The organism is Putridiphycobacter roseus (genome assembly GCF_003234935.1).
Lineage (GTDB): Bacteria > Bacteroidota > Bacteroidia > Flavobacteriales_D > Crocinitomicaceae > Putridiphycobacter > Putridiphycobacter roseus.
This window is the reverse complement of sequence record NZ_QKSB01000001.1, coordinates 287,456-345,126: the sequence shown is the minus strand read 5'-3', so window position 1 is coordinate 345,126 and position 57,671 is coordinate 287,456. Positions and strand designations below refer to the sequence as shown.

Below are 57,671 nucleotides of genomic sequence, written 5' to 3'. Positions count from 1 at the left end.
TAAATATATCTATCATTTTTAAAGCCAGAATATCGGTTGCATCAAATAGTTTTACTTTCCCTTCAAAATAATCATTGATTTCCTCCTTGATTAAAACATAGTGAGTACATCCTAATATTAAGGCATCAATATTTTTAAATTTAGGGTGACTGAGGTAATTTTCAATTATTGTACTACTGATTTTATCCTTACTAAAACCTTCTTCAATCATTGGTGCGAGTAGAGGTGTAGGTAGAACTTCCATTAGGACACTAGGACTTCTGCGTTTCATCTTTTCTTGATAAACACCCGATTCAATGGTCGTTTTAGTAGCAATAAGGCCTACTTTTTTTAATGTATTGTCCGCAACCAAATTTTCTATGATGGGATCGATAACATTAATGATGGGGACACTTCCCTTGTATTTATCTCTTAAATATTCATAGGAAGTAGCTGAGGCAGTATTACATGCTATGACGATTGATTTTGCATGCATTTCATGGAGCAAAAAGTCGCTTATCTTTTCAACAAAAGAATGTATTCTGTCTGGTGATTTATCGCCATATGGCAGATGTGCGGTGTCTCCAAAGTAGACGATAGTTTCGTTTGGTAAAAATTTAGACACAGCATGTGCGACGGTTAATCCACCGATTCCAGAATCAAATATGCCTATTGGTCTGTTCACAAGTTAAAGATATAAAAAAAGGTGTTAAGCAGAAGCCAACACCTTAGTATTTTTTTGGTTTGAAAATGGTATTTAACCTTCTCCTAATCTAATTTTTTCTAATCGGATTATTTCCGTTTTAACTTCAGCAGAAATATCCATACCACCTTCTAAGTATAATAAAGAACCAGTTTCAAAAACATAGTTTAATTTATATTTTTGTGAGACTGTTTTCACTGCCTTTTTAAAACTTTTTTCAATCGGTGTGTATAAACGTTCGTTATAAGTTTCCAAGTCTTGTTGTGTTCTTTCTTGTTTTCTTTGCAAATCCATTTGTTGCTCCGTTAACTTTCTTTCTTTAATTTCTTTTGAAATTGCAGATAAAGAGTCCTTTGCTGCCATGTATATTTCGTAATCTCTTTCTAAAAGAGTTTGTAATTCTTGCAATGTTTTTTGGCTATCGTCAATGAATGTTTTCATTTCTTTGTCTGCCGCTAATTTAGAAGGCAAACTATCTACCACATTTGCATAATCAACATGTGCAAATTTTAAATTACTTTGTGCAAACGCAGTCGTAAGTCCAATTAAGAAAGTAAAAGCTAAAAATATTTTTTTCATTTTTTTTGTTTATTTTGATTCAGCGTTGACAAAAGTAGTTATTTAATTTGAACTATAATTAGTCAACTCTATTATTTGGTTAATTTATATGATAGTATAGACAAATGTCGTGCCTAATTATTTTGAATCGACCTCAATGTCCATATTTCTTAATACTAAATCACTGATATTGTATTTAGGATCAGCAAATAACAAAGTAGATTGATTGGCTTTATCAAAAACAAAAGCATATTTTTTATCGTCCGATACTTCTTGGATTGCTTTAAAAATTTTGTCTTGTATAGGTTTAATCAACTCTCCTCTTTTTTGAAATAGTTGTCCGTTTACGCCAAAATATTTTTTTTGAAGTTCTTTGGCCTCATTCTCTAATTTTAAAATATCCTTTTCTTTGTCTTTTTTAATTTCTTCGGGTAAAAGAATTTCTTCTGCCTGAAGGGCTCTTTTACGGCTATCAATTAAAGCGTATTTAGCTTCAATTTCTTCTTGCCATTTTATAGCAAATTCATCTAATTTTGTTTGAGATTCTTTATACTCAGGAATGTTATCCAAAATGTATTGTGTGTCAACATAAGCATAACGTTGTCCATACCCAAAACTAACTGAACCTAAAAAGGCTACTATTAAAATTATAATTTTTGTGTTCATTTTTTTGTTTTAAAAATTTATAAATCACCTAGAGAAACACCTATTACTGGGAAAATACCGAAGGAATATCCATTTCCTAAAATGTTAGTATTAAGCTCACTTGCACCAAGTCTGTCGGCACTAATAGGATCAAATCCCCAACCTAAATCAACACCCAGCATTCCAAACATTGGTAAATAAACTCTTGCACCTACACCAGCAGATCGTTTCACATTAAAAGGATTAAACGTCTTAAAATTGGTATAAGTATTTCCGGCCTCTACAAAAGATAACAAATATATTGTTGCACTTGGGTTTAAGGAGATTGGATAACGTAATTCTAAACTATATTTTGCAATTAATGGATCACCAGTAGAGGTACTTAATCCATTTGTCACGTCATATCCTCTTAAGGTTATTTGTTCTCTACCGTCATAGTTCACACTGTTGCTTAATCCGTTACCTCCTAAATAAAATCTTTGAAAAGGGGTGTTCCCTTTAGATGAAGAGTAACCACCCATAAATCCAAATCCAAATTTAGGAACTAAAACTAATTTTTTGTTTTTAGAAACAGGTAAGTACCATTCTCCTGTAAATTTGATTTTAAAATATTCTGCATATTTATATAATTCTTGCTGTGTGTAAGTACTATAATCTGTTACCCCATCAAATTTAGAATATGGAATAGTTGACTTAGTAAATAATTTAAAATTAGATCCACCTCTAGGATAAATTGGAGAATCAATAGAGTTTCTTGCAATGGTAAAGTTCAAGGAAATATCATTGGAGTATCCAGAAGCGAATACAAATCTTGAAGAAGCATTTTTTAAATCGTAATAGGTATAGTTTAGCTCACTATAAACGGAAAAGAAATCATCAGGCCACTTTAATCTTGATCCAACACCAACACCTACTGATGTAACTCCAATTTTCAAGTCGTTTGCTGCATCTGTATCCACTTCTTGTAGGATATTTGAATGCGTCATAAATGTCGTTAATGAAATTGGTTTTTTACCGCCTAACCATGGTTCTGTAAAGGATAGATTGTATGATTGGTAACCTACTCCATATGTTTGCCCCCTAAGCGATAGTCTTTGTCCATCACCAGAAGGTAAAGGAGACCATGCTTCTTTTTTAAAGAAGTTTTTTGTAGAGAAATTTGTAAATGTTAGTCCCAAAGTACCAATCAAGTAGCCACCACCATATCCACCAGATAATTCAATTTGATCAGATGATTTTTCGACAACAGTGTATTCAATATCTACTGTTCCGTCTGCTGGATTAGGAATTGGATTGATTTGGAATTGTTCATTATCAAAATAACCTAGTTGAGATAATTCTCTTTGGGTTCTAATAATATCTGCTCTACTGAATAAATCACCTGGTTTTGTTCTTAACTCACGACGGATAACATGGTCATTTGTTTTGGTATTACCCATGATTCTTATTTCCCCATATCTAGCTTCCTTGCCTTCACTTATTCTAATTTCATAATTGATTTGGTTGTTTTCGGAAATATTTATTTCTACAGGCGTCACCGTGAAAAACAAATATCCTTTATCCATGTAAATAGATGTAATGTCACTATTATCAGCACTCATGAATAACCTTTGTTCTAGTCTGGCCTTATCGTATACATCTCCCTTTCTAATACCGAGTAAAGTATCTAGTACACCACTTCTGTATTTAGTATTTCCTACCCAAGATACATCCCCAAAATAATATTTTGCGCCTTGGTTAATTTTAATCGTGATGCCTATGTGTTTTTCATCAATATCATATATACTATCGGTTACAATTTCCATATCTCTTAAACCAATGGCATTAAATTTCTCAATAATTAGTCTTTTGTCTCTATCGTAAGCCGTTTGGTTGAATTTTGAACGAGAAAAAATTCTTAAAATACCTTTTTGTTTGGTGTCTTTCATAGATTTTCTTATTCCTTTATCAGAAACCCCAAATGCTACTATTTTTCTTTTAAAGAAAGATTCGTAATGACTTAAATCTACCGTTTCATTACCAACAATGTTGATGTGGTCAATTTTAATTCTTTCTCCTTTATCTACTTTTATGTTGAATGAGCGTGCATTAAATACAGAAGTATCCATTTTTTCTTCAATGTTTACATTTGCTCTTAGATAGCCTTTTTCTTGAAAAAAACCTCTTACTAATTTCTCGGTATTTTTTACCAGAGGTTCGGTAATTACATCTCCCGATCTAAGGTCAATAATTTCTCTAATCTTATCCGCTTCACCTTTTTTTACACCTTCAAATTTGAATTTTGATAATTTCGGACGTCCAGTAAGTTTTATGTATACAAATATTTCTTCGTTAACTTCATCTATTTGGGTATAGCCAACTTCTACATTGGAGAATAAATCTTGGCTCCAAATATTTTTAATGGCACGAGAAAATTCTTCTCCAGGAACGGATACTTCTTTACCAACAGTAAGTCCTGATATAACTCGAATAGCGTCGTGGTCATAATTTTCAACACCTTGTATGTCGATAGCACCTATGGTGTATTTTTTTGGACTCAAATAATTAAGTTCGTCACCATTAATTTGGCTTAAAGCAGCAAAGCTTGTCAAAAAAATGACAAGTGTATACAATTGTTTTAAATTCATTTGTTGTTTATTTGTTCGCTGACCATTCCAAATCTTCTCTCTCTGTTTTGGTAGTCAAATATTGCCCCGTAGAGATCTTCTTCTGTAAAATCTGGCCAGAACTTTTCTGAAAAGTATAATTCACTATAAGCAATTTGCCACAATAAAAAGTTACTTAAGCGAATTTCACCGCTGGTTCTAATCAGTAATTCTGGGTGAGGTATTCCTTTAGTACTTAAATTTGCATCAATTAAATCGTTGTCTATTGCTTCTATTTCAATTTCATTGTCTTTATAACTTTGTGCTATACTTTTGATGGCATTTTTTATTTCTTCTTTAGCGCTATAATTCAATGCTAAAATTAAAGTTGTTCCAGTGTTTTTTGCCGTCTTATCGGTGGCTGCTCTTAATCTTAATGCGCAATCTCCAGGCATGGCATCAATATCGCCAATTGTTTTTACGATAACATTATTCTTGTCTAAGTCTTCAATTTCCTTAGTAATGGTATCGACAAGCAAGCTCATCAATCCATCTACTTCTTCTTTTGGTCTGTTCCAATTTTCCGTTGAAAAGGCATAAAGGGTTAAATAAGACACGCCAGCCTCAGTAGCGCCCGTTAAAGCCCGTCTTACTGATTCTACACCCATAGCATGTCCAAAAAGACGTGTTTGTCCTTTAGATTTAGCCCAACGACCATTACCATCCATGATGATTGCAATGTGTTGCGGGATATTGTCTTTATTTAATTTATTTATTATACTCATTGTGTCCGCGACAAAAGTGAAAAGTTTTTTTCACTTTCCATTAAAATTTAACTGTAAATATCTTAATTAATTGTTTATTTAACAAAGCTTAACAGCGATTAAGTAAAAAGGGGCTTGCATGTTTAAATACAACCCCCTTTTATAAAGTCTAATAGCGTAAAAAGATTATTCCGCTAAAACCAATATTTTATTGTCATTCACTTCCACAACACCACCATTGATGTCAAATGTAAAGCTATTGTTGGCTTTATTTTCGATATTTAACCTTCCTTTAAACGATTTATTTTCAGTCGCATTTTGATCAACTTTAACCGCTCCCTTAGACAAGGCAGAAATTAAAGGTGCGTGACTATCCAATATTCCAAAAGAACCGTCAAGTCCAGGTAAAATAACTTGAGTTACATTGCCTTTAAAAAGGACTTCATCCGGGGTCAATACTTCTAATATCATCTCAATAAAATTAAGCGTCAGCAATCATTTTTTCTCCAGCTTCAAGCACATCATTAATGCCACCTTTAAGGTTAAATGCAGCTTCTGGATATTGATCCATTTCTCCATCCATAATCATGTTGAAACCTTTAATTGTTTCGTTGATATCAACCAATACACCTGATAAACCTGTAAACTGTTCCGCAACGTGGAAAGGTTGAGATAAGAATCTTTGAACTCTTCTCGCTCTGTGTACAATTAATTTATCTTCTTCAGATAACTCGTCCATACCTAAAATGGCGATAATATCTTGTAATTCTTTATATCGTTGTAAAGTCAATTTAACTCTTTGTGCACAATCGTAATGTTCGTCACCTACAATCTCTGGAGTTAAAATTCTTGAAGTAGAATCCAAAGGATCTACTGCAGGATAAATTCCTAACTCAGCAATTTTTCTTGACAATACAGTAGTAGCATCAAGGTGAGCAAACGTAGTCGCTGGTGCTGGATCCGTTAAATCATCTGCAGGTACGTATACCGCTTGTACAGATGTAATAGAACCGTTTTTAGTAGAAGTAATACGCTCTTGCATAGCTCCCATTTCAGTTGCCAATGTTGGTTGATAACCTACAGCAGAAGGCATACGACCTAATAAAGCTGATACTTCAGAACCTGCTTGTGTAAATCTAAAAATGTTATCCACAAAGAATAAGATGTCAGAACCTTTTCCTTCACCATCACCATCTCTATAGTATTCTGCTAAAGTTAATCCTGACAATGCAACTCTAGCTCTTGCTCCAGGAGGCTCATTCATTTGACCAAAAACGAAAGTTGCTTTAGATTCTTTTAAAGCTTCTTTGTCGATTTTTGATAAATCCCAACCACCTTTTTCCATGTCTTCCATAAAAGCTTCTCCGTAATGGATAATGCCTGATTCCAACATTTCTCTTAAAAGGTCATTCCCTTCTCTTGTTCTTTCTCCAACACCTGCAAATACAGATAAACCTGCATAAGCTTTTGCAATGTTGTTAATTAATTCTTGAATTAAAACTGTTTTACCTACACCGGCACCACCAAACAATCCAATTTTACCACCTTTTGCATATGGCTCAATCAAATCGATTACTTTAATACCTGTAAACAATACTTCAGTAGCTGTAGATAAGTCCTCAAATTTAGGGGCATCTCTGTGAATTGATCTACCATTGGTAGAGTCTAAATCACCCAGTCCGTCAATTGCATTACCAGTAACGTTGAATAAACGTCCTTTGATAGCTTCGCCAATTGGCATTTTAATTGGAGCACCAGTTGCGATTACTTCCATTCCTCTAGTGAATCCATCAGAAGAATCCATTGCTATTGTTCTAACTACATTGTCACCAACGTGTTTTTGAACTTCTAAAACAACCTTTGTTCCATCTGCCTTAATTATTACTAAAGCATCCAAAATATGAGGAAGTTTTGTACCCTTAGAAAAGCTAACATCCACTACTGGACCAATAACTTGTGAGATTTTACCATTTACATCAGACATTATTATCGTTTTAATGTGTTTTTAAATTTGGGTGCAAAAATAGTTCTTTTTATTCTTTTAGCATAAAAAAATCCTCATTTTTTCTCTAACTTTGTCAACAAATTAAAATATATTGTGAATATATACACCGATTTGTCGGAATTTCCAAGCCTAAAAAATCCGGTAGTAACAATCGGAACTTTTGATGGTGTTCATCTGGGACATCAAGAGATAATTACTTATTTAAAAGCTAAAGCACAGGCGGTTGATGGAACATCCGTTGTCTTTACTTTTCATCCTCATCCCCGTGTTATATTGCGTCCGAATGACCATGGATTGAAGTTGATTCAAACGATTGAAGAACGTGTTGAAAAGTTAGCGCTTTTAGGAGTGGATCATTTGGTGATTTTCCCGTTTTCTATTCCATTTTCTAAATTGTCGGCTGAAGAATTCGTAAGAACAATCTTAATTGATCGGATTAAAATGCATTCCTTGGTAATTGGATATGACCATCATTTTGGTAAAAACAGAGAAGGTTCTTTGGCTGCATTAAAAAAACTTTCCCCAATTTATAATTTTAATATTTATGAAGTGGGACCATTTCAAGTAGAAGGGTTGAATATTAGCTCTACCAAAATAAGAAATGCCATTGACACAGGTGCAATTGAAAAAGTCAATAAATTCCTGGGAGAAGCTTTTCAACTCAGGGGAAAGGTGGTGCATGGGGATAAGATTGGTCAGGGGATTGGTTTTCCTACGGCTAATATCGAGCTGGGATCATCTTTAAAACTGGTGCCAAGTAACGGGGTTTATGCTGTAAAAATAAAACTTGGGACTGAATACTATACCGGTATGCTTAATATTGGAAACAGGCCAACTATTAAAGCGCATGGAGAAAAAAGAATAGAGGTGCATATTTTTGATTTTAATCAAAATATATATGGTGATGATATTGTAGTTTATTTTGTATCCTTCGTTAGGGATGAAATTAATTTTGAAAGTAGAGATGCTTTAGTGGTTCAATTAAAAAAAGATGAAAAAAATTGTCGGAATATTTTTGCTCGTATTACTTTGTAATAAAATCGGATATAGTCAAAAAAACGTTGTATTTACAAGTTTGGAGGCTGCGCTTTCTGTGTCTATAGATAGTGTGTTTCATCTAGACTTAAGCAAACAGAAGTTAAAGGAAGTGCCATCTGTAGTTTTTGAATTTAAGCAATTACTTACCATTGATATTTCAAAGAATGAGATAAAAAAAATTCCTTTAGAAATAAAAAATTTAAAACACTTACAGGTGTTGAATGCTGAAAAAAATCAGTTAAATCAGTTTCCTGTCGGGCTTTGTAATTGTGTTCAATTAACCAATTTAAATTTGGGTAGAAATGATATTGAGTCTATACCAATTTGTTTTGGGCAGTTAATTGATTTGTCTGCTGTTGATTTATGGGACAATCCGCTTAGTGGCTTACCAGAGAGCATTCAGAATTTAAAAAAATTAAATGCATTAGACATGCGTGGCATTAATTTAAATACTGCAGTTAAGGATAAGTTGAATGCTTGGCTTCCTAATACCGAGATTAAATTTGATAATGGTTGTGATTGTGGTGGTATCTAGGAATCTTTTTTCATTTCCTTATGGATGGCTGCTAAAGCCAATTCTTTATTTTTAAAAAGTTGAATTTTAAATAATGGTTTAAATTGTTTAATATAATTTTTTGCGATAATTCTAACCGGTAAAGAATTAACGATTATGGCTTCAAATTTTATTTGTTTGGCGGTTTCACATTCTCTAGCCCAATAAGTTTGCGCTTCTTTTGATACAGAACCATAAACGGCAGCCATGTTTACTAGGCTGTAAAAAGGTTTTGTCCCATTGATTTTTTGTCGTGCCGCATTTAGGGTTTTAGCTGCAGCTAAATCTACTTCTTGGTCATTTTTAAAACGCACGTATGTGATTCCTGTTTCTATTTCGGAAACATGTGAAAAACTTAATTCAATTTTTAAATTATCTGTCATTATAGGTCAATGATTTAAATGTAAGCAATTTAATTGAATGTTTTAGTTAGTGAAATGTTATTTTTTTTACAGATGGAAAAAGATTGACCTACTTATGCTTTGAAAAAAAGAGCTATTGTCTGCAGGTTTTTTGGTGTTAGTTTTTGGTGTAATTTTCTAAGGTAGGCTTGCTCTTGTTGATTTTGACTGGGGATGTAGAATGTGTTTTTTTGTAGCGTACTGAGTTCCATTAGGCTAGTGTAGCCACATTTACAAATTATTGTTTCTGAATTTACGATTAGCTGTTGAAGTTCACTAGTTGTTGGATTTATAAAAAGGATGGTATTTTTGGTAGGTGTTTTTTTGGGTTGGAGTATATTGGTTACTATGCCTATGTCGTAATTTGATGTGCTTGTAAATTGGATTATTTTATCGAGTAACTGTTCTTTGTGTGGGGAAGGTCCACTTACAATAAATAGATATTTGTAGACAAAATCATGTTGCGGTTTAAGGGTCGGTTTAAATCTCGATAAGGGACCGATAAAATAGGTGGGTATGGTTAGTTTGTGGTTGCTGAGTTTACCTGAAAGTCTCTGGTCTTGGTAGTCCGGTATCCAGCATACATCAAACTTTTCAATTTTATTTTTTAGAATTTTATTGACCATATTTTTGCCAAATGAAATGTCTAAATTTGTTTGGTGGGTTAGGAAAATACTTTTAACGGAGTTGTGGTAAAACCCATATCGGTTATCGGATATTATAAAATCAATAACGTGCTCTTTTAGATAATTTGCTAACCATTTTTTTTCAATTTTAATGGCATTTTTCAGTTTTAATAACTGCTTGCTAACTTGTAAATATAAGGAATAATTAGGGTTAAAATTAAACTGATAGCCTTCTAGTTCAACTGTTTCTATAGCGAGGCCTTCTTTTTTTATGAAATCTATTTGTGATTGGTTTCCCGCAAAAATTATTTTATTCTTTTGAAGAATTAACTTTTTTATAAGCGCAAAAGTCCTAGTGGTATGACCAGATCCCCAGTCTAAAGGGGCGATTAATACTGTTGCATTTTTTATGTCATTTGGTTGGAACATGGATAATATGCCAACAAAATTTATTTAAGCGCTAATTTTTCAATAGTTGTCACTTCATAAATGCCATTTGCAATGTCTTCTATTTCCGCTTTCATGTCTTTGTTGTTTACAAAGTTACTGTCAAACTCAACAATTGAATAATCTACTGCTCTAGCGGTATCAAAGTCCATGTAAATATTAGTTACTCCTTCCATTTTGGATAAATGACTTTTTATCGTTCTTACACATCCTATTTCACACATCATACCGCTCACCTCAAAAGAAGTTTTTGAATTAGCGCTTACTGTTTTTGGTAAGGTATTTTCAGTTTGTATTTTAGGGGTAGTAGTTTTTGTGTTTGCTTCATTACAAGATAAAAAAAGAGTCGATAATAAAGTAGCAGTTAGTAAGATTTTCATGTAAAAATATTTAATGCAAAAATAAGAAAATTACGAATTGAAAAGTTATTAAAAATAAAATGTTTTTAAAGAGGCATTGTTTTCCGGATACTTAATCTTTAAAAGTGGTAAATTTCAGGAACATAATGTAATACCAAAAAACGAATATGGCAACTTCTAAAAAAACAAAAATATTTGTAATTGACACTTCTGTAATATTGCATGATCACCATGCAATTCATAACTTTGATGAGCATGACATTGCTATTCCAATCACCGTATTAGAAGAGTTGGATAATTTTAAAAAAGGAAATGATACCAAGAATTATGAAGCAAGAGAGTTTATACGTTTCTTGGATAAATTATCGAATGAAAGTACACTGGATGATTGGATCCCTCTAGATGGAAAGGGGAAAGGAAAAATAAAGATAGTGCTAAATGCCGAGGTGAAAGACAAAGATGCAACGCTTATCTTTGGTGATAATAAAGCGGATCATCAAATATTGAATGTTGCACTAGGTTTGAAAGAGAGCACAAACGGTCGTCAGGTTATTTTGGTTACGAAAGATATTAATCTGCGATTGAAAGCTAAAGCATTATCCGTAATTGCACAAGATTATCAGTCTGGAAAAGTGAATGATGTACATACGGTTTTAAAAGGAGCAAATATCATCAAAGAAGTAGAGTCTGAATTGATTCAAGAGATATATAAGAATGGGTATACAACGGATATTTCTGTACTAGGGGAGCACCCGGTTAAAAACGAATATTTAATTTTGCAAAATGGTAAATCAACAAGTTTGGCATTTTATAATGGTCTTGAGAATCGTCTTGATAAAGTAGATAAAAGTTATGTGTATGGTATAAAACCGAAAAATGCAGAGCAATCATTTGCGGTAAATGCCTTGTTAAACGATAATATTAAATTAATTACCCTTCAAGGGGTGGCGGGTACAGGTAAGACTCTATTGGCCCTAGCAAGTGCTATTGAACAAAGGAATCAATATAATCAAATTATACTAGCTCGACCAATTGTACCGTTGAGTAATAGGGATATTGGTTTTTTACCAGGAGATGCGAATGAAAAGATAAATCCATACATGCAACCATTGTTTGATAATTTAACCTTTATCAAAAATCAATATCGTCCAGGGGAAAAAAAGTATAAACAAATAGAAGATTTACAAACGGATAATCGCATGGTAATAATGCCGCTTGCTTTTATTCGTGGACGTAGTTTATCGAATGTGTTTTTTATTGTAGATGAAGCGCAGAATTTAACACCTCATGAAGTAAAAACAATCATTACAAGGGCAGGTGAGGGGACTAAAATAGTTTTTACGGGAGACATTCATCAAATTGATACCCCTTATTTGGATGAGAATTCTAATGGCTTGTCCTATTTGATTGATAGGTTAAAAGGAAATGCGTTATATGCGCACATCAAACTAGAAAAAGGAGAACGGTCTCAATTAGCGAATTTAGCCAATGAACTTCTGTAACTTGTCTTGATTTTTTCTATAAAATGACTTGGATTGCCTTGATTTCAAAGGAATTTATATCTTTGGTACGAAAAATGTATTTATGTAATTGAATACATAAATAAATGCCATATGAAAAATTTATACACACTCATAGCCCTCATCTTATTTACAAGTTTAACGGCTTTCGGTCAAGGAAAAGTTGACTATGACTCAAGATCGAGATTTTATTTAGGTTTTAATTTAGGTGGTACTTATCACAGTAATACGGAAGTGGATGTTAATTCATTATACCGAGGAGGTGCAGGGTTTACTTTTGGTTATTCATTTGGCATGAAGCCTGGTCGACTTTTAAGTTTAGACCTTCAATTACGTTATTTATTAGCTGCTTATAGAGGGCAGTCAGATGCCAAATATACACTGAACACTAATACAATAGATGTGTTGAATGATGGCAGTCAACCTACTCAAGCATTAACCGATTATGAAGCAGCTTATGGATATTATGTACCAAACTTTCATACTTGGGTAAATGATTGGAGTTTAGAATTAAAATTAAACACGAATCGATTACGAGAAAGAACAGGATGGAACTTTTTTGCTTTGGGTGGAATCGGCTATAATAGATACCATACAGAAGTGGATTTTTACGATAATGCAAATCTTGGGTCTGTTAAAGATGAGCAAGACTTATTCGATAAAGACTTAAGTATTTCCGATTATGAAACGAGTATTGTAAATCAAAGAGATTGGATGCCCAGTTTTGGTTTGGGTATAGAAAGACAAATCACTCCCAATGCTGCCTTTACTATTATGGGAAGAATGACTTGGACAAGGAATAATGATTTTGATGGTTTAGCAAATACCTTTTCGGGTACGCCTGCCAGTACCAATGATCGTTATCATTATGCTTCTGCTGGGGTTAAGTTTTATTTGAGAGGTCATCAAAATCAGTATGTCGAAGAAGAGGATGAGCAAATTGAACTAAACAATACACCTGTTACTGGAGTTGCGCCAACTGTAATTTTTAAGCAACCAAATACAAAAATGTACTTGGTGAATAATCCAACTTATAATATTGCTGCTGAAGTACATTACGTGGCAGGTAAAGAGAATATTACTTTTACCCAAAATGGTAAAATTGTTTCTAATTATAACTATAGTGCCAATACGGATAAATTTAATTATTCGGCTTATTTACAGCCAGGAGATAATGTTTTTGTAATTCAAGCAGTGAATGGATTTGGAAAAGCAAATGCCCAAACAATTATTGTTTATAAATTGGAAACGAAACAATTACCTATAGTTACAATAACTAACCCTCATGTTACTAACCAAGTGGTTAATCAACCTAATTTTAATTTTACGGCTACCGTAGAAAATGTAGTTGGAAAAGAAAATGTATCGCTTAATTTCAATGGGGTAAATGTGCAGAATTTTTACTTCAATGGTATAAATTTAAGTACTGCATTATCTCTTGTGCCAGGTAAAAATATCATTTCTGTGACCGGTAATAATGCAGCTGGTTCAGATACAAAATCTACCATTATTATTTATGAAAAATCTCGAGCTGAATTACCACCAGTAGTCACTATATCTAATCCTGCAAGTGCGAATAGTACCGTAAATGTAAATCAGGTAAATATTATTGGACAAGCCCTACACGTTAGTAGTAAAAATGACATAACCGTTTGGATAAATGGAACAAATACCAATAGTTTTTCTTTTAATCCAAATAATAAACAAGTTGTGTTTACGGCACCTTTAGTATTTGGTACAAATAGTATTACTATAAAAGGTGTAAATAAGGATGGACAAGATCAAGCAAGTGTTAGTGTGTATTATACCCAACCTGTGGTGAAAACTCCGCCAGTGGTTACTATTACAAATCCAGCTAATGATAATCAAGTTTTTAAAACACAAAATATTACATTGTATGCTGTGGTTTCTAATGTAACAAGTAGAAATAATGTTTCTGTAATGGTGAATAATAATGCAGCCAATAATTATGCGTTTAATGCGAATACCGGTGCACTTTCTCTTCCTTTAAGTTTATTAAGTGGAAGAAATGTGGTAACTATTTCTGCTAATAATGCAGACGGATCGGATAGCAAAACACGTGTAATGCTGTATAAAAAAGCGGTGATTATTAATCCGCCAACAGTGGTTTATACTAATCCGAACCAATCTCCAATTAACAGTAACAGTAATACTTTTAATTTAGTTGCCCAGACTACGAATGTTACAAGCAAGTCTCAAATTACATTTCGTCAAAACGGTGTAGTGGTAAATACGAATAACTATAGCTTTTTGAATGCTACATTTAATTACCAAGCCGCATTAGTAACAGGCGCTAATACTTTTGAAATAAGTGTTTCAAATGCTAGCGGTATGGATAGTAAATTGACTGTAATTAATTACACGGAAACAAATTTACCGTGTATTGCACCGACTGTAGGGTATGTTGCGCCAGCACCAAATTCAACGGTTAACAATGCTGCCCAGCTTATTGAAGCGCAAATCAATAATTATACTGCAGGAACTTCAGTGCGGTTAACTTTGAATGGCGTGGTTTTGGGTGCAATGTCCTATAATAATATTACACAGATTGCAAGAAAAAATGTAACATTGAATTTAGGAAGTAACACCTTAGAGATTGATGTTGCTAACTCTTGTGGGACAAATAAATCGACCTTTATTTTAAACTATAAAGTAACTAGTCCTCCTTGTTCATTACCGGTAGTGGTTATTAAAAGTAGTGCTAGTCCAATTGCCACTAATAACTATGCTTTTTCGGCACAAGTATCTGGTACAATTACAGCCAACCAATTGACTTTATTGGTGAACGGACAGTCTCAAGCCTTTAACTTTAGTAATGGTAAGGTGACTGCAAATTTAAATTTGAATGCGGGTGCCAATACCATGGTGTTGAAAGCTGTAAATTCTTGTGGAAATGATGCGAAGTCTATTACAGTACAAGTTAATCCTTGTACTAAACCGGTAGTGATTATTAAAAGTAGTACTAGTTCAATTGCCACTAATAACTATGCGTTTTCGGCACAAGTATCTGGTACAATAACAGCCAACCAATTGACTTTATTGGTGAACGGGAAATCTCAAGCCTTTAACTTTAGCAATGGTAAGGTAACTGCAAATTTAAATTTGAATGCGGGTGCCAATACCATGGTGTTGAAAGCTGTAAATTCTTGTGGCAATGATGCGAAGTCTATTACGGTACAGGTTAATCCTTGTGTCCAACCAACGCTTCAGTTGATTTCACCATTGAAAAATATTGGCGTAACCACCTTGAGTACTTTTGTTATAAAAGCGAAGACTTCAAATGATATTAAGTTACAAAATATAACTGTCAAGCTAAATGGTAATGCCATACCTTTTGTGTTTAATGTTAACACCATTACTGTAAATGTTAATGGCTTAAAAATGGGCTTGAACAATATTAATATTGAAGTGGTAAACGATTGTGGAAAAGTAGATTTGAGCTATAATATAACTAGAAACCCATGTGTTAAACCTGTAGTGCAAATAATTAATAAGCCAGGAACAGTAGCTAGTTTAAATTATAACTTTTCAGCATTGGTGACAGGGGAGACTAACGCTTCAGCTATTTCTTTATTGGTAAACGGTACTAAAACACCGTTTAAGTTTTCTAGTAGTTCAAGCAAAATTTCAAATTCCAATTTGACGGCTAGTTTTAGCTTAAAGGAGGGGAATAACAGCATAGTATTATTGGCAAATAATAGTTGTGGAAAAACAACAAAAAGTTTAAATGTGGTTGCGGTGACTTGTGTGTCGCCAAAATTAACACCAATCAATCCAAAAGGTACAAAGCTGTCGACTAAAAATGCGAGTTATAGTTTAACGTTAGGAACTGTTGGGGTGACCGGAGTGAAAGGATTGTCTGTGTTGCTGAATGGCAAGGTAATTAAAAGTACTTATCTATCGAACAAAATAACCATAAGCATAGCCTTATTAAAAATGGGGTTAAATACGGTAAAAGTAACAGCGACAAATGCTTGTGGGTCGGCAAGTATAGTTTATTCCATTACGCGTTTGACTTGTGAAAAGCCTAAGATTCAAATTTTAAGTAGTCAAGCACCTACTACCACATTGACTTACCAATTGTCAGCAAGTATTAGTGAAATGATAAGTAAAACTGGCATAACATTAAAATTGAACGGAAAATCAGTGCCATTTACATATAGTTTAAAGACAAGGCAGTTGGCTGCGTCATTAGTATTGGTAAATGGGGGGAATACCATTTCTATATCTGCCGTTAATAGTTGTGGGTCTGAAGTCAAAACGATTAGAATTACTGGTAGTAACTGTACGAAACCATCCGTAAAAGCAGGTTACCCAACCAGTTTAAATGTAACTACAGCCAATAGTTTATTTGTGTTGACCTTAAAAACTACGCATATTACAAACCAAAATCAAATTAGCGTAACTAACAATGGTGTTGGTATTCCTTTTACCTATAATAGCAGTAGTCAGCAAGTTTCAGTTTCTGTAACCGGTATGAGTTCTGGAATGAATAATGTAAAAACGACAGTAAGTAATGCTTGTGGTTCTGATTCGGTGACTTATGTGTTGAATTATACCGGCTCAGGTTCCAAGAAACAAAGTAATGGCATGAATGCGGTGCCAAAAGGAAAGCGGTAAAAATAAAAAAAAGTAATTGAATTAAAAAAGGCAACTCTTTGAGTTGCCTTTTTTAATTTTTAATTCCCATTGTCATTAAAAATCCAAATTTTTTGATGATGTATACGTTTTTTCATGTGTGTGTGTATTAAAGATTCAAAGCTAATTTAGTGAGAATTCAAGCCGTTTAAGTCATGTAAATAATTGCTGGTAAGCTTTGTTTACTAAAATGTAGTGAATTAAGATTTAAAGGGATTGTATAGATAGTCTAATTTCGTATCTTTATACATAAAATAAGAAAAGAATGGGATTAAGGGCTTTAATTATAGACGACGAAGAATTGGCAAGGAAAAATCTAGAAATGATTCTAGAGGATAATTGTAAAAATGTAGAAGTAATAGGTGAAGCAGGCGGCGTAATAGAAGCGAAGGAAAAAATAGAAAAATTAAATCCAGATTTGATTTTTTTAGATATTCGAATGCCTAGAGGGGCGGAAGGCTTTGATTTATTGGAGTCATTAGAAAAAAGAGATTTCTTTGTCATTTTTGTAACTGCCTTTAAAGATTATGCCATGAAAGCTTTTAATGCAAATGCGGTGCATTACGTGTTAAAGCCTATTGATGCAGATGAATTGATTAATGCTGTTCAAAAAGTAGAAGAATCAAAAGCTTTGTTTCAGCAATTGCCAGATAATTATAACACCTATTTTGATTCCATTCAAAACCTATCTACTAATTTACAGCAAAAGGGATATGGTAAAAAAATTGCCATTTCTCATACGAAAGGAATTAAACTAATTGAAACGAAAAACATAGTAAATCTTGAGGCTTCTGGTAATTGTACCATGCTTCACTTTACCGACGGGAAACGGTATTTAGATACACGTACCTTAAAGGTGTATGAAAGTATTCTAAACCCTGATGAGTTTTATCGAATCCATAAATCTCATATTATCAATTTAGATGCATTAAAAGAATATTTAAATGATGATGGACACATGGCAATTTTAAAGAATGGTACGGTATTGCCAGTCGCAAGAAATAGGGTTTCTACCTTTGTGAAAACTTTAAAACATTTGTGATTTTGAAGGGTTTATTTTTATTCATTTTCATCATTTTAAACACTACTTTTTTAAGTGCACAGCAGTATAATTTTATCACTTTCGGTGTAAAAGAAGGGTTGGCACAATCTCAAGTGACGGATATATGCCAGGATAATTTGGGAAATTTATGGCTTGGAACACAGTCTGGTTTAAGTTTGTTTAATAGTCAGAAGTTCACCAATTTTTCCATTGATGATGGTTTGTCTGATAATGTAATTACGCATGTAATATATAATAAAAAAAGTGAGCTATGGGCAGTTACGCCTAGGGGGATTTCAAAGTATGAAAATGGTCGGTTTTCATCTTACTATTTTGATAATGCAGAAAGGATTAATGATATTATTGAAGTGGATAGTAATTTTGTTTTATGCAGTAATAGTGAGTTGTTGCTTTTTAACGGTTCAGGTTTTAGGGTCGTTTTTTCAACTAAAATTGCAGGATTAAAAATACGAGCTTTAAGCTTAGGAGGGCAAGGGGAGATTTATTGTGCAACAAATTTGGGTTTGTATGTCTATAAAAATAGCCAGTTCTCTTTATTTGATAAACAATTTGACACCACGCTAAATTTAAGTGATGTGATTTGGCGTAAGCATAAGCTATACCTCGCTACTTTCAATACTGGTATTTATACCATGGATTTGTCTACAGACGCGGTAAAGCATTATAATGTGCAAGATATTCCAATTCGCAGTTTGTTTGTGGATGAGGTAAGTATGTGGGCTGCTTCAAACTTTGGGGTAATTGAAATAATGAATGATTCTGTAACATACTTTACGGAGCAAAATGGCTTGGTGATTAATTCAATAAAAACGGTATTTAAAGATATTGAAGGGAATGTTTGGATTGGTACTTATGGCAAAGGATTGTTGAAGTTTTCGGGTAAGTCTTTGTTGACTTATACTGTAAAAGACGGGTTAAGCTCAGATATCGTTATGAGTATTGGTCAATTTAAAAATGGAAATTTAATTTTTGGGACATACGACAAGGGTTTAACCATTTATAAACGCCGTCAAAATGTTACAAATATTGATAATGAATCTATTTTAAATCATAATTCTGTCTGGGCAAATTTTGTCGATAATCAAAATTTTGCTTGGGTTGGAATGACAAATGGACTGCAATGCTTTAAGGGGGACCAAATTTATAAAGAAGCAATGACTAAGCAAGTCGTTGGGAAGATTAGGAGTATTTATCAATTAAGAAATAATACCTTGTTATTTGGCGGGAATTCAGGATTGTGGAAATTGGAAAAAGATGTCATAGTAGCTGTTACTGCTACGCAAGAATTGGACATTAATAAAATTGTGAGTCACGGAAGCACGGTCTACTTGGCAACAAGAGATGGATTGTATTGGCAAGATGAAAGTTTGTTAGATATGCCTTTTCGAAAAATAGAAATTCCGGAGAATAACGTAAATACAGTTTGTATAGATAGCTATGGTAATTGTTGGGTTGGAACTACTAATGGACTCTTTATTGTATCGGCGGACTATAAAAATCACATTTTTGAATTAGATGAGTCTAATTATAAATCGAAAAATGTAATGGGACTGATTAAAGATGAGTTCAATAGGATTTGGGTAAGTACAACCAATGGCGTATATATGATTGGTAGTTTGGACCCGATAAGTTCTGTGCCAGGTATTTACCATTATACTTTGTCCGAAGGTTTAGTAGATATGGAATCCAATTTAAATGCATTGTTTGAAGATAAAGCCCATTTTATTTGGGTAGGGACTTCTAGTGGTTTAGTTCGAATTGATCCTAGTTTGAATCCTGTATTTTTCAGTTATAACTTGCCTAATTTGTCTATCACTGGTATTCGTTTGTTTAAGGAAGATTTTGATTATCATCAGTATAAAACAAATGGCTTTTTTGCGACTGGGGTGCCAAAAGAAATTCAGTTTCCGTATAAAAAAAATCACTTGACTTTTGATTTTATAGGGATTAACAATAAGAATCCAGAAAATGTTTATTACACTTATCGGCTTTTGGGAGCGGAAGAAAAATGGTCGCCAGTGACCAAGGAGAATAAGGTGAGTTATTCCTTTATTAGCCCAGGCTCTTATGAGTTTCAAGTCAAGTCGGCCAATAAAAACCTGGAATGGACTAACCCCGTAGTCATGAAAATTGAGATTTTAAGACCTTATTGGCAGCGGTGGTGGTTTATTTTATTAGGAATTATTTTTGGTGTTGGCGCATTTATGTATTTATTCAATGCACGGATTGCGACCATTAAACAAAAGCAAGATAACGACCGATTGGTTTCTGAAAATAAGCTGCGTAACCTTGAGCAGCAGTCTTTAAACGCAAGTATGAATCGACATTTTATCTTTAATTCTTTAAATTCGATTCAATATTTTATTAATAGTTCGGATAAAAAATCAGCAAATAAGTACTTGACTAGTTTTGCCAAATTGATTCGAAAGAATCTCGATTCCTCTACCCAACCAAATTTCTTAGTCAACTTAAATGACGAAATAGAGCGAATTAATTTATACCTTTCTTTAGAGAAAATGCGCTTTAATGAAAAATTCGATTACACCGTAATTGTAGACGATAATGTAGATGTAGAAATGATCCACGTGCCCTCTATGATACTGCAACCTTTTGTAGAGAATAGTATCATTCATGGTGTTTTACCAAAAGCTGAAAAAGGATTTATTAAAGTGCACATTAAAAGCGAGCATGATTCTATCATATTCGAGGTAGAAGATGATGGTGTAGGAATAGATTCTAGTTTACAAGAAAAAACTTCATTTGATGGAGATCACAAATCTCAAGGGATGGAGATTACCGCAAATAGGATTGAGTTATTAAGGAAAATTAATGGCGATAAACTAATGATTATTGGTCCTTTTCAGGTGAATAAAAATGGACATTCCGCAGGAACAAAAGTTATTATTAAATTACCAATTAATTGACATGAGACTAGAAAATCTAAAGGTAGTGGAACTGGCAAGTGTATTGGCTGGACCAGCTGTAGGTATGTTTTTTGCAGAGTTAGGTGCGCAGGTAATTAAGATAGAAAATAAAAAAAATAAAGGAGATGTAACCCGTACTTGGAAATTACCAACGGAGGACAAGTCCAAGTCATCCAGTGCTTATTTTGCAGCTGTAAATTATGGAAAACAACACTTGTTTTTGGATTTATTAGATACGGATGATTTCCAACAGGTCTTGCAATTAATTCGAGAAGCGGATATTGTAATTACAAATTTTAAAAAAGGGGATGACTTTAAATTTAAGCTGGACTATAAAACATTAAAGGCCTTAAATCCTTCTTTAATATATGGGGCTATTAATGGTTTTGGTGTCGATTCAGATCGGGTGGCTTATGACTTAATATTGCAAGCGGAAACAGGATATATGGCCATGAATGGCACGTCTAATTCTGGTCCAATAAAAATGCCTGTTGCCATGATTGATATATTGGCTGCTCATCAGTTAAAAGAAGGACTTTTAATCGCTTTATTAAATCGAAAAGAAGACAAAGGTGCCCTAGTTACGGTTTCTTTATATGATGCCGCTATTACTTCTTTAGTGAATCAAGCAAGTAATTTTTTAATGGCAAATCACATTGCGAAACCAATAGGCAGTTTACACCCTAATATTGCACCCTACGGAGAATTGTTTGAGACCAAAGATGCCTTGAAAATAACTTTTGCAATTGGGAGTGATAAACAATTTAGACTATTAATGGATCATTTGAACTTAAGTCCATTAGTGCATGATGCGTCTTTTAAAAGTAATGCCGAACGGGTAGTGAATAGGGTTTTGTTAAGTGAATTAATGCAGAAAAAAATTGCTTTAATGAAGGGGGAGCCACTCTTAGATTTTTGCCATACTCACTTCATTCCTGCTGGAGAAATAAAAAACATACAAAAAGTATTTGAAGTACAGGCTTCAAAATCTTTAGTTCTGGAAAGTTTTATCGAAAAGCAACCCATCAAAGTGGTAAAGTCCATTGCTTTTAAAATCAGTTAATTAGTTCAAAATTATTTTTCTAATGTACTTTTCATTGGCACTGATTAAGTGTACAAAATATACCCCTTTTGATAATTCTGTAAGGTCAATTTGAGTGCTGTTATTATTGGTGTTTATACTTTTAATAATTGCACCCTGCGTATTATAGATACTTATTTGGTGAATGTTATTCCCTTCAGCATTGATTTTTAAATTAAAAATTCCTGAAGAGGGGTTTGGGTAAATTAATAATGGCGAAGATTCTTTTTCTGATAAGGTCGATAATGGTGTGCCAGTAATATTTATTTGATAATCTTCTACTTCTCCAAATTCAGAGTTGCCACAAGGAGAAATAGGCCCATCAATAGAGGTGTCATAAGTGATTCGAATACGCATTCTAGTTTCACCAGGAGTTGCGTTAAAAGGGACAGAGATGATGGACTGGCGGGGTAAACTAGATGATGTGGTAAAAGTATGGGACAAAGCCAATTCCCCTGCATCATCAAAGTCGCCATCACTGTTCCAGTCTATCCAGGCAGCCAATTGATCCCCATCATAAAAATAAATAATACTATCCCCAACAACAGCAGTGTTAACTTGCAGCATATAAGATAAACCAATTGCCATATCAATCGGTTGGTTTTGCCAATAGTGGGTATAATAATTGCAATTTGTTGTATTGGCAATTCCGCCTAAAGTGACACTTCTAATGAATTCATCACAGGTTGCAGAAGTGGCCGTACAATAAGTAGTGCTAGTGCTGCCGCATGGCGCATAAGTACCAGCTAGACTTGTCAAACCGGTGTTGTTTGGGTCTAACCAAGACTTTAATTGAGAATTAATGGTGTTTCCATCAAGGCTCCATGCTTTATTAAATTTACCATATAAGTCGGATTCACTAGTGTTGGCACAAGAAGCCGCACCACCAGAAAGGTGGCCAATAATTTCTTTGGATGAATTAAATAGGGGAGACCCTGAAGAGCCGCCTTCAGTTACACCATGACCATTTGCTGTTGCATCCCAATAAACTTCCCAATGTGCGCCAGCCCAACCACTGTTGTAGGTAGCCGTTGCAGTAGTGCTTGAGAAAGTAGAGATCTTTTTTTCGTCTCCTGCAGGATGATGTATGCTTACCCCCGAAGTAGCACCAGAACTTGTTCTATTCCAACCTGCGTAATAAGCATTGTAGCTGGTTGGTATGGTGTTACTCAATTCTATTAATACAAAATCAGAACCAGATAATTGGCTAGAGCTGCTGGTGGTATGGGTGCCTAATTCCGAGGAAGCTTTTAATATGCCACCTTGCATGGTTTGAGATTGCGCACCATTATAAGGGTTGGTATTGCCAATAGAGCAGGTGGGTCTTTGGTAATTAAAGTACCAGGTATGATCTGCAATTTGGCTTGAACTTGTAGGTTCGCCACAATGATTTGCCGAAAGTAAGTAAGGCGTGCAATCTACAGCAGTATTATTGATAATAGACCCTGAACATAAGAAAGTGGAGTTTCCAGTAACAAAAGTATACCTAACTACTGCATCTCTTTCAGATTCCCAACCTAGAATTTCTGAACAAGCAACATCTACTTCACATGCATCTGCACGGTCACTATCTACTGGTCTTCCATTGGTGAAAAATTCAATTCTTTCTCCAACTCCTCTGTAAAAATAACCGACGGATTCAATATTAAAATCAGGAAGTGTTTGCGAACCTGCAGGCATAAAGTATTCCAGAGTAAGCAATTCCCCTTCAATCATTTCAATTGCCTTGAATTGGTCGGTTAAGTGTGTATATGCACCTACATATTGAGAATGCTTTTGGTTGTATGCGTGTAGTTTTCCACCAACTGGTAGGTCAATTTGAGTAGAGAAATAGATATTCAAGGCTTTGGCTGCTGGAATTTTAATGCCAAGTCTCCAAATTTTATCCCCATTATCCAGAAGTGTCCATGTTCCTGAGTTTTGTAGGTTTAAATTAACTGGAACATTGATCGCTACGCGGTAGGGCCTTCCTTTTTCAGCCTCTTGTAAGTCTTCTTGCTCTATTGCTTCAATATTAGGCTGGGTAAACGTTTTAACTTCATACTTTTCAGTTATCGTTTTGCCATGTTTTTGCGTGATGAAAGAAATAGGCATGCCTCCTTCATTAATTTGAGCCAACAAAGTACTGTGTAGGAAAAAAACTATTAAAAGTAGAAGGGGTGACTTGCTTATCATAATTGTATTGCATTAATAATTTAACGGGACTGTTTTGTCAAACATACCTTTCAGTCATGTTAATAATTTCATTGATGATTTGTTTTCGAAATGGTTCAGGTTTTATTACTTCAATCTGATTTCCATAACTAAGAATGATGCGTTTTAACTCTTCAGAAATGACAACTTCTAAAGAAAAAGTATTTCTATTCTTTCCTACCTTTATTAACGTTTGACTAGGGTGTAAAGGTTGGGTCTCTAAATATTTTGAGCCAATTTTATCAATTTTAAACTCAATATGTTCTGGCGAAGAGTCGTATGCGGTAATACCAACAGAGTATTTAAAGTAAATCTCTGGATTAAAGTCAATTGGTTTGATGTAATAATCTTCTTCTAAATTTAAATCCGTAATTCTATCTAGGCCAAAGGTGGTAATTTTATTTTTTTCTAAACTGTAACTTATTAAATACCATCTATTTCTAAATTCTTTTAAAAAAAGCGGTACTACAGTTCTTTTTTTAGTTTTTTCACTAATAAAGCTCGTATAATTAAAGTTTACAATTTGCTTTGTTTTGATGGCTTTTAATAAGTCGGCTAAAAATTCAGCACCTTTTGTTTCTGGTACTGTTTCAAATTGCACATGTTGATCTACCGATTGCTCAACAGGATTACTAGAAATGTGCACCCTGTCGAATATTTTATCAATGGCGAAACCAAATTGTTTAAACATGTTCACATCTTTAAACTGCATTAAGGTTTTAGTCGCAAATTTAATGGCATCAATATCATCTTCAGATAGAGGTATGTTGTCTATCGAATAGTTTTCATCCTCATAAAAGTATCCTTTTTCTGATTTACTATATTTAATAGGAGCATCATGATCCATTCTCATGGCAAATAAATCTTTTTCTATGGTAGAGTCACAAATATTTTCGCCAACAGATTCTCCATACAAAGCCTCTTCACAAGCTTGTCTTAATTGGGCTTTGCTAGGAAAAGGATTATATTTATTACTGATTGCCCGGTCAATAATCCTGTATCTTAATTGCGCATTTTTAATTTGAGACATTTTTTGAAACTTTTTTGAATTATAAAACTATAAAAACATATTAACTTTGCATTTAAGTTATGACAAAAATACTGGTAATTTTACTCTTTTTAGGAAGTTTTACGCAATCAATTGCGCAAGACGATAAAGATTCACTCAGAATAGAACTCGTGAAATACGCGACTTCTTTTACTGGGGTTCGCTACCAGTATGGTGGTGTCACTTCAAAGGGTTTTGATTGTTCAGGCTTTTTGTACCATAGTTACCGCAATTTTAACTTTAAAGTCCCTAGAACAAGCAGTGGTTATGCCGCGCATGGTAAAAAAATCACTTTAGCAGAAGCCAAGCCTGGAGATGTGATTGTGTTTACGGGAACCAATCCAAAAATTAGAAAACCTGGTCATGTTGGTATTGTATTGTCTAATGAAGCAGGAAGTTTGGTGTTTATTCATGCCTCCTCCTCCAAAAAGCATAGTGGAGTTGTACGAACGGAATTAAATAAAAGTAATTACCAAGCCAGATTTTTATATATAAAAAATGTTATCCATGAATAGAATAATTTTATTGCCCTTTTTAATTTGGATGATGAGTTGTCAAACAGCATCTAAATCTGATAAAGTGGAAACTTTTGGAGAAGCCAAATCAAAAGGAGAGTTGGCCACTTGTGATTGTAAGGATTTATTAGAAGACGGTGAAGGGTTGTTGCAGTACAACGGTACTCCCTTTACAGGAATTTGTATTATTAAATATCAAGGTACAGAAAGTAAGTATATTGAAAAACAGATATTAAATGGCTTAATCAATGGGAAGATTAGTTATTATGGAAGAGATGGGAAGGTTATTTTTGAAGAAAAATTTAACAAAGGAGGGCTACAATTGGATTTGACCAACGAAAGCATACGGTGTAACTGTAAAGTGCTGACCAAGAAAAAAGACCAGTCAGAAATCAAAAAATACTTTAAGGGGCAGCTGTTTACAGGTACTTGTTTTGATGTTTTTCCAAATAGTGAACAGCCCTATTTTGAATCTGCATATCAAAATGGCTTACGCAATGGCTTCACTTCTTATTATAACAAAAATGGGGATTTACTTTTTACAGAAAAATACAGAAATGACTCTTTAATAAAGGTGATTGAACCTTAAACCTTTACTTTTTTAGTCTTGTACCCAAATAATTTGTAGTATTTAATTGCTTTCATTACCTCTTCTGGAACATCTTCTTCCCAGTTACTAGCACCCGCTTTTATTTTAGCCAATACGTCATCTGAGAATATTTTCATCAATTGATATTTATAATCCGAAATGGCTTCAATTTTATTGGTCTTTTTCATATAGTCCAATAAGCCGGTTAAGTGTGAAGGCAGTTCAAAGTTTGCTAAATCATAAAGACTGCCATCTTCTACATTTAGGGCAGGGTAGACAAACATTTTTACATTTCTACCAAAACCACGACCAAAGGCTTCTAGAAGTCCACCTTCCAAATTGTCGTAATACTTTTCGTCGAAAATGGTTTGTAGGTTATAAACACCTAATACTACTCCCATTTTTCTACCTTTCGTAAAAGTAGAAAGGTACTCAATCATTTTATAATGTTTCAGGTAGTTACTAATCATCACGGTATACCCCATAGATGTCAGTAATTCGGCGCGGTCTAAAAAATCTTTGATTGAAATTTTACCATCTGCAGTTAAATCCTTTAAGGTCAACTCTAATAAAACCTGTACTTGTTCAGGATCAACCTCTGGTTCTTTTAAAAATAAATCTAGTCCAGCCGATACCATATCCACATGTACTTTTGTTGCTGGTCTGAAACGGCCACGCATTAAAAATATATTCTTTTTATATAAGGTAGATGTTGCTTGAATAACTTGTCCTGTTTGGTCAAACATGGTGGCATCTGTCAACTTTGTTTTTACCAACAACAATGCAATTAAACGGTTGTCTACATGTTCAAAATCTGGACCAGTGACACTACACATGTCAATTTCCATTCTGTCTTTAGGTAAACGGTATGACAAGTCTTCTAAAAACTCTGTGATTTTTTCATAATCCGAATAGGCTGCATGAATTAAATTCACCCCTAATATTCCTAATGTTTTTTGTTGTTCTTGGTGACTATTATCGTGCATTTTTACATGCAAAATTATTTGATTTGGGGGACCATGTTTTTTTAACTGAAATTTAATACCTACCCAACCTTGACCTTGATTGGTTTTATGGTAATTCAGAGATTCTACTGTATTTGCAAAAGCAAAGAAACGAGAAGTCTCCGCTCTTTTCGGAATCGTGTTGTGTAAATTTTGGTATTCCTTATCCAGCATTTGGTGCAGTCTGTCTTCACAAACATACCTTTTACACTTACCATACATGCTGTCACTAATTTTCATGTCATACGCTGAATGCGTATAAGCAATGGTTCCTGAAGATCCACCTGTTCTAAAAAAGGTAGCTGCTACTTCTTGTCCAGCTCCAATTTCAGCAAACGAGCCATAAATAGTTGGATCTAAGTTAATAGAAAGTGCTTTTTCCTCAGTAGTAAGTCGTTTTTGTGTCATTTCAATCGGCATGTTCAACAAATTTAGAGTTTTATTAGCAAACGAGTGTGTTTGTAACGATTTAAACTATTATTTTTTTTAAATATTAGGATTCCTTAACAGACTTTTCTTTGAATGCTTTTTTAAGAAATTGGATCAAGGTGCTTATTTTTATGATTCTAAAGAAAAACAGACCAAATATACTCCCCATTAAAGTGAGAATAAATCGTGGTGCAGCGTACTGGTAATGAAATATATAATCGCTATTTATCCCCCATAATAAAAAAGTAAAACCGACCATGCCAAATAGCAATTTTGTGTTGATTTTAAATTGAAAAATTTTATAGGCAATGATAATTTGAACCAATGCTGTAAAAAACTGGGTAATTAAAGTAGCAATGGCGGCACCATAGGCTTCTAATTTTGGTATAAAAATTAAGTTGAGTGAAATATTCAGAATCACCCCTGCAATAGCCATCCAATTTAATGCTTTTAAACTACCATTAGCGGTAAGTGCAGTACCAAATATATAGGTGAAAGAAATGGGGATGAAAGAAAGTATTAAGATGGCAAAAGGCAAAGCCGATTCCACAACAAAATGTTGGTACCTAAGTCCCATAATAAACTCTGCATGATAAAAACAAGTGATACTGATGATAAGGCTTCCGCCAATTAATAGCCGAATAGGAATTTCGACCATTTGATAAATAGATTCCTTTTGTTTGAGTAGCCTAGCATAAATAGGAAGTAATAAGCCTGCAAAGAGCAATGCAAACATATTAATGGCATCTAAATACCGAAAACCTTGTGCATAAATCCCTGCTTGAATTTCGCCATTTGGAAGAATTCTTTCCAACATAATAGAATCAATTCTATTGTAAATAAACATTAAAAATATCAATAATGCATATGGAAAACTTTGCTTTAAAAGGCTAGTGGTGATTGTTTTTGAAAGCTTGAAATGAAAAGGCTTTATTTCATTTTTTAATACGAACAGCGCCGTAAAAAAAGTAAGTGTGTATGCCAACATTTGAGCGTAAATAAACCATTCAATAGTAATGTGTTGAGAAAATAAATTGGACCATAATAATAGACTGCAAAATATAATTAAAAGTAGCCTGTCGAGTACAGAAAGCATGGCTTCCGTTTTAAACCAATGTAGTCCGGTGATGTTAGACCGTAAAAATTGAATGGAGGCAACAATGCATTGGTTGATCGCCAATAGTAATAATAGGTATAGCTGATCGGGCTTATATCCGATAAAGAAACCCACTAACAGGAGTATAGATAAATAAAAACCAAAGAGTAATATTCTTATAGAACTGAGTTTAGAAAAATACGAAGAAAGCAGGTTAGGGTGTTGCGCAATGTTTCTAGTGTTGTAATTAACAATCCCAAAATCGAGAAACATATTGAATAAAAAACTTAAATTTAATAAGGAAAAATAAAGGCCATATTGTGCGGTACCGACTTGGTTTTGAACTTCGGCATCAATTCCTAAAATATAAAATGGCTTAACAATTACATTGAGTAATAGGATTAATGCTAAATTAAAAAGGAATTTTTTTTGCATTTAATTATACTTTAAAAACAAAATTCTGTTTTTCATGTATGGCCGGATTAAATTTAATCAATTTACTTTCTATGACAACAAACGCTTTGTAGCCTAATTTATTTAATAGATCAAAGCATTTATCTCTTCCTTCATTCGGCCAAAGTTCTAAATAGATGACAGGCTTATATTTTTGAATCATTTTTTGCCCTCCTAAAAGGGCAAAATATTCAAAATTTTCAATGTCCATTTTTATTCCAGCAATGCGAACGTTTTCGAATTCTTGGTCCAAAGTGATGCATTTTACATTGAATTTCTCTCCTTCATTCCATTCCGCAATACTGTCGTGCACCACATGTGCTAATCCTTGCATTTTAACGTTGCGTTCGAGTGGTAAAACCATTTCTAAATTAGTGGCTTCATGACCTACTGCAAGTGGAAGAATGTTTACGTTTTTTAGCTTTTTATGGGCGACTACTTTTTCTAGTATTGCTAAATTATCCGGCATGGGTTCAATAGCATAAATTTTTCTATCCGGAAAATGTTTGGATAAATGATAGGTCATGATCCCAATATTTGCACCTATGTCTAATAAATCTCCCGCTTGGTCAATACTATTCATAAAGTAAAAGAAATCTCCCTCTTTTTTGTCGCCTTTTAATGTCTTAATTTTAAATAATGAAAACCAATATAGGTAGGTATGGTATCCAAGTATTTTCTGAAGGATATATTTAATACGATTTTTCATAGGATGCAAGCCACAAAAGTATAATATTATTCTAATTAACATAGGGTTTTGAGTAATCAATCATTTGTTGGAATCAACTTTAATAAGTTAAAGCACCGCAATGATTATTTATAGAAAAGTGACTTTAATCAACCTATTATGTAATATTTACTACCTAAAAAAAGATTAAGATTCATTATTTTTGAAATAAATAAATAGAAGATGAACCATAAAACAATTACAAATTGGTCGGGCGACATGATGTTTGAAGCTACTGTACCTGGCGGAAAAATTAAATTTGATGCAGATGTGGAAGTCGGCGGACAGGATGGCGGGGTAAGACCAAAACCAACTATGTTAAGTGCTTTAGCTGGTTGTACAGGTATGGATGTTGTTTCCTTGTTAAAAAAAATGCGGGCTGAAGTAAGTGCATTTAGGGTTGAGGTGGATGGAAATTTGACAGAGGAGCATCCTAAGTTTTATGATAAGGTGACGGTACGTTATTTTTTTAAGGGGGAGGATTTAAAAAAGGATAAAATTGAAAAAGCGGTGGATTTATCGGTGAATAGATATTGTGGCGTTTTTGAAATGTTTAGAAGTTTTGCTAAAGTAACTCATGAGATAGTGTATGAATAATTCGTGGGCGTACATCATTTTTGGGGTAATAATGGCCCATTTGGTCATTGGTATTATTTGGTTGGCATATAAAATGCGAAAAAGAAAGTAGTTTATGTAGACTAATGTTCAACAAAGTTCCGCAGGAATTCTAAATAATATTACAGACTGCTCCATTTTTTATTTTAATTTCGCAATGTGCGTATCGGAATTAATACAAGATTTTTATTGGCCAATAAAATGGAAGGATTTGGGTGGTTTACCTATGAAATTACCAAGCGTTTGGTTTTAAATCATCCTGAACATACTTTTTATTTTTTCTTTGATCGACCATTTGATGCGAAATTTATATTTGCCGACAATGTCGTTCCTATTGTTTTATCCCCCCAAGCACGTCACCCCATTTTATTTAGAATTTGGTTTAATTATTCCATTACTAAAGCCTTAAAGAAGTATCAAATTGATGTTTTTTTCTCCCCTGATGGTTACCTTTCTTTAAGGACGGATGTAAGGCAAATCGGAGTGATTCACGATTTAAATTTTGAACATTTCCCTGAAGATATTCCAAGTGCACCGAGAAAGTACTTAAAAAAATACTTTCCTTTATTTGCCAAAAAAGCAGATAAAATTGTTACGGTGTCTCATTATTCGAAGCAAGATATTGTGGAGAAGTACCATGTAGAGGAGGAGAAAATTGAGGTGGTTTACAATGCTGCTAGTCCATATTTTAAAGTGCAAACAGGAGAGGTTATAGAAAAAGTTAAACAACAGTTTACTGGCGGTGCCCCATTTTTAGTCTATGTTGGTGCCATTCACCCACGTAAAAATATAGACCGATTAGTAAAAGCTTTTCAATTATTTAAGCAAGAAAATAAATCGGAATTAAAATTACTGGTGGTTGGAGAAAAACTATGGTCAAATGGCAAAGATGCGGACAAGGAGGATGAAGAGGTATTATTTACCGGCCATGTAAACATTGTTGTCTTAGCTGAAATAGTTGGCGCAGCCCAGGCCCTGTGTTTGGTCTCTTATTTCGAAGGATTTGGTATTCCATTGGTGGAAGCCATGCAAAGTGGCGTGCCTGTGCTTTCTGGGAATTTAACTTCCTTGCCTGAAGTATGCGGTGAAGCTGCTGTTTATGTCGATCCTTTTGATGTAGAAAGCATTAAGGATGGTATGGATAGAATAGTGAATGATGCCGATTTGAGAGATAAAAATAAGATACTCGGTCTGCAACAAGCACAAAAATTTAATTGGGATACCTCCGCGGAACAAATTTGGAGCATGCTCATAGGTTGATTATTTCATTTACAATCATTTTTTTCAATTGAAAAATAGATGTTTAGACAGGTGGTTTTTAAAATTGGGATTATAAAATACAACATTTGTTTTGAAAGTATTATCTTTCATTTTTTAAGTAATTCACCATACAGACAACAATATGACACATACTACTACAACCCGTTGGGAAAAAGACATGACCTTTATTTCGGAAGTACCAGGAGGTACGATAAAATTTGATACTGCTGCAGAATTTGGTGGGTCAGATGCTGGTGTAAGACCAAAAGGAACTATGTTAGCTTCCTTGGCAAGTTGCTCTGGTTTGGATGTGATTTCAGTGTTGAATAAAATGAAAGTCAATACCACTGCTTTTAGAATTGAAGTAGATGGAGAATTAACAGAAGAACACCCTAAAATATACAAAGCGGTAGAATTACGGTATTATTTTTCTGGTCCAGATTTAGACAAAAAGAAAATAGAAAAAGCGGTGGATTTGTCGATTACAAAATACTGTGGTGTATATGCCATGTTCGAAGCCTTTGCTGAAATGAGTTACCATATCATTTACGAATAATTGAATAGCATTTTTAGCATTAAATTCCCTGCCTTTTAAGCACTATTTTGATTTGTTGCGGTCTCATATCAGTTCAAGGTGCTGTAAATAAGTGCAATAAAATAATTTTCACAATTGATTTTATATTCGTTTTTAATCTATATTTGATTGCTCGAATTTGAATAATTCATGAAAAAAAATCCTGTAATTTATTCAAATAAAATGAGTATATTATTGTATAAAATATGATCGCTTAAAAATGTTAAAAGATATAGAAAACATTGAATTAAAGTATTTGACTTTGAATGATTATCAGGAGTTAAAAACGGCCATGATTGAAGCCTATTCCACCATGCCAAATTCTTATTGGAAAGAAGCCCACTTAAAAGCTTTGTTAGAAAAGTTTCCGAAAGGACAAGTGGTAATTAAGGTAAATGGGGTTATTGCAGGTTGTGCTTTGTCTATTATTATTGATCATGATGATTTTGATGGTCACCACACCTATAAAGAAATAACTGGAAATTATTCTTTTAATACGCATAACCCAAAGGGAGATACTTTATATGGGATTGATGTGTTTATTAAGTCCGAATTTAGAGGCTTACGTTTAGGACGTAGGTTGTACGATTATAGAAAGGAATTGTGCGAACAATTAAATTTAAGGGGAATTACTTTTGGTGGTCGTATACCGAATTACCATAAATTTGCCGATAAATTAAGTCCTAAAGAATACATTGAAAGTGTAAAACGAAAAGAGATCCAAGATCCAGTACTTAATTTTCAAATTTCAAATGATTTTCACCCAGCTAAAGTGTTGAAAGGGTATTTAGAAGGAGATGAAGCTTCGAATGAATATGCTGTATTGTTGGAGTGGGATAATATTTATTATCAAAAACAAACTAAAAAAGCTGCGGTCAACAAGAAAATTGTCCGATTGGGTTTAATTCAATGGCAAATGCGTCCGTATAAAGATTTAGAGGAGTTGATGCAGCAAGCGGAATATTTTATTGATGCAGTTTCTGGATACCGATCAGACTTTGCCTTGTTTCCAGAGTTTTTTAATGCGCCTTTGATGGCCGAGAATAACCACATGAAAGAGTCCGAAGCTATTCGAGAACTATCGAAGCATACAGCTAAAATTGTACAGAAATTTTCGGAATTGGCCATTATTTATAATATCAATGTCATTACAGGAAGCATGCCTGAAATTAGGGATGATTTATTGTATAATGTTGGGTATTTATGTAAGCGAGATGGTACTACTGAACGTTACGAAAAATTACACGTTACACCAGATGAAGCTAAAGTGTGGGGGATGCAAGGTGGTTCTGAGTTAAAGACTTTCGATACCGATTGTGGAAAAATTGGCATTTTGATTTGTTACGATTCGGAATTTCCGGAATTGAGCCGTTTGTTGGCGGATGAAGGCATGGATATTTTATTTGTTCCCTTTTTAACCGATACACAAAACGGTTATTCTAGGGTACGACATTGTGCCCAAGCAAGGGCTATTGAAAATGAATGCTATGTAGCTATTGCAGGAAGTGTAGGTAATTTACCTAAGGTACATAATATGGATATTCAGTATGCCCAATCCATGGTGTTTACGCCTTGCGATTTTTCTTTCCCGGCCAATGGTATTAAAGCGGAAGCTACTGCCAATACGGAAATGATTTTGATTGCGGATGTAGACATTGATTTGTTAAGAGAATTAAACCAATTTGGTGCGGTTAAGAATTTAAGAGACCGAAGAACAGATTTATTTGAATTGAGAAAGAAGTAAATTTTAAAAGGCCAAATATAAAATTGATGAATGCCATATCGCTGTAGCTGATATGGCATTTTTTTTTATCCTCCAGACTTAATGATAGAGCGGAAAGGAGTAATTTTATAAAAATCTATTCTTTGAATAAGTTTTGTTAAGTGAATTATAGTTAGTAGTTTAGAAAACATACTATTATGAAAAATTTATCTTTTATGAAGTACTTATTTACCATATTAATTATATCCTTAATGCATGTTTCATTTACGCAGCCATATATGATTCAAGCCATTAATGATGCTCCTAGCATATATTTTAATCCAGCTTTGTATCAAGAAAGCTACGCTGGAGAAATTAGTGAGATGCAAAATAATTGGACTTACTTTTCGGCAGGAGATTCAACTTATGGTGCAGAAGTATGGAAAACGAATGGAGATACCTGTACCTTGGTGAAAGATGTTTATCTAGATGCTATAAATGGACAAAATGGAAATGTGATTCACAAGGGAATCGCCCCCTTTGGTTTTACCGCATTCAATAACGAAATGTATTTAATTGGCTTGGATACCAACAGTGGAGTTAATGGAGCTAAAAATAGAGTTTGGCAATCAAATGGCCTTGATATATGGGCTGCCCCGGGATTGGACTCTGTAATAGTTTATAGTAATTTAATAACTTATAATAATGTATTGGTGTTTTTAGGTTATGACGAAACAGAAAGTTTATATAAAATTTTCACATTAAATAGTAATAATGGTATTTTAATTTATACTGTCCCAACAGTATTTAATCCTATTGGTTCTTTTGGCTCTTTAAGTTTTACATATCTTATTGAGTTTCAAAATAAAATTTATTTTATCGGTCATCATAACTCTGATTATCAGTATTTATATGAATTTGATGGGACACAGGTTTCATTTTTACTTAATGCCAATGTAAGTCAATTAAACTTCTTTAATAATATTAATTTTGATTTGTCAATAGAGCTTTTCATGGAATATAATAATGCACTTTATTTTACAGGGTACGATACTATAAACGGTTATGAATTAAGAAAGTTTGATGGGAATAGCGTGAGTTTGGTCGCTGATTTAAATCCAGGAATTGAAAATGGTTGTGGTACTACTTTTAAATTGTATAATGGAATGCTATATTTTGAAGGAAATGATGGGGTTAATGGTTGGGAAATGTGGACTTATGATGGTGTAAATGTACAAATGGTCCACGATTTAAGTCAGGGAGTTTGTGGGTCAAACGGCCAGGTTTCTTGTGCTTATATCTATATGGAAGTCTTTAATAATAAATTGTATTTTACACAGGATACGGCTGGTGTTACAGGACAATTATGGATGCATGATGGCACAAATTCTACTATTGTAAAATACATGTATCCAAATCATGATGATTTTTATGGGGTGCGAGATTTAAAGGCTTCGGGACCTTATCTCTATTTTAGGGCTTCCGATAGCTTGAATGGCGAACAGCTTTGGCGATTTGAAGCCTGTGAAATTCAAAATACGCAAACCGTTAATTCAACTTGCGTACCACGTTTAGATGATGTTGGGAATGTAATTGTTGGGTCTACCGTTTTTAAAGATACCTTATTAAACAGTTGTGGTGGTGACAGTGTTTTAACCACAAATTACACTTATTATCCAATCAATACGTCAGTTTCACAAAATCAAAATGAATTAGATGCCATAGGTATTGGCTACTATTACCAATGGATTGACTGTAATACCGGTCAGGCAATTGTGGGAGAGACCAATCAAAATTTTACAGCGTCAGATAATGGTCAATTTGCAGTGGTACTTACTGCTCCTGAATCTGGATGTTCCGACACTTCAGCTTGCTACACGGTTGTAGGCTTGGGAATAGGTGTTTTTGATAATGAAATTTTTGGAATTTATCCAAACCCCAGTAAAGGAAGTATAGCTATTAATGTTGCAGCAGTTGAGGATGTGCAGCAAATAAAAGTATTTAATGTTTTGGGTGAAGCAGTAAGTTTTGTTAGGTCCAATTCGGAGAACAACATTCAATTGGAAATTTTAGGCGCCAGCAAAGGAGTGTATGTATTGAAAATTCAAACCGCAACCCAACAAAAAAGTATTAAGCTTTTGGTGGAGTGATTGTGTTTAATGATAGGACAAAAAAAAGCATTTTATCAGCTGATAAAATGCTTTTTTTAATGTTTTCAATATAGTTTAACTTCCACAATAAAGGCAGCCGTCTTCGTCTTCGTAATTGTCTAATTCTGGTTGGTTTTCAATTTCTGGTTGCAATTGTTTTTTTAATTCGTAAATCGCTTGTTGTGTCTCCCCATCTTCGAATAAGTTCCCAGTTAACTTCGCTTTTAAGGTTTTAATTTCTTCGTGTATTGTTGCTTCTTCCATTTGTTTTGCCTTTTGATTTTTGTGTTGCAAAGTTAGCCATCTGTCCCCTAATTCAAAATGAAATTTTAAACTTTATGCTGTTATTTTTATACAATTATGGGTGTGGTCTATTCTTATAATTGTTGTCAATAATTTTAACTGAAATAAAAGTAAATGATCTGCGTTAATAAACAAAATGAAAGTATTATTTATTCTTCTTTTATTGGCGTTTAATTGTCTCGTTTTCGGACAGGTTTGGGAGGCGAAAACTGGTTTTCCCGCCTTGGGTAGAGATGATGGAATTGCTTTCAGTATTCAGAATTATGGTTATTGTGTTACCGGTAAAACGGGTGGATTTGCAGAGAGTAATAAACTGTTTCAATACAATGCAGCTGCGAATACTTGGGTGGAGAAAGCAAGTTTTAAAGGCGAGGCAAGACAATACACTGCGGCATTTAGTATTGAAGATAAAGCCTATTTGGTAGGTGGCTACGGCAAAAGTAATGTTGGTTTAGCTGAGGTTTGGTGTTATGACGGCACAGCAGATACTTGGATACAGAAAAAAGATTTCCCTGGTGGTGTGCGTTGGGGTGGTTTCACTTTTGCTATCGGTGCTAATGGCTACTTTGGTTGCGGAACAAATGCCGATACGGTGCACCGTGATTTTTGGAAGTATAATCCAAAGGATGACAGTTGGGTGCAGCTTGATGATTTTATGGGTGGAGCAAGAAGAGAAGGAGTAGCATGCGCGGCAAGTGGTTTCGGTTTTGCGGGACTGGGTTTAAAAGATTATTCAGTTACAGGTTTTTATAAAGATTGGTATGTTTTTAATCCTTTAACAGAACAGTGGGGCCAGTTGGTAGATTATCCCGGAGGGTATAATGCTTACGGAAAAGCTGAAAGTGGAGGAGATTTTGTTGCAGTAGGGACAGGGATGAATGAAAATCAGGTTTTTAATAATAAATTTTGGCGTTTTGACATCAAGGGTTGGGCTTGGTCTACCTTACCCAGTATGCCTGGTGAAGCAATTAGAGGGGCCGCTTCTTTTGGGCTTGAACAAGCGGTATACATGCTCACTGGTCTGACCGAAAATTTTGACCGTTCAAAGCAAATGTATGCACTCCAAATACCAGCAGAAATACTGAATTTTCAAGTTTATCCAAACCCGAGTGAGGGGTTATTTCATATTCAACACAATTTGGGCAAATCAATATTGACTTTGAATATTTATACAAGCACTGGAGCTTTGGTTGTTGCTCAAAAAATTCAAAGTGATTTTTATGATTATTCCTTTTTAAAAGCAGGTGTATATTATCTGCAATTGACTGCTGAAAATGGCGCACAAATTACTAAGCGCTTGGTGATTTTATAAAGTTTTATTGGCATAGGTTTTTTTCAAGAAATCCCCTGCAACCTCATCAGATAGGTCGACGAAATAAAGAAGTTGCCATGCTTGTGTTTTTTGTGCTTGCTTACTAGTGGTTTCATCCCAGGGTGGATAAACACGAAAACCTCTTTTTCCTGCCTTAGTAGCAGAATGGATAATACCTTTTTGAATTAACCTGGCTAAAGGAAAAATAAATTGTCCCATTTTACCCGCCTTAATCACATGGATAACTAAAAAATCTATGCCACTAGCTTCGTTAAAAGGTTCTGTGATGCCGTCCTTATTTCTTTGCCATGAAGTTACAAATTGCCCAGTTTTAGTAGGGGTTATTTTTGCCTGACGACCAATAACTTTAAAACCATTTATGGTAAAACGGCAAGCATGGTATTCACGACTTTCAGCTTCCTCTTCATAATTTTGAATGTTAAGGCCGGACTGATGGTAAAGTGTTTGGTAGGTTGTCAAAATTCTAAAATTATTCTAATTTACATTCAAAAACTTCTAATTTTTTAATTTGACGAATCAATTCTTGATTGATGTTTACCTTCATATTTCTAGAAGGCATCTTCAAGCTAGTTTTTGACTTATAATCGTGCAATACAAATTTTAACTGACAAGACCCTGAGTGATCTGAAACTACGGTAAATAAATCATCAATTATCATGTCTGTTAGGTCGGCCTGCTCAACAGTAAGTACTAAACTTTTTGTTTTTTTCTCTTTTACATCAGCCAATAGTTCAATAGTACTGACTGAGAACTCTATGCCTTCTCCCCATTTTTTCGGGCCAATTTTCCCATTCATAAAAACAAAGGTACCTACCGTAAGTAGGTGGCGAAAACGCAAGTAGTTTTCTCCGAAGATAAATTGTTTGTTTGAATCTGTATAATCTTCAATTTCAAAAGTGCCGAATGGTTTACCATTTTTGGTGGTTCGGTGTTCAGCGGATGTAATAATGCCTGCAATAAATAATTCTTTCCCTTTATTTTCTTCTAAATGCGTTAAATCAGAAACAGAACAGCCATTGCAAAAACTATCAATTTCCAGTCGGTAATCATCTAAGGGGTGACCAGAGATGTAAACGCCTACCACTTCTTTTTCCTTGCTTAGCTGGGTAAGGGTAGGCCATTCGTCGGCTATTGGAGGTTGTGGTACAGGTATCTCAACAGATGAGTCTCCGCCAAACATGGATACTTGAGAAGAGTTTACATTTTCTTGAAAACGTGCACCGTATTTGGTAACGGTTTCTATAAATGGTCTTCCTGCGCTGTCTTCTGTAAAAAACTGAGATCTTCTAATGTTTCCGAAAGAGTCAAATCCACCTGCGAGAACAAGGTTTTCAAATACACGCTTATTGCAAAGTCTTAAGTCAACACGAGTTGCCATATCAAAAACTGAGGTAAAAAAGCCGTTTTCTTTACGTTCGTTTACAATAGAGTCAACGGGTTTACTACCCACACCTTTAATGGCACCAAGTCCAAAACGAATGGCACCAACTTGGTTTACCGTAAATTTATATTGCGACTCGTTGACATCTGGTCCTAAAACTGGTATGCCAGCACGTTTACACTCTTCCATAAAGAAAGTAACCGTTTTAATATCGTTCATGTTATTGCTCAATACCGAGGCCATGTATTCGGCAGGGTAGTGGGCTTTTAAATAAGCCGTTTGGTAAGCTATGTATGCGTAACAAGTAGAGTGAGATTTGTTAAAGGCATAAGATGCAAAGGCTTCCCAATCGACCCACATTTTTTCTAATGCTTTACGGTCGTGTCCATTTTCGACACCTTGCGTCAAAAACTTAGGTTTCATTTTGGCCAAAAGCGCCAAATTCTTTTTCCCCATGGCCTTACGCAAAGTATCGGCCTCCCCTTTTGAAAAACCGGATAGTTTTTGAGAAAGGAGCATTACTTGCTCTTGGTAAACTGTAATTCCGTAGGTTTCCTCTAAATATTCTTTATTGGCTTCAATATCGTATACAATTTCTTCTGTCCCATGTTTTCTTCTAATAAACGAAGGGATGTATTCGAGTGGACCAGGACGATATAAAGCATTCATGGCAATTAAATCGGCAAAAACTGTCGGTTTTAACTCCCTTAAATATTTCTGCATCCCTGCAGATTCATATTGGAAAACCCCTACAGTTTCTCCTTTTTGGAAAAGTTCATAGGTTTTTTCATCATCTAGCGGAAAATCATCTGGAATTAATGTTATTCCGTGTCGCTCCTTAATAATTTGGACTGCATCCTTGATTAGGGTCAAAGTTTTTAGTCCCAAGAAATCCATTTTTAGCAAGCCAGCATCTTCGGCAACGGAGTTGTCGAATTGGGTACAGAACATGCCAGAATCCTTGGCAAGTGCAACGGGTACAAAATTGGTAATGTCGGAGGGGGTAATGATAACACCACAGGCGTGTATTCCTGTGTTTCTCATTGAGCCTTCCAGCAGTCTGGCTTGGTTCACCACTTCCGCGGCTAAGTCGTTGCCGTTGGCAATGCTTTTTAATTCATTGGCACGTGCAATATCGTCTTGATTGTTTCCTAATTTCTCCGCCAATTCAACATCATCTAAACCAAATAATTTAGCCAATTTAATATCGGGGACTAATTTAGCCAAGCGATCGGCTTCAAATAGGGGTAAGTCTAAGGCTCTGGCTGTATCTCGAATAGAAGATTTTGCAGCCATGGTACCATAAGTGATAATTTGCGCCACTTGGTTTTCGCCGTATTTTTCAATTACCCAATCAATCACACTTTGTCGACCTTCGTCATCAAAATCAATATCAATATCGGGCATGGACACCCTTTCAGGATTTAAGAAACGCTCAAAAAGTAAGTTGTATTTAATGGGATCAATATTGGTGATTTCTACACAATAAGCAACAGCAGAACCTGCAGCAGAACCCCTTCCTGGACCAACAGAGACTCCCATCTCTCGGGCGGCATGACAAAAATCTTGACAAATTAAAAAGTAGCCAGGGTATCCAGAATTGGCTATGGTTTGTAATTCAAAATCGAGTCGCTCTTTAACATCTTCCGTTATTCCTTCTTCTCCCCAACGTTTTTTTGCACCTTCATAAGTTAAATACCTTAGGTAGTTATTTTCGCCTCGCGTTCCTTTATCTGCTTCATCTTGCGGATCTCTAAATTCTTCAGGGATATGGAAGTTGGGTAGTAAAATGTCTGATGCCAGTGGGTAAGGTTCACATTTTTCTACAATTTTTTGAGTGTTGGAAACGGCTTCGGGTAAATCGGCAAATAGTTTTACCATTTCGGCGGTTGACTTAAAGTAATACTCTTCGTTTTCTAGTCCAAATCTAAATCCTCTACCTCTACCTTTTGGTGTTGATTTTAATTCCCCATCTTTAATGCAGAGTAGTATATCATGGGCGTTGGCATTTTCCTTTTTTAAGTAGAAGGTGTTATTGGTTGCCACCAATTCAATGTGGTGTTTTTCTGCAAATTTCACCAATACATCATTGATGATATTTTCGGCTTCTAAGCCATGACGGATTAATTCAATGTATAAATCTTCTCCAAATGTTTCCTTCCACCAAAGCAAAGCTTCTTCGGCTTGTTTTTCCCCCACATTTAAAATTAAATTAGGTATTTCCCCGTTGGTACCACCAGTTAAAACAATGATGTCTTCTTTGTATTGTTCAACAATTTTTTTATCAATTCTAGGGATGTAGTAAAAGCCTTTTGTAAAGGCTATGGACGACATTTTTGCAAGGTTTAAATAGCCTCTTTTATTTTTGGCCAACAGTACCACTTGGTAGCCATTGTCTTTGTTCGATTTATCCGTGTGGTCTTTACAAATGTTAAATTCGCATCCCACAATAGGGGTGATCGGTTTTTCGTCACAAGTTTCGCCCTTTTCCTCGGCAGCTTTTATATTGGCAGCAACCGATTTGTTGTGGTTTAATGCTGCCCTTACAAAGTGAAAGGCGGCCATCATGTTGCCAGAATCGGTTAAGGCTACCCCGTCACTTTTTTCAGCGACTGCTTTTTGCACCAAATCAACAATGCCTGTGGTGGATTGCAAAATTGAAAATTGGGAATGATTGTGTAGGTGCGAAAAACTTATGTCGCTTAAGGCTTCAATATTCGCTTTAATCTCCGCTTTACTCGGACCAGACTCTTCTGTTTGTCTGGCTTTTATTTTTGCACTCTCTTCTTTTAAATTAAGGTGTTGTAAACCTATTAATTGAAAGGGAGCTGGATTTTTTATTTGGTAATCTCTGAGGTAGTCATCTCCTTGTTTTAACTCACTACTCAAAAATATATTCGTCCTGATCAGTTCAAAAAAGCAACGTGCAGTCGCTTCCACATCAGCAGTAGCATTGTGTGCTTCTCCAAAAGGAACACCAAATAAATGTTGGTGTAATTCAGTTAAGGTAGGCAGTTTAAATTTACCACCTCTACCACCAGGTAATTGACATAATTTTGCCGTTGTTTCTGTACAAGTGTCCAAAACGGCCATGTCTAGCATAGGACTTTCAATACCTTGACGGTGAAATTCACATCCCATGATATTTAAATCGAAACCGACGTTTTGTCCTACTACAAAGTCGGCCTTAGTCAATGCTTCGTTAAAAGCATGTAGCATTTCATTTAATTCTATTCCATCTTGCGCGGCTAATTCAGTAGAAATTCCATGAATTTGTTCCGCATCAAAAGGGATGTTAAATCCTTCAGGTTTAATTAAGTAGTCCTTTGATTCAACAACCGTTCCCCATTGGTCATGTACTTGCCATGCAATTTGAATACAACGCGGCCAATTGTCCGTGTCGGTAATGGGTGCGTTCCATCTTTTTGGTAAGCCTGTGGTTTCGGTGTCAAATACTATGTACATGGGAAAGTTTCGAAAATAAATTGAAAGACTAAAATTACCATCAAAATTAAATTAAATCTCTATTTTAGGCAATGAATTATTAACAAGTTTTAAATGGCCATCATAAATCAGTTTCTTTCAATATTTAAAGCCTTCTTAGGAAGTTTGGCTTTTGTAGTAAAGCATAAGTTATACGTTTATTTTATTCCTGCAATTGTGTTTGCAATACTCTTTTATTATTCCATGAAAGGTGGCGCGAATATGTCGAGTAGAATGGCCTTTATGGAAGACTGGTGGGTCATAGGTTCCATTGTCCGTGGTATGGAAAGTGGATTGAAGTCCTTGTCTTTTGTCTTGTTCGAATTTGTGATTCTTATTTTATTGACCCCCATCAATTCTTATTTTGCTGAAAAAGTAAAAGAAGATATTACCGGCGTGAAAGTAGATTTTGGTTTTGGACAATTCATCAAAAGTATTTTTAGAAGTATAAAAATATTTGCCATTGCCTTTTCTATTGAAATCTTTTTATTGATCCTCCTCTGGATTTTGTCTTTTTTATTCGGAGATGCATTTTATAAAATTGTCGCTTTTATGGTGACTTCTTTTTTTATCGGCTTTTCTTTTTTCGATTTTGCTTTAGAATTGGATGCGAAAAATGCCAAAACAAGTTGGCAGTTTGGAACACAGCATAAATGGATTTGTCTCTTTGCTGGGTTAATCTTTTCTGTGGCCATTTATATCCCGGAAGAAACTGGGTTTTTGGTCTTGTTTTTATTTACTATTACTTTGGTGCCACACATGTTGACCATTGCCGCAGCACAGGTTTATTTCAAAGAATTTGGACAAAAAAATACACCAACCTTAAGTTGATGTATGTATATTAAGTTGAATTATTTACTTTTTCTAGTATCTATTATCTAGTATCTAGTATCTATTGTCTAGGTTCTAGATACTAATTCAAACAAATCCCGTTTGAAACCAATGTATTCGTTAAAAAAAAATGATTGTCGGATTTACCGGTAATCACATCAAATAATTGAGCTACTTCAAATACACTGAGGTGCGAATCTGTACCACTTAATTGATGGATTGACAATTTTTCTTTTGCGAGTGTTTTAAAACATTTTTTCATTTGTAATAATTTAAATTTCTAAAGTTCGTTTTTACTGTTACGTAATGTTTTACAAAAAGGTTATGGTTTTGCTAAAATAGATTTGAATTTTGCTTGTTTAATCAAGTAGATTTGTTAAGGCGTGTCGCATCTTTCCTTTGCCTTTTGACTGTTTCTGTTTTACTCCAACCAGAAGTAATGCATCTACTCTTGTCTTTTATCGAGCTTCTTGCTTTTATAAGCTTGGAGCTGAGTGTAGAAAAGGTGGCTATTTTTTCTTTGGACTCGAAGACCAGTCTATCATTTAATACCGAAAGTAAAAATTACCGGCAGTAATATGGATTCGGCCATCTGTATAATGGCTATCAATTAAATTCTGAAGGTCAATTGTGGCTAAAAATATTTTGAATTGCACATTCCGTCATATTGCAAATTATTTTACTATCTTACGCGCTTTAAAATAAGAAACAAAAAACAATGTCAGAGAAGGTTGAGTACCAAATGGAATTTGAAGTAAAATCCTCCATTAACGTGTTATATAACATGATTAGTACCCCGAGTGGTTTAAGTGAGTGGTTTGCTGATAATGTGAACATTAAAAAAGATGTATTCACATTTATTTGGGATGGAAGTGAAGAGAGTGCTAAAATGTTAGCAAAGAAAAAAGGGGAATTGGTGAAATTTCAATGGATGGAAGATGTAGAAGATGATATTAAATCATTTTTCCAAATCAGAATAAAAATTGATGATTTAACCAATGATGTTGCTTTAATTGTGACCGATTACGCAGAAGAAGATGAAATTGAAGAAGCCAAATTATTATGGACAAATCAAATTTCAGAATTAAAGATGGTGATAGGCTCATAATTTAATACCTTTGTTATTGACAAAATAACAGCCTTTTGAAAAAAATCTATTATTTTATTTTAAAGTCCTTTATTGGGCCTTTTGTGGTCACTTTCACCATTGCCATGGTTTTTTTAATCATGCAATTTTTGTGGAAATACGTGGACGATATTATGGGGAAGGATGTTGGCATGCTGGTCATCCTTAAGTTGCTGTTTTATACTTCGGCTAATATCATACCAATGGCTTTGCCAATTGCTATTCTATTTTCTTCCATTATGACTATGGGAAATTTGGCGGAAACCAATGAGTTAACCGCTATGAAGTCCTCAGGTATATCTTTGTTTAGGATGATGCGACCAATGGTGGTTTTTGTCGTTTTTATAGCTATTGGTACTTTTTATTTTTCTAATTATATTTTGCCTATTGCCAATCTCAAGCAAAGGGCTTTGATATACGATTTACAGCAAAAGAAAACTACTTTTTATATTCCAGAAGGAATCTTTTATAATGATATTGATGGCTTGTCTTTAAAGGTGGATAGTAAGGACGAAGAAACAGGTGTACTAAATGGCGTATTGATTTATACCAATAACCCTGCAAGAACTATTCGATCTGAAAGGGGAGAAATGATTTTTAGTGACAACAACGATTATTTATTCCTGAAACTATCAAATGGTGCCATTTATGAAGAAAGTTCTTTTATGGCGCAAAAAAATGACCCTTATCCATATTCCAAAACTTTTTTTAAAGAAACCATTCTAAAGTTTGATTTTTCAAACTTTAACTTGCAGAAAACAGATGAAAATTTGTATAAGCGAGATTTTGAAATGATGAACTTTTTACAACTGGATCGGAAATTAGATACCATCATTATTGATTTCGATTCTATTAAATACGAATTTAAAAAACGGGTAAAAAATGAAGTTTTTGTACTTGATGACCGATTAAATGTACCCACCAAATTTGTCACAAGGGATACAGCTTTAGCGGAAGAAAATATGGTAAATGATAGAATTATAGATTCTATATTCACTATTCAAGAAATGAGTGACTTGAGCTATTCACAAGCATTAAAACTAGCGCAGGTAAATATTAGAGCGAGAAAAGACTTTTCCTATAATTTTTTATTGAGATCAAAAGGTAGAAATCAGATGATAAATGACTATAAAGTGGCTTGGCATCAAAAATTCACATTGTCCTTTGCAGTAATCGTATTGTTTTTTGTCGGGGCTCCTTTAGGCGCTATAGTAAAAAAGGGTGGACTAGGTTTGCCTTTGATTTTGGCAACTGTATTATTTCTTTTCTACTATATCATTACCATTACTGGGGAAAATCTGGTAGAGTCTAATGTGTTGACTCCCTTTTATGGGATTTGGCTAAGTGCTTTTTTCTTAGTGCCGGTGGGTGTATTTTTATCCATACAGTCAGCTAATGAGTCCGCTTTATTTGATGTTGAGGTGTATAAGCAGTTTTTTAAAAAATTTAAGTCTAAATGAAAGTTCTACAATTGTGTAATAAGCCCCCTTTTCCAGCGATAGATGGTGGTTGCTTGGCTATAAAAAATATTTCACAGGGTTTATTATCCGCAAATATTGATTTAAAAATTATCAGTATTTCAACTGCAAAACATCCTTTTTTAATAGAAAGTTATACCAAGGAGTTTGTAGCAGCCACAAAAATTGAAAGTGTATTTGTAGATACTAGAATAAACATTGTAGATGCTTTTTCAGCTTTAGTAACAGCTGACTCCTATAACGTCAGCCGTTTTTTTTCTCCAGATTTTGATTCTTTATTACAACGGACACTCGAAGAGAGTGAGTATGATGTTATTCATCTTGAGAGTTTGTTTATGACCCCTTATTTATATACCATTAGAAGGTATAGTAAAGCAAAGGTAGTTTTAAGAAGTCATAATCTAGAGCACGTGATTTGGGAGCGTTTAGCAAATGTAGAAAAAAAATCAGCGAAAAAGGTATACCTTAAACACTTGTCGAAAAAGTTAAAGAAATATGAAAAATATATCTTAAATGAAGTAGATGGTATTGCAGCCATTAGTTTTGATGATAGTTCAAGGTATGAAAAGTTGAAATGTAAAGTGCCCTTGGTTACTATTCCCTTTGGTATTGATTTAAGTAGGTATCAGTTAATTGAAAATCAAAAAGAAATAGATTTCTTTCACATAGGCGCCATGAATTGGAGTCCAAATGTGGAAGGTGTTAACTGGTTTTTGGATGATATTTTACCCTTGATTAAACGCAAGTCTTTTAGGTTGCATTTGGCTGGGATTGATATGCCTAAATATTTGATTCATTTAAAAGATGAACGCGTAGTAAATCACGGTGAGGTTCCTTCGGCTAATGATTTTATTAATAAACACCAGGTCATGTTAGTGCCCTTACTTTCAGGGAGCGGTATGCGTATTAAAATAATTGAAGCCATGGCATTGGGTAAAACAGTAATTACTACTAGTATTGGTGCAGAGGGAATTGAGGTTACCGAAAATGAAAATATTTTAATAGCCGATACACCAGCTGCTTTTAAAGAAAAAATTGAAGATTTAATTGATCATCCTGAAAAAGCACTAAAGATTGGGACCAATGCAAGAAAATTAGTAGTGGCTAAATATGACACAGAATTGATAATGAAAAAATTAATTCAATTTTATCAAACTTTATAAATGGAGCAAAAACAAAAGCTATTTGTTATGTTGTCCAGGGTTCCTTTTCCATTAGATAAAGGGGATAAATTACGTGCCTACCATCAATTAAAGGTACTTTCAGATAAATATGAGGTTTATTTATCTTGTTTGACGGATCAAAAAGTGGATGATGCTACACGGATAGCTTTGTCTGAAGTTTCTTTCGAATACCGCATTTATCCACTAAATAAATGGGTTATATTTTGGAACTTATGCAAAGGTTTAGTAAGTCAAAAACCAATTCAAATCCATTATTTTTATCAAAATAGAATTCATAGGAAAATTCAAAATGAGATAGAAAGGATTCAGCCCGATTTTATTTATTGTCAATTAATTCGTGTCGCAGAATATGTAAAAGATTATCACCATATTCCTAAAACGCTTGATTATATGGATGCTTTTAGCATGGGCATGAAAAGAAGAAGGGATGCAGGGAGAGGTTTGACCAGGTTTTTAACCAATATTGAGTATCAGCGACTGAAGCAATATGAAAATAGAATTTTTGATTATTTCGATCACCACACCATTATTTCAGAACAAGATCGTGCCCATATACCACACCCAAACCACGAAGAGATTCAAATTGTTAAGAATGGTATAGACGCCTCTTTCTTTAATTTTAATTACCAAGGTGAAGTATTGTATGACTTTGTTTTTGTGGGAAATTTGAGTTATGCTCCTAACATTGCTTGTTGCGAATATATTTTAGAGGAGTTAATGCCTCGGCTTTTAAAGTTAAATCCTACTATTAAAGGCTTATTTGCAGGGACTAGTCCGCATGAGAAAATTATAAGTAAGGCGAAAAACTATCCTCAAATTACCATTTCTGGTTGGATGCCAGATATTAAAAATGCCTATGCTTCCGCTAAAATATGCATAGCGCCTTTGTTTATTGGTACCGGTTTACAAAATAAATTATTAGAAGCCATGGCAATAGGGGTTCCTTGTGTAACTACTTCAATGGCGAATAATGCCTTGAATGCTACGCCTCAAAAAGAGATTTTGATTGCCGATACTGCTACTGCATTTATCGAGCAAATGGAGTTTTTATGGACACATGAGGAAGAAAAAAGCCAATTGGTAAAAGCAGCAAATGTGTTTGTAAAAAAGCAATTTAACTGGAAGACAAGTACAGAAAAGATTCCTTTTTGAGCACTGCTAAAATTGGTTTTATTTTCACTTATTAAAGCAATTAAAAATGGCTGTACAGTAAGTACTATATCCTACACATGGTTTTATAAAAATCTTAATATTTAATTACCTTATATAATTGTGTTTGAAATTTAATGTAATATATACCGCTTTGTATGTTAGATAGGTCTAGAATGATTTTGTAATGGTTATTGTCGATCGTCTTCACGCGGTTAGTAAAATCTTGTCCTAAGGAATTATAGATTTGAATACCATTTAAATTTACTTTTGAACTATTAAAATTGCTTTCTATAGTGATTTGGTTATTGGTTGGATTTGGATAGATTAATAGATTAGCGTTAATTATTTGGTTTATGTTTATACTTTTTGGTGGGTAAATACTTTCTTTTCCATCAAAATCAACTTGTTTAAGGCGGTAATAAGATAATCCATTATAAGGACTTGGGTCTTGCGTGTAATATTTTTTTTCTACCACAGAATTTCCTGTACCATTAATTTTTTCAAGTACTTTCCAAGTCACTGCATCAACAGATTTTTCTATCAGAAAATAGTTATTATCTTTTTCTGATTTCGTTTGCCATTCGAGGTTAACTTTTTCATTTTCATTAAGCAATGCATTAAAATAGGTTAATTCAATTGGAAGTGGGCCAGTTGAATTAGCAATAATTCCTGAATTATTAGTTCCGCTTCCGTTGCCTGCAGAGGTACAAGATATGCAATTTAGTCCACCCAGACCACTTTGGGTGATGGTGGTAGTATTTGCGGTTGGTAAAGCGATAGAGTATATCACTGCACCTTGTCCGCCACCGCCGCCGCCACCATGTTCACCTGCATTTGTAACGTTCCCGCCGTTCCCGCCATTTGCTTGTAAGGTTACCGGACAGCCTGCAGCTATTGACCATGTATTTACATCTACCAATATTGTTCCTCCTGCACCTCCACCACTATTACCATCACCACCACTTCCGCTTGAAACAGACTGTCCAGATGCAGAAATTAAATGTCCTGAACCACAGCTGCCAGTAGTTTTTATTTCGTTGGCTTTAATCATGATAATTCCGCCCCCATTTCCTGCGTTTTGAGAGCCGCCGTTATTTCCTTCACCGGCACCACCGCCACCGCCCATAAAATATCTAGAAGCGTTAATTTGTGTGCTCAAATCAATACCACCCATACCGCCAGCAGTAGGGGTGCAGTTTGGCCAGCCTGGACCGCCAAGTCCTCCTTGCGTATAGTTTCCACCACCGCCACCACCAGCATTGTGACTGTTTCCGCCACCGCCGCCATTCAATATCCTAGCCCTCCCTGAATCGTAGTTGAGGTTTGTAAATTTATAGATGCCTTCTCCTTTTTTAGCAAAATTAGCATTCGCTGCAACCCTATAGTTAGATGATCCTGTACAACCTGTTGAATTGCCACCGTTCGCTACCGCGCCTAAAAAACCAGTGCCGTCTACAAGTAAATCGCCACCAATGGTTAGGTAACCCGGTACTTGAAAAGCTAATACACCACCAGTGGTGCCATTCCAAGGACTTGAGGATAAGTTGCCACAGGTATAATCCGGACTTCCAAATTTGGGAAATGTAATCAGTTGTACTGAACCATTAGCACCTAAGTTATATGCGTTTGTTAGTGGGTAGTCTAAGGTGATAACAGTAGGCGTCCCAAATAGTTCAACTTGGGATACAATTGTTCTTACCTCGTAAAGACCAGCTGAATTTATGGCACTTAACAAGCCGAAATTTGTATTGTCGGAGGTGTTTGCGCCAATCACATCATCTTGCATTTGCATGATAATTACCTGTTCACCTGCTTCAAAAGTACCATAGGTTTCGTCTACATCACTTAATGTTACTACAACAGTGGCAATAAGCGAAACGCGAGCGTAGCCATTTATTTCCTGTCCGTAAAGCGGGGATATTATTCCTAAAATAATTAGCGATAGTAAAATTCTCATAATGCAGGGGTTAAAGAGATTTAAAGGTACAAAAAAATATGTGGTTTCTAATGCGAAATGACTTTATATATATTAATATGGCTAATTAGTCTTGTCGTTAAAAGCCAAGTTTTTTATCCTAAAAATCAAAATCGTATTTTTTTTGCTAAAACTTTGTTCACTTGACCTACTTTTACATTAAGCTGCATAGCTTATGCCTCCTTTCTTTATAGTGGAGAAAGTGACTTTAAAAAAGTAATTTTCATGGAGAATAAGTTGCGCTGGAATTTCAGCCTAAAATAGATTTATTTTTAATTTATAATATTTATATTGCAACTCTTAAATCGTTTATGCTTAAATATTTAATATTTTTATTATGGTTGGGAGTATCTAACTGGAATTTCGGTCAACCATTAATGACAGTTCAATTTGAGTTTCCACAAAATGGTATTTTCAAAATTAGAATCGATTCCAATGCTGTATATTCCACAAAAAAAATTCAATTAGCAGAAGGAAATTATTTTGTCGAAATTTGGGTTCCAGGAACAGAAGTGAGAATGGACACCATAGTGGTTAAGTCAGATACCTATAATTTGTTTCAATACAGAAGTGCTAAAGTTTTACCCGAAATAAGTAAAAATAAAAGTGACAGAATTGAATACGGGATCAAGGCTAGTCTTGCCTTTTCAACGTTTATCCCAACTGGTATAGCAGCTTATTATGCTATACAGAAATATAATTCAGGATTAAGTTTATATCATGATTTAGAGGTCCTAAGTAAATCTTTAGATTTAAATTATTTATCAGAAGTGGAGGGTCAATATGGTATGATTAGTAATTTTGAAAAGTATGGTGTAACCACAAAATGTAAGGTATTATGAAGTTATTTATGTTTTTTCTATTGTTATTTATGAGTGCTACATCCAGTGCTCAGGTTACCGGAAGAGTAAGGTATTTAATTGATCAGTCTAACGGGTATTTTGAAGTGCTATTAAATGATAAATTAATTACCAGAACTTACAGAGATACACTAGACGTGGGAGTTTATAAGGCTAAAATATGGTCTCCAGGGTATAAAATGGTAGATACCTCATTTATTATTAAAGAAAATATCGAAACAATTGTTTTCATTAAAATGAAGCTTTCAAAAGAGTTTTATAGCAGATCACGGTCAAATGTATTAAGGAATAAAAAGAGAACCACTTTTTTTAGGTTACCAATGGCCGTTTCACTGGGCGGTTTTGTTTCAACTGCTTATTTTAGCGCAAAAGCAATTAAAGTAAATAAGGATGTCGACCTTTTTATTCAGGACTACAATAAAAAGTCTAATCAAGGAGCTGTATTGAACTTTAAAGAAGAACTCTTGCTAATGCAAAATAGTTATAACTTAAATCGAAAAAGACTTTATACCGGTTTAATTGTTGGGGGAATTGGAGCGGGAATTAGTATGGTTGGACTGCGCTATTTAAATAAAAAATATCCGTTTAAAGCATTGTTTGAAGAAGATAGTCCCTTTGCAAATAAACTTTCTATTTGCTATAATATTAACTCAATAAATATTTCTTTTAATTTATGAAAAGTGTCTTAGTACTTATACCAATATTAGTTTTACTTATGAGTTCTTGCTTTAAAAAAATGAACTATACTGAGGAATTAAATACAAATATTTACGATAGTATTTATAGTGGAGAAAAATGGTTTCATTTTGAAAATATCTACAGCTATAAGAAAGACTCAGAGTTGGTTGTTAATTTTAAATTTAGAATAGAAGAAGATTTGTTGCCATGGGCAGTGAAATGGCTTAATGTTAATATTGATTTACTAGGGTCTCCCAGTCAAAAATCATATACTTATACTACTTTTATTTATAGTATGATTGATCCGGAAATTGGAAAAACGTTTTGTTTTACTATTTCTATTCGAACAATTGATCAAAATGGAGATGTCATTTTAATTCATCCATACGAAGAATGCATCACTTATAATTAAGCGGATTTATTTTTTAAAAACACAACTTGTAATTGTCTATACAAAGTCAATTCTAGCTTCGATTTTTTATTTCTCCTTTTAAAAATCAACAAACACAATTTGTTTTGTAAATTTAAGCATCCATAATTTATTAAAACGCCATTTATGAAGCAATTTTTAACGATCATTTGTGTTTTATTGTCCACATTACTAGTGGCTCAAAAAAATGATAAAGACCAAGCAGAATCAAAAACAATTATTAATTCAAGTTTTGTTTCTAGTTTAAAATTTAGAAATATAGGACCAGCAGTAATATCTGGAAGAATTGCTGACATGGTTGTAAATCCTACCAATGCTAGTGAATATTATTTGGCTGTCGCTTCTGGGGGTGTTTGGAAAACGACAAATTCAGGAACCAGTTTCGATCCTATTTTTGATAATTATGGTGCTTATTCTATCGGCTGTATTAGCATGGATCCAAATAATACGAATATTTTATGGGTTGGAACAGGAGAAAATAATAACCAACGTTCGGTGGCTTATGGAGATGGTGTCTATAAATCAATTGATGGTGGTAAATCATGGGATAATAAAGGTTTAAAAAATTCTGAACACATTTCAAAAGTATTGGTTGATCCTAATAATTCTGACATGGTATATGTTGCTGCATATGGGCCTTTGTGGTCTGCAGGCGGTGAAAGAGGTGTGTACAAATCAATGGACGGAGGGGAAAATTGGGAACGCATATTTTTTGTTTCTGAACATACTGGAATCGCTGATTTAGTGATGGATCCCGAAAACACCCAAGTGATGTATGCAACAGCACACCAAAGAAGAAGACATGTATTTACTTATGTAGGTGGTGGTGAAGAGTCGGCAATATACAAAACAGTAGATGGCGGTAAAACGTGGAAAGAATTAAAGACTGGTTTGCCTAGTGGTAAAATGGGTAGGGTAGGACTGGCAATTTCGCCAGTTGATCATAATTATGTTTATGCTATTGTAGAAGCTGAAGGAGAAAAAAGTGGTTTTTATAGGTCGATCGATAAAGGGGCGAGTTGGGAGAAAAGAAGTAGCTATAAAACCAGTGGGAATTATTACCAAGAAATTATATGTGATCCTTTTGATGTGGACAAAGTGTTTAGCATGAATACTTGGTTACACCATACTGAGGATGGTGGTAAAACTTTTAAAAGAACAGGTGAAAAAGACAAGCACGTTGACAACCATTGTATGTGGATTGATCCCAATAATAAAGACCATTGGAGAATTGGTTGTGATGGTGGTTTATATGAAACATGGGATCATGCTCAAAACTGGTCATGGTGCGCTTATTTGCCCTTGGCACAATTCTACAAAGTATCCTTAGACAACGACAAACCATTTTATAATGTTTACGGTGGTACACAAGATAATAATTCAATTGGTGGTCCTTCGGCGACCATTAATAATGCCGGTATTTTAAATTCCGACTGGTTTATCACCAACGGAGGAGATGGTTTTGAGTCTCAAGTTGATCCTATCGATCCAAATATCATTTATGCACAAGCACAGTATGGTTGGTTGGTGAGATACGACAAGCAATCGGGAGAAAAAATGGGGATTCAACCCATGCCAAAAAAAGGTGAAGCAGCTTTCCGTTGGAATTGGGACGCACCTTTAGTGATTTCAAATCACGACCACAAACGCTTATATTTTGCGGCCAATAAAGTCTTTAAATCGGATGATAGAGGGAATACCTGGCAGACTATTTCTGGAGATTTAACCCGACAATTAGATAGAAACAAAATGAAGGTGATGGGGAAAGTTCAGTCGCCTGAAGTGGTGATGAAAAATAAGTCGACTACAATTTTTGGCAATATTGTAGCCTTATCGGAATCGCCAATTAATGAGAAAGTGCTTTATGCGGGGACAGATGATGGGTGGATACAAGTGACAAAAAACGGGGGAGAATCATGGACAAAACAGGAAAGTTTTGCAGGTGTACCTAGTATGACTTATGTAAATATGTTATTGGCTTCGCAGCACAATGAAAATCATGTTTATGCGGTGTTTAATAACCATAAGCAAGGCGATTTTAAACCTTATATTTTTAAGAGTACAGATACGGGAACAAATTGGAAAAATATTAGTGGAGATTTACCTGAGAGAGGAAGTGTTTACGCCATTGCTGAAGACCATGAAAATGCTAACTTGTTGTTTGCAGGAACAGAGTTTGGTGTGTTTTTCACGATCAATGGAGGAGAAAATTGGCACCAATTAAAAGGTGGTTTACCTACAATTGCCATCAGAGACATTGCCATTCAAAAAAGAGAAAACGATTTGGTGTTGGCTAGTTTTGGTCGTGGGTTTTATATTTTGGATAATTATTCCATTTTAAAACAATTGAACGAGGAACAATTGAAAACTGAAGCAGCGATCATTTTTCCAATTAAAACAGCTTTGGCTTATATGCCGAGTAATCCGCTAGGCGGAAGAGGAAAAGGTAGTCAAGGGGCAAATATTTATTTGGGCGAAAACCCAGCTTATGGCGCAACCATTCGTTATTACGTAAAAGAAGTACCTGCTTCTCCAAAGTCAGCGCGAAAGGAAGCAGAGAAAAAAGCATTTAAAGATGGAACTGATATAGATTACCCAAGTAACGACATGTTGCTGGCGGAGGATAATTATAAAAAACCAAAATTTGTCTTTATCATCAAAGACGGTAATGGCAACGAAATCAATAGAATTTCAAAACCTGCAGCCAAAGGTTTACAAGTATTGCATTGGGACTTAAGATATCCAAGTACAAAACCAATCAAACTGAATGCTAAGGCACCGGGAAGATATAGCTATCCAGATGTAGGGCCATTGGTTGTACCTGGGATTTATCAAGTGGATTTATTTATGGTTGCAAATGGTGAAATCAATAAATTAGCGAGTTCACCACAGTTTACAGTGAAGGCATTAGAAAATTCTTCCTTAGATCAACAAACTTTGGCAAGCATTCAGTTTAAGACTGAAGTCGCGGAATTGAGAAGACAAGTATATGGGACGAATGCGCAAGTCAACGACTACAGTAATCGTTTAAAATATTTAAAATCTGCCATTACTAGTTATCCAAATACTGATTTGAATTGGATGCATGAAGTAAGCGCAATTGAAAAACAAATTCAAACAGTGGAATTTGCCATGTGGGGAAAATCGTACTTGAGCAAAAGAGATGTGGAAACACTACCAGGTTTAGGCAGTAGAATTGAAACCATGGTGTATCAAATGTGGTATGCTACCTCCGACCCTACAACAACGCATAAAGAACAATATGCCATAGCGCAAGAAGCATATGTTTCAGTGAAGCCTATGGTGTTAAAAATTAAAGCAGAGGTGGAAGCTCTGGAAGAAAAACTGAATGTTAAAGGAATTCCATACACGCCAAATAGAATGGACTTTAGAGAAGAGTAATTCTTTAAGAGGTGTAATGGACTTTAATGGAACAACTAATCGTTATATGTTCACCCAAAAAGGGGTGCGCTATAACGGTGTTTTAAGGGAGAAAACTGGAGAAGGTTAATTCGTTTATTGAAGATAAGTTTGTTCGCACTAATTCTGTTTTTACGAACGACCAACTCATGTTATCAATGTTTCCTTTTGGTCTTGGCACTCCTTGTCTTCGGCTTGTTGTACTTCGCTTTGATTTTATTCTTGTAAGACCCACCTTGGTTTGTTTTACTGTTCTTAGCGCTCTTTTCGTGAAAAGCACCTTTGGATTGCGTAATAGTCGCTTCTTTTAAATAGTGCTTATCCGCTAAATTCGGAATTTCATCATCCGTAAATACAGTAGAAATCTCCACTTCTTTTGGGATTTCCACTTTAGGAATTTCTTGCCCCATTAACGCTTCAATTAATTCCATTGAAGGAACTTCAACTTCGTTAACAAATGTAATGGCACCACCTGTTTTGTCTGCACGACCAGTTCTACCAATTCTGTGAATGTAATTTTCAGGTACATCAGGTGTATCAAAATTAATGACGTGACTGACATCTAGGATATCTAAACCACGTGCAATAATTTCCGTTGCGATTAATATTCTGTGCTCACCATTTTCAAATTTCTTAATGGCATTTAATCTGTAGTTTTGAGATTTGTTGGAGTGCATTACACCAATCACCTCATTGTATTTTGGATCTAAATGATCTGCCATCCTATCGGCTAATTTTTTACTATCCACAAAAATCAGTACTTTTTCTAATGACTCATCTTCCAATAAATGATTCAATAAATTAATTTTCGTATAAAAATTAGGGACCAAATACGCGGATTGGTCAATTAATTCTAATGGAGTACCATTCGGAACCACTTCTATTTTTTCTGGTTGATTAAAAAAGTCATTAATTAACTTCTCAACATCTTCTGTAATGGTTGCAGAAAACATTAAGTTTTGTCTTTTTTCAGGTAAAAGGTCTAGGATGTTATTCAACTGTGTTCTAAAACCCAAGTTTAACATTTCATCCACTTCATCAATAACCAATTTCTGTATTTGTTTAAACCTTAGATTTCCTGTTAATGCTAAATCTAACAAGCGACCGGGTGTAGCTACTAAAATATCTACGCCATCATACACTTTTTGTTTTTGTGTATTGATATTCGTCCCACCATATACCCCTACAACACGCGTAGTGATGTAAGTTGTTAACTTTTCTAATTCTCCAACTACTTGAACTACTAATTCACGAGTTGGTACTAAAATCAGTACTCTTGGATGTTTTCCTTCGGAAAACTTTAATTGTTTTAAAATTGGTAACAAGTAGGCAAAAGTTTTACCAGTACCTGTTTGGGCAATGCCAATCATGTCTTTCCCCGATAAAATAATAGGTAATGCTTTTTCTTGAATTGGTGTAGGATATAGAAACTCTAAGTCTGCCAATGCGTTTTGTAGCGGGGTATTTAAATTTAAATCTTCAAAGGTCATGTTGCCAAATTTTTCACAAAGGTAAACTATTAAAATTAATAAATACCTATTCCATGTGCACTGGGTCTATACTATGTGGTAAATTATATATTAATAATTGGGGTGTAGCGCAAAAAAAAGGGAATTTCAGATGAAATTCCCTTTTTGAATGTTTGCTAAAAACGACTTATAAGTTTCTAATTGTATTTAATAAATCTTTATAAGTGGTAGGGTCTAAAGTAGTGGTTAAGCTGTATCCATTACTAACTACCATGTCTATTTTCTTGATGGCATATTCTTCGT

General features: G+C 34.5%; 47 protein-coding genes (2 of these 47 running past the window's edge). 25 read left to right on the top strand and 22 right to left on the bottom strand.

Going from position 1 to position 57,671, the window contains the following annotated elements:
* From murI to atpD, 7 genes are all read right to left on the bottom strand, one after another.
* On the bottom strand, positions 1-664 hold the 5' portion of the coding sequence (gene murI, locus DNU06_RS01440; protein ID WP_111061424.1) for a glutamate racemase. Its footprint begins 134 nt before the window's first position; the window shows 664 of its 798 coding nt (coding positions 1-664); the start codon lies at positions 662-664; the stop codon falls past the left edge of the window.
* Between the two features lie 72 nt (positions 665-736).
* A complete protein-coding gene (locus DNU06_RS01435; protein ID WP_111061423.1) occupies positions 737-1,261 on the bottom strand; it encodes an OmpH family outer membrane protein in 525 nt (174 codons plus the stop codon).
* A gap of 117 nt (positions 1,262-1,378) precedes the next feature.
* Complete coding sequence (locus tag DNU06_RS01430; RefSeq protein ID WP_111061422.1) at positions 1,379-1,906, bottom strand: OmpH family outer membrane protein; 528 nt, start codon at positions 1,904-1,906, stop codon at positions 1,379-1,381.
* Between the two features lie 17 nt (positions 1,907-1,923).
* Positions 1,924-4,512, bottom strand: coding sequence for a BamA/OMP85 family outer membrane protein (locus tag DNU06_RS01425; protein WP_111061421.1), 2,589 nt, complete (start codon positions 4,510-4,512; stop codon positions 1,924-1,926).
* Entirely contained in the window at positions 4,509-5,255 is a 747-nt protein-coding gene (locus DNU06_RS01420; RefSeq protein ID WP_111061420.1) for an isoprenyl transferase, read from the bottom strand. Before DNU06_RS01420 ends, DNU06_RS01425 begins: the two co-directional genes overlap by 4 nt.
* Positions 5,256-5,420: 165 nt before the next feature.
* Complete coding sequence (locus DNU06_RS01415) at positions 5,421-5,705, bottom strand: F0F1 ATP synthase subunit epsilon (protein WP_111061419.1); 285 nt, start codon at positions 5,703-5,705, stop codon at positions 5,421-5,423.
* 10 nt (positions 5,706-5,715) lie between these two features.
* Positions 5,716-7,218 carry a F0F1 ATP synthase subunit beta gene (atpD, locus tag DNU06_RS01410; RefSeq protein ID WP_111061418.1) on the bottom strand — a complete coding sequence of 501 codons (1,503 nt, stop codon included), beginning with the start codon at positions 7,216-7,218 and terminating at the stop codon, positions 5,716-5,718.
* 114 nt (positions 7,219-7,332) lie between these two features.
* Between atpD and DNU06_RS01405 the strand changes: the two genes are divergently transcribed.
* Positions 7,333-8,274, top strand: coding sequence for a bifunctional riboflavin kinase/FAD synthetase (locus tag DNU06_RS01405; RefSeq protein ID WP_111061417.1), 942 nt, complete (start codon positions 7,333-7,335; stop codon positions 8,272-8,274).
* Positions 8,231-8,812 carry a leucine-rich repeat domain-containing protein gene (locus tag DNU06_RS01400; RefSeq protein WP_111061416.1) on the top strand — a complete coding sequence of 194 codons (582 nt, stop codon included), beginning with the start codon at positions 8,231-8,233 and terminating at the stop codon, positions 8,810-8,812. The genes DNU06_RS01405 and DNU06_RS01400 overlap by 44 nt, the downstream gene beginning before the upstream one ends.
* On the opposite strand, the gene DNU06_RS01395 is transcribed toward DNU06_RS01400, so the two are convergent.
* The 3 genes from DNU06_RS01395 to DNU06_RS01385 all read right to left on the bottom strand — a co-directional run bounded on the left by DNU06_RS01395 (position 8,809) and on the right by DNU06_RS01385 (position 10,684).
* Positions 8,809-9,213 (bottom strand): DUF7793 family protein, encoded by a 405-nt coding sequence (locus DNU06_RS01395; RefSeq protein WP_111061415.1) that lies wholly within the window; start codon positions 9,211-9,213, stop codon positions 8,809-8,811. The two genes, DNU06_RS01400 and DNU06_RS01395, sit on opposite strands and share 4 nt — an antisense overlap.
* A gap of 92 nt (positions 9,214-9,305) precedes the next feature.
* On the bottom strand, positions 9,306-10,286 hold the full coding sequence (locus DNU06_RS01390; RefSeq protein WP_111061414.1) for a hypothetical protein: 981 nt from the start codon (positions 10,284-10,286) through the stop codon (positions 9,306-9,308).
* Positions 10,287-10,306: 20 nt separating this feature from the next.
* Complete coding sequence (locus tag DNU06_RS01385; RefSeq protein ID WP_111061413.1) at positions 10,307-10,684, bottom strand: heavy-metal-associated domain-containing protein; 378 nt, start codon at positions 10,682-10,684, stop codon at positions 10,307-10,309.
* Positions 10,685-10,830: 146 nt separating this feature from the next.
* Between DNU06_RS01385 and DNU06_RS01380 the strand changes: the two genes are divergently transcribed.
* The 5 genes from DNU06_RS01380 to DNU06_RS01360 all read left to right on the top strand — a co-directional run bounded on the left by DNU06_RS01380 (position 10,831) and on the right by DNU06_RS01360 (position 21,892).
* Positions 10,831-12,165 (top strand): PhoH family protein, encoded by a 1,335-nt coding sequence (locus tag DNU06_RS01380; RefSeq protein ID WP_111061412.1) that lies wholly within the window; start codon positions 10,831-10,833, stop codon positions 12,163-12,165.
* Positions 12,166-12,276: 111 nt separating this feature from the next.
* Positions 12,277-16,824, top strand: coding sequence for a hypothetical protein (locus tag DNU06_RS01375; protein WP_111061411.1), 4,548 nt, complete (start codon positions 12,277-12,279; stop codon positions 16,822-16,824).
* 283 nt (positions 16,825-17,107) lie between these two features.
* Positions 17,108-17,884: a LytR/AlgR family response regulator transcription factor gene (locus tag DNU06_RS01370; RefSeq protein WP_111061410.1), complete on the top strand. Its 777-nt coding sequence runs from the start codon at positions 17,108-17,110 to the stop codon at positions 17,882-17,884.
* 2 nt (positions 17,885-17,886) lie between these two features.
* Positions 17,887-20,829, top strand: a complete 2,943-nt coding sequence (locus DNU06_RS01365) for a ligand-binding sensor domain-containing protein (RefSeq protein WP_158526795.1) — start codon at positions 17,887-17,889, stop codon at positions 20,827-20,829.
* Positions 20,780-21,892: a CaiB/BaiF CoA transferase family protein gene (locus tag DNU06_RS01360; RefSeq protein ID WP_233502920.1), complete on the top strand. Its 1,113-nt coding sequence runs from the start codon at positions 20,780-20,782 to the stop codon at positions 21,890-21,892. Before DNU06_RS01365 ends, DNU06_RS01360 begins: the two co-directional genes overlap by 50 nt.
* Here the strand turns inward: DNU06_RS01360 and DNU06_RS01355 are convergent, their stop codons facing one another.
* Positions 21,893-24,028, bottom strand: coding sequence for a GEVED domain-containing protein (locus tag DNU06_RS01355; protein WP_158526794.1), 2,136 nt, complete (start codon positions 24,026-24,028; stop codon positions 21,893-21,895).
* A gap of 94 nt (positions 24,029-24,122) precedes the next feature.
* Positions 24,123-25,133: a helix-turn-helix transcriptional regulator gene (locus DNU06_RS01350; RefSeq protein ID WP_111061407.1), complete on the bottom strand. Its 1,011-nt coding sequence runs from the start codon at positions 25,131-25,133 to the stop codon at positions 24,123-24,125.
* A 59-nt stretch (positions 25,134-25,192) separates the two neighbouring features.
* On the opposite strand from DNU06_RS01350, the gene DNU06_RS01345 reads away from it, so the two are divergent.
* Together DNU06_RS01345 and DNU06_RS01340 are read left to right on the top strand one after the other, a co-directional pair.
* Complete coding sequence (locus tag DNU06_RS01345; protein ID WP_111061406.1) at positions 25,193-25,666, top strand: C40 family peptidase; 474 nt, start codon at positions 25,193-25,195, stop codon at positions 25,664-25,666.
* A complete protein-coding gene (locus tag DNU06_RS01340) occupies positions 25,659-26,255 on the top strand; it encodes a toxin-antitoxin system YwqK family antitoxin (protein ID WP_111061405.1) in 597 nt (198 codons plus the stop codon). Before DNU06_RS01345 ends, DNU06_RS01340 begins: the two co-directional genes overlap by 8 nt.
* Here the strand turns inward: DNU06_RS01340 and DNU06_RS01335 are convergent.
* From DNU06_RS01335 to DNU06_RS01325, 3 genes are all read right to left on the bottom strand, one after another.
* The gene (locus tag DNU06_RS01335; protein ID WP_199398966.1) at positions 26,252-27,679 is read right to left on the bottom strand and encodes a TonB-dependent receptor; all 1,428 of its coding nucleotides are present in this window, start codon (positions 27,677-27,679) and stop codon (positions 26,252-26,254) included. The two genes, DNU06_RS01340 and DNU06_RS01335, sit on opposite strands and share 4 nt — an antisense overlap.
* Before the next feature lie 73 nt (positions 27,680-27,752).
* The gene (locus DNU06_RS01330) at positions 27,753-29,219 is read right to left on the bottom strand and encodes an oligosaccharide flippase family protein (RefSeq protein ID WP_111061404.1); all 1,467 of its coding nucleotides are present in this window, start codon (positions 29,217-29,219) and stop codon (positions 27,753-27,755) included.
* Positions 29,220-29,223: 4 nt separating this feature from the next.
* Positions 29,224-29,946 (bottom strand): FkbM family methyltransferase, encoded by a 723-nt coding sequence (locus tag DNU06_RS01325; RefSeq protein ID WP_158526793.1) that lies wholly within the window; start codon positions 29,944-29,946, stop codon positions 29,224-29,226.
* A gap of 201 nt (positions 29,947-30,147) precedes the next feature.
* Here DNU06_RS01325 and DNU06_RS01320 point away from each other — a divergent pair, with 201 nt between their 5' ends.
* The 5 genes from DNU06_RS01320 to DNU06_RS01300 all read left to right on the top strand — a co-directional run bounded on the left by DNU06_RS01320 (position 30,148) and on the right by DNU06_RS01300 (position 36,265).
* Positions 30,148-30,561, top strand: a complete 414-nt coding sequence (locus DNU06_RS01320; RefSeq protein WP_111061402.1) for an OsmC family protein — start codon at positions 30,148-30,150, stop codon at positions 30,559-30,561.
* 177 nt (positions 30,562-30,738) lie between these two features.
* Positions 30,739-31,839 carry a glycosyltransferase family 4 protein gene (locus DNU06_RS01315; protein ID WP_111061401.1) on the top strand — a complete coding sequence of 367 codons (1,101 nt, stop codon included), beginning with the start codon at positions 30,739-30,741 and terminating at the stop codon, positions 31,837-31,839.
* 142 nt (positions 31,840-31,981) lie between these two features.
* The gene (locus tag DNU06_RS01310; RefSeq protein WP_111061400.1) at positions 31,982-32,395 is read left to right on the top strand and encodes an OsmC family protein; all 414 of its coding nucleotides are present in this window, start codon (positions 31,982-31,984) and stop codon (positions 32,393-32,395) included.
* Between the two features lie 238 nt (positions 32,396-32,633).
* Positions 32,634-34,157 (top strand): bifunctional GNAT family N-acetyltransferase/carbon-nitrogen hydrolase family protein, encoded by a 1,524-nt coding sequence (locus DNU06_RS01305; protein ID WP_111061399.1) that lies wholly within the window; start codon positions 32,634-32,636, stop codon positions 34,155-34,157.
* Positions 34,158-34,351: 194 nt separating this feature from the next.
* Positions 34,352-36,265 (top strand): T9SS type A sorting domain-containing protein, encoded by a 1,914-nt coding sequence (locus DNU06_RS01300; protein WP_233502919.1) that lies wholly within the window; start codon positions 34,352-34,354, stop codon positions 36,263-36,265.
* 75 nt (positions 36,266-36,340) lie between these two features.
* Here DNU06_RS01300 and DNU06_RS01295 read toward each other — a convergent pair whose 3' ends face one another.
* Positions 36,341-36,529, bottom strand: a complete 189-nt coding sequence (locus tag DNU06_RS01295; RefSeq protein WP_146239104.1) for a hypothetical protein — start codon at positions 36,527-36,529, stop codon at positions 36,341-36,343.
* 175 nt (positions 36,530-36,704) lie between these two features.
* Between DNU06_RS01295 and DNU06_RS01290 the strand changes: the two genes are divergently transcribed.
* Complete coding sequence (locus tag DNU06_RS01290; protein ID WP_111061396.1) at positions 36,705-37,880, top strand: kelch repeat-containing protein; 1,176 nt, start codon at positions 36,705-36,707, stop codon at positions 37,878-37,880.
* On the opposite strand, the gene DNU06_RS01285 is transcribed toward DNU06_RS01290, so the two are convergent.
* Both DNU06_RS01285 and dnaE read right to left on the bottom strand, forming a co-directional pair.
* Positions 37,875-38,360, bottom strand: a complete 486-nt coding sequence (locus DNU06_RS01285) for a MepB family protein (RefSeq protein ID WP_233502917.1) — start codon at positions 38,358-38,360, stop codon at positions 37,875-37,877. The two genes, DNU06_RS01290 and DNU06_RS01285, sit on opposite strands and share 6 nt — an antisense overlap.
* 10 nt (positions 38,361-38,370) lie before the next feature.
* Positions 38,371-42,747 carry a DNA polymerase III subunit alpha gene (gene dnaE, locus DNU06_RS01280; protein WP_111061394.1) on the bottom strand — a complete coding sequence of 1,459 codons (4,377 nt, stop codon included), beginning with the start codon at positions 42,745-42,747 and terminating at the stop codon, positions 38,371-38,373.
* 93 nt (positions 42,748-42,840) lie between these two features.
* Between dnaE and DNU06_RS01275 the strand changes: the two genes are divergently transcribed.
* Positions 42,841-43,596: an EI24 domain-containing protein gene (locus DNU06_RS01275; RefSeq protein WP_111061393.1), complete on the top strand. Its 756-nt coding sequence runs from the start codon at positions 42,841-42,843 to the stop codon at positions 43,594-43,596.
* An 82-nt stretch (positions 43,597-43,678) separates the two neighbouring features.
* Here DNU06_RS01275 and DNU06_RS01270 read toward each other — a convergent pair whose 3' ends face one another.
* On the bottom strand, positions 43,679-43,858 hold the full coding sequence (locus tag DNU06_RS01270) for a hypothetical protein (protein WP_111061392.1): 180 nt from the start codon (positions 43,856-43,858) through the stop codon (positions 43,679-43,681).
* A gap of 456 nt (positions 43,859-44,314) precedes the next feature.
* Between DNU06_RS01270 and DNU06_RS01265 the strand changes: the two genes are divergently transcribed.
* From DNU06_RS01265 to DNU06_RS01250, 4 genes are read left to right on the top strand one after another with little or no spacing between them, the layout of a single operon-like run.
* On the top strand, positions 44,315-44,704 hold the full coding sequence (locus DNU06_RS01265) for an START-like domain-containing protein (RefSeq protein ID WP_111061391.1): 390 nt from the start codon (positions 44,315-44,317) through the stop codon (positions 44,702-44,704).
* Positions 44,705-44,739: 35 nt separating this feature from the next.
* Entirely contained in the window at positions 44,740-46,182 is a 1,443-nt protein-coding gene (locus DNU06_RS01260) for an LptF/LptG family permease (RefSeq protein WP_111061390.1), read from the top strand.
* The gene (locus DNU06_RS01255; RefSeq protein WP_111061389.1) at positions 46,179-47,363 is read left to right on the top strand and encodes a glycosyltransferase family 4 protein; all 1,185 of its coding nucleotides are present in this window, start codon (positions 46,179-46,181) and stop codon (positions 47,361-47,363) included. The genes DNU06_RS01260 and DNU06_RS01255 overlap by 4 nt, the downstream gene beginning before the upstream one ends.
* Complete coding sequence (locus DNU06_RS01250; protein WP_111061388.1) at positions 47,364-48,536, top strand: glycosyltransferase; 1,173 nt, start codon at positions 47,364-47,366, stop codon at positions 48,534-48,536.
* Positions 48,537-48,630: 94 nt separating this feature from the next.
* Here DNU06_RS01250 and DNU06_RS01245 read toward each other — a convergent pair whose 3' ends face one another.
* Positions 48,631-50,493, bottom strand: coding sequence for a T9SS type A sorting domain-containing protein (locus tag DNU06_RS01245; RefSeq protein ID WP_111061387.1), 1,863 nt, complete (start codon positions 50,491-50,493; stop codon positions 48,631-48,633).
* A 329-nt stretch (positions 50,494-50,822) separates the two neighbouring features.
* On the opposite strand from DNU06_RS01245, the gene DNU06_RS01240 reads away from it, so the two are divergent.
* From DNU06_RS01240 to DNU06_RS17790, 5 genes are all read left to right on the top strand, one after another.
* A complete protein-coding gene (locus DNU06_RS01240; protein WP_111061386.1) occupies positions 50,823-51,353 on the top strand; it encodes a hypothetical protein in 531 nt (176 codons plus the stop codon).
* Positions 51,350-52,048, top strand: coding sequence for a hypothetical protein (locus DNU06_RS01235; RefSeq protein WP_111061385.1), 699 nt, complete (start codon positions 51,350-51,352; stop codon positions 52,046-52,048). Before DNU06_RS01240 ends, DNU06_RS01235 begins: the two co-directional genes overlap by 4 nt.
* Before the next feature lie 59 nt (positions 52,049-52,107).
* Positions 52,108-52,461 carry a hypothetical protein gene (locus tag DNU06_RS01230; RefSeq protein ID WP_146239103.1) on the top strand — a complete coding sequence of 118 codons (354 nt, stop codon included), beginning with the start codon at positions 52,108-52,110 and terminating at the stop codon, positions 52,459-52,461.
* Between the two features lie 144 nt (positions 52,462-52,605).
* Entirely contained in the window at positions 52,606-55,881 is a 3,276-nt protein-coding gene (locus DNU06_RS01225; RefSeq protein ID WP_111061383.1) for a VPS10 domain-containing protein, read from the top strand.
* Entirely contained in the window at positions 55,829-55,990 is a 162-nt protein-coding gene (locus DNU06_RS17790; RefSeq protein WP_158526792.1) for a hypothetical protein, read from the top strand. The genes DNU06_RS01225 and DNU06_RS17790 overlap by 53 nt, the downstream gene beginning before the upstream one ends.
* 64 nt (positions 55,991-56,054) lie before the next feature.
* Here DNU06_RS17790 and DNU06_RS01220 read toward each other — a convergent pair whose 3' ends face one another.
* Both DNU06_RS01220 and DNU06_RS01215 read right to left on the bottom strand, forming a co-directional pair.
* Positions 56,055-57,389, bottom strand: a complete 1,335-nt coding sequence (locus DNU06_RS01220; RefSeq protein ID WP_111061382.1) for a DEAD/DEAH box helicase — start codon at positions 57,387-57,389, stop codon at positions 56,055-56,057.
* Positions 57,390-57,555: 166 nt separating this feature from the next.
* On the bottom strand, positions 57,556-57,671 hold the final stretch of the coding sequence (locus DNU06_RS01215; protein ID WP_111061381.1) for a hypothetical protein. The gene runs 835 nt beyond the window's last position; 116 of the gene's 951 nt are visible here — the last part of the coding sequence; its start codon lies off the right edge, out of view; its stop codon occupies positions 57,556-57,558.

What these genes read in the sequence shown, in the direction of transcription:
- DNU06_RS01245 (WP_111061387.1), bottom strand. Translation starts at nt 50,493, where the DNA reads ATGAGAATTTTACTATCGCTAATTATTTTAGGAATAATATCCCCGCTT.
- DNU06_RS01435 (WP_111061423.1), bottom strand. Translation starts at nt 1,261, where the DNA reads ATGAAAAAAATATTTTTAGCTTTTACTTTCTTAATTGGACTTACGACT.
- DNU06_RS01220 (WP_111061382.1), bottom strand. Translation starts at nt 57,389, where the DNA reads ATGACCTTTGAAGATTTAAATTTAAATACCCCGCTACAAAACGCATTG.
- DNU06_RS01240 (WP_111061386.1), top strand. Translation starts at nt 50,823, where the DNA reads ATGCTTAAATATTTAATATTTTTATTATGGTTGGGAGTATCTAACTGG.
- DNU06_RS01305 (WP_111061399.1), top strand. Translation starts at nt 32,634, where the DNA reads ATGTTAAAAGATATAGAAAACATTGAATTAAAGTATTTGACTTTGAAT.
- DNU06_RS01255 (WP_111061389.1), top strand. Translation starts at nt 46,179, where the DNA reads ATGAAAGTTCTACAATTGTGTAATAAGCCCCCTTTTCCAGCGATAGAT.
- atpD (WP_111061418.1), bottom strand. Translation starts at nt 7,218, where the DNA reads ATGTCTGATGTAAATGGTAAAATCTCACAAGTTATTGGTCCAGTAGTG.
- DNU06_RS01400 (WP_111061416.1), top strand. Translation starts at nt 8,231, where the DNA reads ATGAAAAAAATTGTCGGAATATTTTTGCTCGTATTACTTTGTAATAAA.
- DNU06_RS01430 (WP_111061422.1), bottom strand. Translation starts at nt 1,906, where the DNA reads ATGAACACAAAAATTATAATTTTAATAGTAGCCTTTTTAGGTTCAGTT.
- DNU06_RS01325 (WP_158526793.1), bottom strand. Translation starts at nt 29,946, where the DNA reads ATGAAAAATCGTATTAAATATATCCTTCAGAAAATACTTGGATACCAT.
- DNU06_RS01300 (WP_233502919.1), top strand. Translation starts at nt 34,352, where the DNA reads ATGAAGTACTTATTTACCATATTAATTATATCCTTAATGCATGTTTCA.
- DNU06_RS01320 (WP_111061402.1), top strand. Translation starts at nt 30,148, where the DNA reads ATGAACCATAAAACAATTACAAATTGGTCGGGCGACATGATGTTTGAA.
- DNU06_RS01420 (WP_111061420.1), bottom strand. Translation starts at nt 5,255, where the DNA reads ATGAGTATAATAAATAAATTAAATAAAGACAATATCCCGCAACACATT.
- DNU06_RS01265 (WP_111061391.1), top strand. Translation starts at nt 44,315, where the DNA reads ATGTCAGAGAAGGTTGAGTACCAAATGGAATTTGAAGTAAAATCCTCC.
- DNU06_RS17790 (WP_158526792.1), top strand. Translation starts at nt 55,829, where the DNA reads ATGTTAAAGGAATTCCATACACGCCAAATAGAATGGACTTTAGAGAAG.
- DNU06_RS01290 (WP_111061396.1), top strand. Translation starts at nt 36,705, where the DNA reads ATGAAAGTATTATTTATTCTTCTTTTATTGGCGTTTAATTGTCTCGTT.
- DNU06_RS01295 (WP_146239104.1), bottom strand. Translation starts at nt 36,529, where the DNA reads ATGGAAGAAGCAACAATACACGAAGAAATTAAAACCTTAAAAGCGAAG.
- DNU06_RS01415 (WP_111061419.1), bottom strand. Translation starts at nt 5,705, where the DNA reads ATGATATTAGAAGTATTGACCCCGGATGAAGTCCTTTTTAAAGGCAAT.
- DNU06_RS01275 (WP_111061393.1), top strand. Translation starts at nt 42,841, where the DNA reads ATGGCCATCATAAATCAGTTTCTTTCAATATTTAAAGCCTTCTTAGGA.
- DNU06_RS01340 (WP_111061405.1), top strand. Translation starts at nt 25,659, where the DNA reads ATGAATAGAATAATTTTATTGCCCTTTTTAATTTGGATGATGAGTTGT.
- DNU06_RS01370 (WP_111061410.1), top strand. Translation starts at nt 17,108, where the DNA reads ATGGGATTAAGGGCTTTAATTATAGACGACGAAGAATTGGCAAGGAAA.
- DNU06_RS01230 (WP_146239103.1), top strand. Translation starts at nt 52,108, where the DNA reads ATGAACTATACTGAGGAATTAAATACAAATATTTACGATAGTATTTAT.
- DNU06_RS01335 (WP_199398966.1), bottom strand. Translation starts at nt 27,679, where the DNA reads ATGCCGATTGAAATGACACAAAAACGACTTACTACTGAGGAAAAAGCA.
- DNU06_RS01395 (WP_111061415.1), bottom strand. Translation starts at nt 9,213, where the DNA reads ATGACAGATAATTTAAAAATTGAATTAAGTTTTTCACATGTTTCCGAA.
- DNU06_RS01225 (WP_111061383.1), top strand. Translation starts at nt 52,606, where the DNA reads ATGAAGCAATTTTTAACGATCATTTGTGTTTTATTGTCCACATTACTA.
- DNU06_RS01380 (WP_111061412.1), top strand. Translation starts at nt 10,831, where the DNA reads ATGGCAACTTCTAAAAAAACAAAAATATTTGTAATTGACACTTCTGTA.
- DNU06_RS01330 (WP_111061404.1), bottom strand. Translation starts at nt 29,219, where the DNA reads ATGCAAAAAAAATTCCTTTTTAATTTAGCATTAATCCTATTACTCAAT.
- DNU06_RS01310 (WP_111061400.1), top strand. Translation starts at nt 31,982, where the DNA reads ATGACACATACTACTACAACCCGTTGGGAAAAAGACATGACCTTTATT.
- DNU06_RS01270 (WP_111061392.1), bottom strand. Translation starts at nt 43,858, where the DNA reads ATGAAAAAATGTTTTAAAACACTCGCAAAAGAAAAATTGTCAATCCAT.
- DNU06_RS01360 (WP_233502920.1), top strand. Translation starts at nt 20,780, where the DNA reads ATGGACATTCCGCAGGAACAAAAGTTATTATTAAATTACCAATTAATT.
- DNU06_RS01390 (WP_111061414.1), bottom strand. Translation starts at nt 10,286, where the DNA reads ATGTTCCAACCAAATGACATAAAAAATGCAACAGTATTAATCGCCCCT.
- DNU06_RS01345 (WP_111061406.1), top strand. Translation starts at nt 25,193, where the DNA reads ATGACAAAAATACTGGTAATTTTACTCTTTTTAGGAAGTTTTACGCAA.
- dnaE (WP_111061394.1), bottom strand. Translation starts at nt 42,747, where the DNA reads ATGTACATAGTATTTGACACCGAAACCACAGGCTTACCAAAAAGATGG.
- DNU06_RS01235 (WP_111061385.1), top strand. Translation starts at nt 51,350, where the DNA reads ATGAAGTTATTTATGTTTTTTCTATTGTTATTTATGAGTGCTACATCC.
- DNU06_RS01385 (WP_111061413.1), bottom strand. Translation starts at nt 10,684, where the DNA reads ATGAAAATCTTACTAACTGCTACTTTATTATCGACTCTTTTTTTATCT.
- DNU06_RS01425 (WP_111061421.1), bottom strand. Translation starts at nt 4,512, where the DNA reads ATGAATTTAAAACAATTGTATACACTTGTCATTTTTTTGACAAGCTTT.
- DNU06_RS01375 (WP_111061411.1), top strand. Translation starts at nt 12,277, where the DNA reads ATGAAAAATTTATACACACTCATAGCCCTCATCTTATTTACAAGTTTA.
- DNU06_RS01350 (WP_111061407.1), bottom strand. Translation starts at nt 25,133, where the DNA reads ATGTCTCAAATTAAAAATGCGCAATTAAGATACAGGATTATTGACCGG.
- DNU06_RS01250 (WP_111061388.1), top strand. Translation starts at nt 47,364, where the DNA reads ATGGAGCAAAAACAAAAGCTATTTGTTATGTTGTCCAGGGTTCCTTTT.